Annotated in this window: 49 protein-coding genes and 2 tRNA genes (1 of these 51 running past the window's edge); 22 read left to right on the forward strand and 29 right to left on the reverse strand. The window is 34.4% G+C overall.

The features are described from left to right. Positions 1-116: 116 nt before the first annotated feature. Entirely contained in the window at positions 117-2,609 is a 2,493-nt protein-coding gene (locus E0H99_RS04520; protein ID WP_131991657.1) for an ATP-binding protein, read from the reverse strand. A 433-nt stretch (positions 2,610-3,042) separates the two neighbouring features. On the opposite strand from E0H99_RS04520, the gene E0H99_RS04525 reads away from it, so the two are divergent. From E0H99_RS04525 to serB, 8 genes are all read left to right on the forward strand, one after another. After that, entirely contained in the window at positions 3,043-4,368 is a 1,326-nt protein-coding gene (locus E0H99_RS04525; RefSeq protein ID WP_131991660.1) for a trigger factor, read from the forward strand. 398 nt (positions 4,369-4,766) lie between these two features. Next, the gene (gene clpP, locus E0H99_RS04530; protein WP_073351820.1) at positions 4,767-5,441 is read left to right on the forward strand and encodes an ATP-dependent Clp endopeptidase proteolytic subunit ClpP; all 675 of its coding nucleotides are present in this window, start codon (positions 4,767-4,769) and stop codon (positions 5,439-5,441) included. An 86-nt stretch (positions 5,442-5,527) separates the two neighbouring features. Beyond that, complete coding sequence (clpX, locus tag E0H99_RS04535; protein WP_131991663.1) at positions 5,528-6,760, forward strand: ATP-dependent Clp protease ATP-binding subunit ClpX; 1,233 nt, start codon at positions 5,528-5,530, stop codon at positions 6,758-6,760. Positions 6,761-7,125: 365 nt separating this feature from the next. Beyond that, on the forward strand, positions 7,126-7,536 hold the full coding sequence (locus tag E0H99_RS04540) for an SRPBCC family protein (RefSeq protein WP_131991666.1): 411 nt from the start codon (positions 7,126-7,128) through the stop codon (positions 7,534-7,536). Positions 7,537-7,547: 11 nt separating this feature from the next. Further along, a complete protein-coding gene (locus tag E0H99_RS04545; protein ID WP_131991669.1) occupies positions 7,548-7,961 on the forward strand; it encodes a VOC family protein in 414 nt (137 codons plus the stop codon). A 32-nt stretch (positions 7,962-7,993) separates the two neighbouring features. Further along, positions 7,994-8,434 carry an SRPBCC family protein gene (locus E0H99_RS04550; protein WP_131991672.1) on the forward strand — a complete coding sequence of 147 codons (441 nt, stop codon included), beginning with the start codon at positions 7,994-7,996 and terminating at the stop codon, positions 8,432-8,434. A 24-nt stretch (positions 8,435-8,458) separates the two neighbouring features. Beyond that, the gene (locus E0H99_RS04555) at positions 8,459-8,899 is read left to right on the forward strand and encodes a VOC family protein (protein ID WP_131991675.1); all 441 of its coding nucleotides are present in this window, start codon (positions 8,459-8,461) and stop codon (positions 8,897-8,899) included. A gap of 193 nt (positions 8,900-9,092) precedes the next feature. Next, positions 9,093-10,331, forward strand: a complete 1,239-nt coding sequence (serB, locus tag E0H99_RS04560; protein WP_131991678.1) for a phosphoserine phosphatase SerB — start codon at positions 9,093-9,095, stop codon at positions 10,329-10,331. Between the two features lie 75 nt (positions 10,332-10,406). On the opposite strand, the gene E0H99_RS17145 is transcribed toward serB, so the two are convergent. Both E0H99_RS17145 and E0H99_RS04565 read right to left on the reverse strand, forming a co-directional pair. Continuing rightward, entirely contained in the window at positions 10,407-10,556 is a 150-nt protein-coding gene (locus E0H99_RS17145) for a hypothetical protein (RefSeq protein WP_165930253.1), read from the reverse strand. A 7-nt stretch (positions 10,557-10,563) separates the two neighbouring features. Continuing rightward, complete coding sequence (locus E0H99_RS04565) at positions 10,564-12,090, reverse strand: GH3 auxin-responsive promoter family protein (protein WP_131991681.1); 1,527 nt, start codon at positions 12,088-12,090, stop codon at positions 10,564-10,566. Positions 12,091-12,278: 188 nt separating this feature from the next. On the opposite strand from E0H99_RS04565, the gene E0H99_RS04570 reads away from it, so the two are divergent. After that, on the forward strand, positions 12,279-13,073 hold the full coding sequence (locus E0H99_RS04570; RefSeq protein WP_131991684.1) for a DUF2797 domain-containing protein: 795 nt from the start codon (positions 12,279-12,281) through the stop codon (positions 13,071-13,073). Positions 13,074-13,152: 79 nt separating this feature from the next. Here E0H99_RS04570 and E0H99_RS04575 read toward each other — a convergent pair whose 3' ends face one another. Then, a complete protein-coding gene (locus E0H99_RS04575; protein WP_131991687.1) occupies positions 13,153-15,780 on the reverse strand; it encodes an AsmA-like C-terminal region-containing protein in 2,628 nt (875 codons plus the stop codon). A 186-nt stretch (positions 15,781-15,966) separates the two neighbouring features. Next, positions 15,967-17,727, reverse strand: a complete 1,761-nt coding sequence (sppA, locus tag E0H99_RS04580; RefSeq protein WP_131991690.1) for a signal peptide peptidase SppA — start codon at positions 17,725-17,727, stop codon at positions 15,967-15,969. A 138-nt stretch (positions 17,728-17,865) separates the two neighbouring features. Between sppA and folK the strand changes: the two genes are divergently transcribed. Next, positions 17,866-18,999, forward strand: a complete 1,134-nt coding sequence (gene folK, locus E0H99_RS04585) for a 2-amino-4-hydroxy-6-hydroxymethyldihydropteridine diphosphokinase (protein ID WP_131991693.1) — start codon at positions 17,866-17,868, stop codon at positions 18,997-18,999. Positions 19,000-19,038: 39 nt separating this feature from the next. Here folK and E0H99_RS04590 read toward each other — a convergent pair whose 3' ends face one another. The 3 genes from E0H99_RS04590 to E0H99_RS04600 all read right to left on the reverse strand — a co-directional run bounded on the left by E0H99_RS04590 (position 19,039) and on the right by E0H99_RS04600 (position 22,298). Beyond that, positions 19,039-21,189, reverse strand: coding sequence for a T9SS type B sorting domain-containing protein (locus E0H99_RS04590; RefSeq protein WP_240723440.1), 2,151 nt, complete (start codon positions 21,187-21,189; stop codon positions 19,039-19,041). Between the two features lie 53 nt (positions 21,190-21,242). Then, positions 21,243-21,779 (reverse strand): RNA methyltransferase, encoded by a 537-nt coding sequence (locus E0H99_RS04595; RefSeq protein ID WP_131991699.1) that lies wholly within the window; start codon positions 21,777-21,779, stop codon positions 21,243-21,245. A 69-nt stretch (positions 21,780-21,848) separates the two neighbouring features. After that, entirely contained in the window at positions 21,849-22,298 is a 450-nt protein-coding gene (locus E0H99_RS04600) for a DUF1573 domain-containing protein (RefSeq protein WP_131991702.1), read from the reverse strand. A gap of 158 nt (positions 22,299-22,456) precedes the next feature. On the opposite strand from E0H99_RS04600, the gene mutS reads away from it, so the two are divergent. The 4 genes from mutS to E0H99_RS04620 all read left to right on the forward strand — a co-directional run bounded on the left by mutS (position 22,457) and on the right by E0H99_RS04620 (position 25,825). Beyond that, complete coding sequence (gene mutS / locus E0H99_RS04605; RefSeq protein ID WP_165930254.1) at positions 22,457-25,063, forward strand: DNA mismatch repair protein MutS; 2,607 nt, start codon at positions 22,457-22,459, stop codon at positions 25,061-25,063. A 148-nt stretch (positions 25,064-25,211) separates the two neighbouring features. Then, positions 25,212-25,284, forward strand: a tRNA-Gly gene (locus E0H99_RS04610). Positions 25,285-25,298: 14 nt separating this feature from the next. Further along, positions 25,299-25,384: transfer RNA gene (locus tag E0H99_RS04615), tRNA-Leu, on the forward strand. Positions 25,385-25,477: 93 nt separating this feature from the next. Beyond that, a complete protein-coding gene (locus tag E0H99_RS04620) occupies positions 25,478-25,825 on the forward strand; it encodes a DUF1508 domain-containing protein (protein WP_131991705.1) in 348 nt (115 codons plus the stop codon). 153 nt (positions 25,826-25,978) lie between these two features. Here E0H99_RS04620 and E0H99_RS04625 read toward each other — a convergent pair whose 3' ends face one another. From E0H99_RS04625 to E0H99_RS04640, 4 genes are all read right to left on the reverse strand, one after another. Further along, positions 25,979-26,203, reverse strand: a complete 225-nt coding sequence (locus tag E0H99_RS04625) for a hypothetical protein (RefSeq protein WP_131991708.1) — start codon at positions 26,201-26,203, stop codon at positions 25,979-25,981. 188 nt (positions 26,204-26,391) lie between these two features. After that, the gene (locus E0H99_RS04630) at positions 26,392-28,560 is read right to left on the reverse strand and encodes a S46 family peptidase (RefSeq protein ID WP_131991711.1); all 2,169 of its coding nucleotides are present in this window, start codon (positions 28,558-28,560) and stop codon (positions 26,392-26,394) included. A gap of 23 nt (positions 28,561-28,583) precedes the next feature. After that, entirely contained in the window at positions 28,584-29,030 is a 447-nt protein-coding gene (locus tag E0H99_RS04635; RefSeq protein WP_131991714.1) for a GNAT family N-acetyltransferase, read from the reverse strand. Continuing rightward, on the reverse strand, positions 29,017-30,258 hold the full coding sequence (locus tag E0H99_RS04640) for a 3-deoxy-D-manno-octulosonic acid transferase (protein WP_131991717.1): 1,242 nt from the start codon (positions 30,256-30,258) through the stop codon (positions 29,017-29,019). Before E0H99_RS04640 ends, E0H99_RS04635 begins: the two co-directional genes overlap by 14 nt. Positions 30,259-30,513: 255 nt before the next feature. Here E0H99_RS04640 and E0H99_RS04645 point away from each other — a divergent pair, with 255 nt between their 5' ends. Both E0H99_RS04645 and galE read left to right on the forward strand, forming a co-directional pair. Further along, entirely contained in the window at positions 30,514-31,644 is a 1,131-nt protein-coding gene (locus tag E0H99_RS04645; protein ID WP_131991720.1) for a DegT/DnrJ/EryC1/StrS family aminotransferase, read from the forward strand. Positions 31,645-31,730: 86 nt separating this feature from the next. Then, positions 31,731-32,744 (forward strand): UDP-glucose 4-epimerase GalE, encoded by a 1,014-nt coding sequence (galE, locus tag E0H99_RS04650; protein WP_131991723.1) that lies wholly within the window; start codon positions 31,731-31,733, stop codon positions 32,742-32,744. 35 nt (positions 32,745-32,779) lie between these two features. On the opposite strand, the gene E0H99_RS04655 is transcribed toward galE, so the two are convergent. The 6 genes from E0H99_RS04655 to E0H99_RS04680 all read right to left on the reverse strand — a co-directional run bounded on the left by E0H99_RS04655 (position 32,780) and on the right by E0H99_RS04680 (position 38,028). Beyond that, positions 32,780-33,031 carry a hypothetical protein gene (locus tag E0H99_RS04655; protein ID WP_131915058.1) on the reverse strand — a complete coding sequence of 84 codons (252 nt, stop codon included), beginning with the start codon at positions 33,029-33,031 and terminating at the stop codon, positions 32,780-32,782. A gap of 73 nt (positions 33,032-33,104) precedes the next feature. Next, positions 33,105-33,980, reverse strand: coding sequence for an ACP S-malonyltransferase (gene fabD / locus E0H99_RS04660; RefSeq protein ID WP_131991726.1), 876 nt, complete (start codon positions 33,978-33,980; stop codon positions 33,105-33,107). A gap of 203 nt (positions 33,981-34,183) precedes the next feature. Continuing rightward, a complete protein-coding gene (locus E0H99_RS04665) occupies positions 34,184-35,134 on the reverse strand; it encodes a bestrophin family protein (protein ID WP_131991729.1) in 951 nt (316 codons plus the stop codon). Between the two features lie 18 nt (positions 35,135-35,152). Beyond that, positions 35,153-35,881 carry a hypothetical protein gene (locus tag E0H99_RS04670; RefSeq protein ID WP_131991732.1) on the reverse strand — a complete coding sequence of 243 codons (729 nt, stop codon included), beginning with the start codon at positions 35,879-35,881 and terminating at the stop codon, positions 35,153-35,155. A gap of 80 nt (positions 35,882-35,961) precedes the next feature. Continuing rightward, positions 35,962-37,350, reverse strand: coding sequence for a sensor histidine kinase (locus E0H99_RS04675; RefSeq protein WP_131991735.1), 1,389 nt, complete (start codon positions 37,348-37,350; stop codon positions 35,962-35,964). A 3-nt stretch (positions 37,351-37,353) separates the two neighbouring features. Continuing rightward, the gene (locus E0H99_RS04680) at positions 37,354-38,028 is read right to left on the reverse strand and encodes a response regulator transcription factor (protein ID WP_131991738.1); all 675 of its coding nucleotides are present in this window, start codon (positions 38,026-38,028) and stop codon (positions 37,354-37,356) included. Positions 38,029-38,255: 227 nt separating this feature from the next. Between E0H99_RS04680 and E0H99_RS04685 the strand changes: the two genes are divergently transcribed. Continuing rightward, positions 38,256-39,899 carry a hypothetical protein gene (locus tag E0H99_RS04685; RefSeq protein WP_131991741.1) on the forward strand — a complete coding sequence of 548 codons (1,644 nt, stop codon included), beginning with the start codon at positions 38,256-38,258 and terminating at the stop codon, positions 39,897-39,899. Positions 39,900-39,937: 38 nt separating this feature from the next. Here E0H99_RS04685 and E0H99_RS04690 read toward each other — a convergent pair whose 3' ends face one another. Further along, complete coding sequence (locus E0H99_RS04690) at positions 39,938-40,255, reverse strand: DUF6370 family protein (RefSeq protein WP_091165475.1); 318 nt, start codon at positions 40,253-40,255, stop codon at positions 39,938-39,940. 39 nt (positions 40,256-40,294) lie between these two features. Further along, complete coding sequence (locus E0H99_RS04695) at positions 40,295-40,657, reverse strand: DUF983 domain-containing protein (protein WP_131991744.1); 363 nt, start codon at positions 40,655-40,657, stop codon at positions 40,295-40,297. Positions 40,658-40,749: 92 nt separating this feature from the next. On the opposite strand from E0H99_RS04695, the gene E0H99_RS04700 reads away from it, so the two are divergent. After that, positions 40,750-41,613: an AraC family transcriptional regulator gene (locus E0H99_RS04700; protein ID WP_131991747.1), complete on the forward strand. Its 864-nt coding sequence runs from the start codon at positions 40,750-40,752 to the stop codon at positions 41,611-41,613. On the opposite strand, the gene purT is transcribed toward E0H99_RS04700, so the two are convergent. Next, positions 41,614-42,774 (reverse strand): formate-dependent phosphoribosylglycinamide formyltransferase, encoded by a 1,161-nt coding sequence (gene purT, locus E0H99_RS04705; protein ID WP_131991750.1) that lies wholly within the window; start codon positions 42,772-42,774, stop codon positions 41,614-41,616. Positions 42,775-43,137: 363 nt separating this feature from the next. On the opposite strand from purT, the gene E0H99_RS04710 reads away from it, so the two are divergent. Beyond that, entirely contained in the window at positions 43,138-44,241 is a 1,104-nt protein-coding gene (locus E0H99_RS04710; protein ID WP_131991753.1) for a pyridoxal phosphate-dependent aminotransferase, read from the forward strand. 204 nt (positions 44,242-44,445) lie between these two features. Here the strand turns inward: E0H99_RS04710 and E0H99_RS04715 are convergent, their stop codons facing one another. Continuing rightward, positions 44,446-45,648 (reverse strand): pyridoxal phosphate-dependent aminotransferase, encoded by a 1,203-nt coding sequence (locus E0H99_RS04715; protein WP_131991756.1) that lies wholly within the window; start codon positions 45,646-45,648, stop codon positions 44,446-44,448. Positions 45,649-45,725: 77 nt separating this feature from the next. After that, positions 45,726-46,823 carry a fatty acid desaturase family protein gene (locus tag E0H99_RS04720; RefSeq protein ID WP_131991759.1) on the reverse strand — a complete coding sequence of 366 codons (1,098 nt, stop codon included), beginning with the start codon at positions 46,821-46,823 and terminating at the stop codon, positions 45,726-45,728. Between the two features lie 105 nt (positions 46,824-46,928). Between E0H99_RS04720 and rsmG the strand changes: the two genes are divergently transcribed. Further along, positions 46,929-47,558, forward strand: a complete 630-nt coding sequence (gene rsmG / locus E0H99_RS04725; protein ID WP_131991762.1) for a 16S rRNA (guanine(527)-N(7))-methyltransferase RsmG — start codon at positions 46,929-46,931, stop codon at positions 47,556-47,558. 43 nt (positions 47,559-47,601) lie between these two features. Continuing rightward, entirely contained in the window at positions 47,602-48,267 is a 666-nt protein-coding gene (locus tag E0H99_RS04730; protein ID WP_131991765.1) for a DUF2490 domain-containing protein, read from the forward strand. A gap of 179 nt (positions 48,268-48,446) precedes the next feature. Here the strand turns inward: E0H99_RS04730 and pruA are convergent, their stop codons facing one another. From pruA to E0H99_RS04745, 3 genes are all read right to left on the reverse strand, one after another. After that, positions 48,447-50,072, reverse strand: a complete 1,626-nt coding sequence (pruA, locus tag E0H99_RS04735) for an L-glutamate gamma-semialdehyde dehydrogenase (RefSeq protein WP_131991768.1) — start codon at positions 50,070-50,072, stop codon at positions 48,447-48,449. Positions 50,073-50,179: 107 nt separating this feature from the next. Next, positions 50,180-50,566 (reverse strand): Co2+/Mg2+ efflux protein ApaG, encoded by a 387-nt coding sequence (apaG, locus tag E0H99_RS04740; RefSeq protein ID WP_099714405.1) that lies wholly within the window; start codon positions 50,564-50,566, stop codon positions 50,180-50,182. Between the two features lie 82 nt (positions 50,567-50,648). Further along, entirely contained in the window at positions 50,649-51,914 is a 1,266-nt protein-coding gene (locus tag E0H99_RS04745) for a DUF5103 domain-containing protein (protein WP_131991771.1), read from the reverse strand. A 169-nt stretch (positions 51,915-52,083) separates the two neighbouring features. On the opposite strand from E0H99_RS04745, the gene E0H99_RS04750 reads away from it, so the two are divergent. Then, positions 52,084-54,894: a M16 family metallopeptidase gene (locus E0H99_RS04750; RefSeq protein WP_131991774.1), complete on the forward strand. Its 2,811-nt coding sequence runs from the start codon at positions 52,084-52,086 to the stop codon at positions 54,892-54,894. Positions 54,895-54,959: 65 nt separating this feature from the next. Here E0H99_RS04750 and E0H99_RS04755 read toward each other — a convergent pair whose 3' ends face one another. The 3 genes in view from E0H99_RS04755 to E0H99_RS04765 are tightly spaced (at most 44 nt apart) and all read right to left on the reverse strand, a layout consistent with a single transcriptional unit that may run on beyond the window. After that, positions 54,960-55,730: a class I SAM-dependent methyltransferase gene (locus E0H99_RS04755; RefSeq protein ID WP_131991777.1), complete on the reverse strand. Its 771-nt coding sequence runs from the start codon at positions 55,728-55,730 to the stop codon at positions 54,960-54,962. Then, positions 55,730-56,548, reverse strand: coding sequence for a type I methionyl aminopeptidase (gene map, locus E0H99_RS04760; RefSeq protein ID WP_131991780.1), 819 nt, complete (start codon positions 56,546-56,548; stop codon positions 55,730-55,732). Before map ends, E0H99_RS04755 begins: the two co-directional genes overlap by 1 nt. Positions 56,549-56,592: 44 nt before the next feature. Then, positions 56,593-57,671, reverse strand: the 3' portion of a protein-coding gene (locus E0H99_RS04765; RefSeq protein WP_131991783.1) for a TolC family protein. It continues 310 nt past the right edge of the window; only the last 1,079 of its 1,389 coding nucleotides appear in the window; its start codon lies off the right edge, out of view; the stop codon is at positions 56,593-56,595.

Genomic DNA, 57,671 nt, shown 5'->3' on the forward strand with positions numbered 1-57,671 from the left:
GTCGCGGCTTTGCGAGGTTGCGAACTTCGTAACCGAGAACTTTCGGCTAAGATAAAATTTCTTGCGGAACGGAAATGTGAATTAACCACAAAATTCGCAATCTTGCAAAACCGCTGTTAGGGGCTGAGCTTTTTATATGTTTCAATGTACATATAAGGCATATCAAGTTGATAACCTCTATGTAGCAGATTATCTTCTGAATGTTCAAAAGAATTCCATGTATTTGTAATAACTTTTTCGATTAAATCTTTTCGCTGTATTAATTTAGGTATATCCTCTTCTTTTACAATTTCATTTACACTGAAACCATATTGTAAATCTATAAAACCATCACAATTAGGCAATCTTCCAGAAAGTGTATGACCTTCTCTATAAATTTTGAATTCCGAATTAGATTTGAGATGATTTATAAAATCATGAATAGTAATTAATGTATAGTTACTGTCTTTTTTTGTAACAAAAATAGGAAAGGAATCATCATGTAAATTAAATGTCATGAGCAAACCAAGATATTTTAAATAGTAAAAGTTAATAAGGTTTAAAGATTCAATCATATTTTTTTGTTCAATCGCCCAATTTTTCATACTATCATATGGCACAATCTTTGAAAAAGAATCTCGTTTTATAGAAATTACTTCTTCAGTATTTATATATCCAGCAAATCCCCCAATATCGCTAACTCTTATACCTTTAGATAATGTAATTGCAAGAGAAATCTCCTGATTATTAATCTGAGGTAGTAAAACTAGTTTACCATATAAAAAATCGTCTTCTTTTATTTCAATTAAACCAATGTTTAATTGTTTATAAGTATCGATTAAACCATTAAATAGTTGATTTTCTCTTTGTAAAAAAAGAAAATCAACTAATCCATTAAATTCTAAGTTGAATAAATGTTTAGGTAAAATTGTGTTTAAAGTACCGTCAATTTCTTTTACGTTTATTTTTACGTTTGAAGAAGGTACAAAATACTTAATTAAAGTAAAAAGTAAATTATTTGAAAATAAGGAATTACCAACTATTCCTAATTTTGAATATGGGTCAATATCTAATTTAACTTTAATAGAAGTCCCTCTATCGATTATTCTATTTCTTTCTTTTAAATCAGGTTTTCGTAATATTGGATTTGAATTTATCCCGTCATGAAAATCTAGAGTTTTCATATTTGATATTGATTCTCCAAACTTCCATGATGTTATGTTAACAAATTCGCCTAACATAAAAACTGAAAAAAAACCTATACCAAATTTGCCAATTGATTCAAATCCTTTATGGTTTATCCCTTCAAATTCCCTTGTGAATTTATCACTTTTCCAATATGAACCTCCAAAATCCAGTAATTCATTTGTTAAAATTGTTTGACTCATTCCAATTCCATTATCAGTTACAATCAAAAAGGGTTCATCATTTTCTATTTCTAATGAAATGTTTATCTCACCCACATTTAAATTGTCTTGACCTGTATGCATGCGATACAAATTAATTGCATCAATACTATTTTGGATTAACTCTCTTAGCGCAAAATGGATGTTACCATAAAGTTTTATTCCTCCAAGTTCTGTTGCAATGTGGACAGGGTTTGTAACCTTGATTTTAGAATCTAAAGATACCCAACCATCTGTACGGATATATTCTTTTCCTAATTCTAATGTGTCATTAATTGATTTTACTCCTTTTGCTTTAAATGGAGTTTGATTTTTAGTTTCAAAAAACTCATTCGCACTTTTAATTTCACGGTCTAAAACCGTTAACGCTTCATGACAAAGCCACCAAGCTTTTTGTTCTTTTTCAGAAAAAGGATTATTAGTTGAATAGGTTAATAGATTATCTTCTGATAATACAGGAAAACCTAATTTTTTTTGAAAAGTCCAATGCTCTTTTGATATTCCCTCTATTTCCGATATAAGTTTGTTAGATTTGGGAGTTCTTAAGTTATCTAAATGTGCAGCATCAGCAGTTCTTAAAATAAATGAGATTTTTTGACAATCTACTGACCAATCTGTTGGGAAATTTGGAGAGCAGTATTTAGTACCAAATTCTCTCTCAATGTAATTTGTATTACAACTGTGACTTTTGGAAATTTTACCAACAATCAAACCAAGTTCTTCTCTTAAGGATATATCTTTAATTAAGTAGTCGCCATTACTTAGTTTTTCTGTTGCAACTTTTTGTGCGTAATCACCGTGTCGATAACGTACAACATAAAATAGAGCTTCCTTGTATGTGGTTTCAGAGTCTCCATTTTGCTTAATGTAATCCAAATAAAGAGGGTCTTTTTTCATTTCCTCTAGATTATTCAATATTGAATAACACATGCCAGAATCATGAATTAAAAATGCAAGATGCAATATAAAACCTTCTAATGGGTTGAGGAAGTTAGGAGTACTACCAATTATAATCTTTGAATAATTCCAAAGCATTCTTGAATGGTTTAATGAATGGTCAGTAAGTTGAGGAAAATCAACTATAATATTAGAAAGGTATTCTTCTATTGTTCGCTCTACGCTTAAAATGTTTTCTTTAATGTAATCAATTTTATCTTTGTTTTTCCAAATTGATATATCGAAAGAGTTCTTAAAGAGTTCGTTATTTTCTTCTAATTCATTCATTTACGTTCTATTTTTTTAGCTTTGCCCCTAACTCGTTTATATGTGTGATAATTATCACACAATATTTAATTTCAAATATATAAATAAATTATTACAAATGATCAAAGAGGTTTTTATTGTTGAATACTTTAAGCCGCGTGAAGGATGGAAGTGAAAATCCTTTTATGAAGCGAAGCGCAATAAAAGATTACTTCACAATATTTTTAATTTTTAGCGGAGTTCAGTGAACTTCGTTTGTAACGTACAGCCTGACCCGTAGTTGCGAGGAGGAACGACGAAGCAATCTGGTGGGACACGCTCAAATAATTTTCCTTTTCTGGCCTATGATTTTGTCAAATGACTGCCTAAAATTCAAAATGGTAAAATACTTGTTTGGGTTGCAAAAATTTTATAATTTTGCAACCCAATTTTATTATGTAAATTAAAGAAGAAGATGGATATCAAAAGAGTAGCAATAGACGCTGTGAATGAAACAATTGTAATGACTGTTGTTCACATGGATTACAAAGGACAAGTTGCAAAAAGAATAAACGAAAAAATGCCTTTGGCAACTGTTAAGGGATTTAGAAAAGGAGCGGTGCCTAAAGATCTTGTTGAAAAACAATACGGTAAAGGGATTAAGCAAGAAGAAGTTCAGAAAGTTGTTGATTTGGCTTTGGAGCGTTTCGTACAATCAGAAAGATTAAACCTTCTTGGAACACCACTTGCTAAAGTAAACGAAGATTTTTCTTGGGATGCTGAAGAATTGGTTTTTGAATATGAAATTGGATTGGTTCCAAACTTCACTTTAGACTTAGATGCTAAAAATGACATTGTAAAATATGTGGTTACTGCTGATGCTAAATTAATCGAAGGTCAAGTGGAAAGAATCCAAAAACAATTTGGAAAAGCAATTCCTCAAGAGGTTGTTGCTGCAGATTCAGATGTAACAGGAACATTCACTAACGAAGAAAAAGGAATTAATAACGCTACCACTATTGCTGCTGATCTTTTCAAAGACAAAGCGACTTTTGATTTATTCATTGGTAAAAAAGCAGGTGATGTAGTGACTGTAAATACTAAAGGTTTATTTGAAGACGATCATCAATTGATGGACGTGATGAAAGTAAGTCATGATGACGTTCACGGTTTAGATGTTGATGTAAACTTCACAATCGAAGCGATCAATACTGCTGAATTGGCTGAATTGAATCAAGAATTGTTTGATAAATTGTTTGGAGCTGGAACTGTTTCTTCACTAGAAGAATTGAAAGCAAAAATCAAAGAAGATGCTGAAACTCAATTTGCACAACAAGCAGACCAAAAATTATTAGGTGATGTTACGGAGTTTTTGATCGAAAGTACAAAATTCGATTTACCTTCTGAATTCTTGAAAAAATGGTTGCAGACTGTTGGTGAGAAGAAATTGTCTCCTGAAGAAGCTGAAGTTGAATATGCACGTTCTGAAAAAGGATTGCGTTTTCAATTGATCGAAGGTAGAGCAATGGCTCAATCTGATATCAAAATCACTTTCGAAGATTTGAAAACATTCACTACAAAAAATATCCGTCAACAAATGGCGCAGTTCGGGCAAACAAATCCTACTGACGAAGAAGTTCAAGGAATTGTTGCAAGAGTTTTGTCTAACCAAGACGAAGTAAAAAGACTTTCTGACCAAGTTGTTGCGGAAAAATTATTGGAATTGTTCAAAGAGAAAGCAAATCCTACAACTAAAGAAGTAACGTACGACGAATTTATTGCCGCTTCATACGGAGAATAAATAGGAGTCTGTAATGTCTTAAAGTCAAAAGTAAAAAGCCCTAAGAGCGCAAGTGATTATTAAAATTTTATGATTTTATTACAGATACTAAACAATAAAAAATAGTTATATTTGAGCGTCAGAAAAAATATTTTTTGACGCTCTTTTGTTTCAATTAGTTGCGGGAGCCAATCCAGCTGTACGTTACAAGTTTTTTCATCCGTTTCAGTTTTTTAAATTCCTGCAAGAGCTTCTTCCAGTCGCTTTGCAAGAATAAAAAAACTAAAAAACGAAATTCAAAAAGCTTTTTACTCCCATCTGGGCTAAAAATAAGACATATTGACATTATTTGGAAATGGGTATGACCTTTGCATTAAATCGAATCACAAGATATTACGTAAAACTTAGAACAAAAAAATATGAACTACGGTAAAGAATTTAAAAAATTTGCTACAAAGGACCACGGCGTAAACTCGATGTATTACGATAAAATCGTAGGCGCAATGACTCCTAAAAACATGACTCCATATATTATCGAAGAACGTCAGTTGAATATTTCACAATTAGACGTTTTTTCCAGGCTGATGATGGACAGAATTATATTCCTTGGAACAGGAATTGATGACCAAATTGCAAACATCGTTCAAGCACAGTTGTTGTTCCTTGAAAGCGCCGATGCTTCAAAGGATATTCAGATTTATTTGAATTCTCCAGGAGGAAGCGTTTACGCAGGATTGGGGATTTATGACACGATGCAATACATCAAACCGGATGTAGCAACTATCTGTACCGGAATGGCAGCTTCTATGGGAGCGGTGCTGTTGTGTGCAGGTGCTGCAGGAAAACGTTCGGCTTTGCCACATTCAAGAGTAATGATTCACCAACCATCAGGTGGAGCGCAAGGGGTTGCAACAGATATGGAAATCAACTTACGCGAAATGTTGAAACTGAAAGATGAGTTGTACAAAATTATCTCGCATCACTCCGGACAAACTTTCGATAAGGTTCATACGGATAGTGAGCGTGATTATTGGATGATTGCCGAAGAAGCAAAAGCATACGGAATGATTGATGAGGTTTTAATAAGAGGATAAATTATTAGTCGAAAGTCAAAAGTCATAAAGTCAAAAGCATTGCTTAGACTTTACGACTTTTGACTTTATGACATTAGACTAAAAGAATGGCAAAAGTAGTATTAGAGTGTTCGTTTTGTGGAAGAAAGAAGCCAGAAACCAATTTATTGATTGCTGGTATCAATGCACATATTTGTGATAAATGTATCGAACAGGCACACGGAATTGTTTTAGAAGAATTAAAATCCGGTGGAAGTTCAAAACTGGTTGGAGATTTGATTTTGAAAAAACCAAAAGAAATCAGAGCGTTCTTGGATCAATATGTTATTGGACAGGACCAAACTAAAAAAGTAATGTCGGTTGCGGTTTACAATCACTACAAACGTTTGATGCAACAGCAATTAGACGATGAGGTTGAGATTGAAAAAAGTAACATCATCATGGTGGGACAAACAGGAACAGGAAAAACGTTGGTGGCTAAAACCATTGCAAAAATGTTGGATGTGCCTTTGGCTATTGTTGATGCGACTGTTTTAACAGAAGCAGGTTATGTGGGAGAAGATGTCGAAAGTATTTTGACACGACTGTTACAAGCTGCTGATTATGATGTTGCGAAAGCAGAACGCGGCATTGTATTCATTGACGAAATAGATAAAATTGCACGTAAAAGTGACAATCCGTCTATTACGCGTGACGTTTCTGGTGAAGGTGTGCAACAAGCATTATTGAAATTATTGGAAGGAACCGTTGTGAATGTGCCACCAAAAGGAGGACGCAAACACCCGGACCAAAAATTTGTGGAGGTAAATACACAAAATATTTTGTTTATCGCCGGTGGTGCTTTTGATGGAATCGAAAGAATTATTTCAAAACGATTGAACCGTCAAGCCGTGGGTTATTCTACTTCTAAAAATGTGGATAACATCGACAAAGACAATTTGTTGCAATACATTATTCCAAAAGATATCAAAGATTTTGGATTGATTCCGGAGATTATTGGTCGTTTGCCCGTATTGACACACATGGATCCTTTAGACAGAGAAACCTTGCGTGCGATTTTGACGCAGCCTAAAAATGCGTTAATCAAGCAATATGAGAAATTGTTTCTAATGGATGACGTAGAATTCACCATTACAAATGAAGCTTTGGATTTTATTGTTGATAAAGCATTAGAATATAAATTAGGAGCTCGTGGATTGCGTTCGTTATGCGAAGCAATCTTAACTGATGCGATGTATGAATTGCCAAGTTCTGACACTAAAACATTAGAAATTGACGTGGATTATGCAAAAGAAACATTGAATAAAAATTTATTGAAACGTTTGGAAATAGCATCGTAATTTGAGTTCTGATAAAGATTAATTTTTAATCTTTTCTAAAATAGTAAACCTGTTCATTCAATTGAGCAGTTTTTTTTATGGATTATTTTCAGCTTTTTTTTAAACCCAGATTCTGCATTAGACTTCGTGACGAAGCTAAATTATTCAATAAAAACAAGTGCTCACGGACAATTTTTAAAGAAGGAATACTTTTGTCTTTCGATTTTAAAAATTGGAGTAAGTGCTTGGTTATGAAGAAGAATTTAGATGCAGTAGATTTCTAATGCGGAATTTGGGTTTAAACTATATTTTTTTTAGTATTTATATGTAGCTGATTTTAAATAATTTGTAAATTTATAGTCGAAAATTTTAAAAGGGAACTTGAAATGATAACGGTACAAAATACGATAAACGCTTCTGTTGAAAAAGTCTGGGAATTGTGGACAGCTCCCAAACACATTACAAAATGGAATAATGCTTCCGAAGATTGGCATACCCCTTTTGCGGAAAATGATTTAAAAGTAGGTGGAAAATTTAAATCTACCATGGCGGCAAAAGATGGGAGCATGAGTTTTGATTTTGAAGGAGAATATACTGAGGTGGAAAAAAACGCCAGTATAAAATACAAAATGGCTGATGGAAGACATGTAGAGATTATATTTGAAAATCTGGGAGACAATGTAAAAGTAACAGAATCTTTTGACCCAGAAACAGAAAATTCCGAAGCCTTGCAACAACAAGGTTGGCAGGCAATTTTAGATAACTTTAAAAAATACGTAGAAAATCCAACCCTTTAAAAACAAACAAAATGACAAAGCAAATATGGCTTAATTTACCGGTAAAAGAGGTGGCGAAATCAAAAGCGTTTTTCGCTAAAATAGGTTTTTCTTTTAATGAACAATACGCTACTCCGCATTCAACATGCCTGTCAGTTGGAGCTACTAATTTTGCGGTCATGCTTTTTGAGGAATCGATGTTTGAAAGTTTTGTGCAAAATAAAATTACAGATACGCAATCAAGTTCTGAAGTATTAATTTCAATTGATGCTGAAAGTAGAGAAGAAGTGGATGAATTCGCAAAGAAAGTAGAAGAAGCAGGAGGTATAGTTTTCGCCAAACCAGCCGAAATTCAAGGTTGGATGTACGGTTGTGGTTTTGCAGACTTAGACGGACATCGCTGGAATATGTTATATATGGATTTTAGTAAAGTGCCAAAGCAGTAGGGTTTAAGTTAATCTAAAAAAAAACAAAAAAAATGACAACACTGGAATTTAAAATTGAGATCAATGCTCCAAAAGAAAAAGTTTGGGACATTTTATGGAATGAAGAGACATACAAACAATGGACATCCGTTTTTTGTGAAGGGACTTATGCGGTAAGTGATTGGAAAGAAGGCAGTAAAATTCATTTTTTATCTCCAAATGGGGATGGAATGAATAGCATTATTTATAAGAAAATACCAAATGAATACATCGCTTTCAAACACATAAGCGAATTGAAGAATTTTGTAGAAATGCCTATTGATCCTAAAACGCAAGAATGGACAGGTGCTATGGAAACCTATCGATTAACCGAAAATAATGGTCTGACTGTTTTAGAGGTTAAAATGGATTCAGTCGAAAAGTATGTCGATTATTTCAAAACCACATTTCCAAAAGGCTTAGATATGCTAAAGAAACTTTCAGAAGAGAAATAAAATATTAATTTTAAAATTACAATTATGGCGTCAATTAATCCGTATTTAGTTTTTAATGGAAATTGCGAAGAAGCATTTCTGTTTTACCAATCTGTATTTGGTGGAGAATTCTCTTATATTGGCAGATTCAAAGACATTCCGCCAAATACGGAGGGGTGCGAACCTGATTCTGAAGAAGATAGTGAAAAAATCATGCATGTTAGTTTACCAATCGGCAAAGGAACAATCATGATGGGAAGCGACAACAATTCGTCAAGTAAAGAAGTGATATTTGGGCAAAATATTTCTGTTTCAATCAACACCGAGAGCAAAGAAGAAGCCGATAAATTGTTTAACGGACTTTCGGCAGGAGGAACGGTAACGATGCCAATAAGCCAGACTTTTTGGGGAGCTTATTTTGGAATGTTTACCGATAAATTTGGGATCAATTGGATGGTAAATTTTGATGAAAACGAGAAAAAATAATAATCATTAAAACAAATCCTGATTTGTTCGTGTATTGCGTTTTTCTCAAAAATATAAACCTGTTCCTTGATTTGAGCAGGTTTTTTTATGGTTAATTTAAACTATTTGTTATTGTTTAAAAAAAGAAACATTATTTTTTTTTATCAACGTCAGATTGTCGATTTTTGTCCATTCTTAATCAAATAATTATAGCATGCAAGTAGAAGATAAAGAGGTCATTTTATTAAAAGTTTCCGGTCAGGACAAACCGGGTGTAACGGCTGGTTTAACATCCATCTTGGCGACTTATGATGCCATTATTTTAGATATTGGACAAGCAGACATTCATGACACGCTCTCTTTAGGTATTTTATTTGAAATAAAAGCGGGTTCTTCTTCTGGGCCTGTTTTAAAAGATTTATTGTTTAAAGCGTATGAATTGGGGGTTAAAGTTAAGTTTATTCCGATTTCTATAGACGATTACGAAATTTGGGTAAAAGCACAACGCAAACAACGTTATATCATAAATGTTTTGGGAGAAACATTAACGGCTGTACAATTGGCGGCTGTGACTAGAATATTATCGAACCAAAATTTGAATATTGACGCTATCAAAAGATTAACGGGAAGGGTTTCTATTATTGAAAAAGAAGAATTTCCTCGTTCTTGCGTACAATTATCTGTAACTGGCAATATTGTCGATAAAACGTTGATGACGGCTAGTTTTATGGAAATTTCCAGAACCTTAGATGTGGATATTTCTTTTCAAGAAGACAATATGTATAGAAGAAACAGACGTTTGGTGTGTTTTGATATGGATTCTACCTTAATTCAAACGGAAGTAATTGATGAATTGGCTGAATTAGCGGGTGTGGGTGAGCAGGTAAGAGCCATAACTGAATCGGCTATGAATGGCGAAATTGATTTTAGCGAAAGCTTCAAACAACGCATGGCTTTGTTAGAAGGCTTGAGTGAAGATGTGCTGCAAACAGTTGCTGAAAATCTGCCCATAACAAAAGGAGCACATCGCTTGATGAAGGCCTTAAAATATTACGGATATAAAACCGCTATTTTATCAGGAGGATTCACTTATTTTGGTCATTATTTACAAAAGGAATTAGGGATTGATTACGTTCACGCTAATGAATTAGAGATTATAGACGGCAAATTGACAGGTAACTATATAGGCGAAATTGTTGATGGTCAAAAGAAAGCAGAATATCTAAAAGCTATTGCAGAAAAAGAAGGGATTCACATCAATCAAACCATTGCGGTGGGTGATGGTGCCAATGATTTGCCTATGTTGAATTTGGCAGGTTTAGGAATTGCTTTTCATGCCAAACCTACGGTAAAAGAAAAAGCAGAAAGTTCTATTTCCAGCTTAGGCCTCGACGGTGTTTTATACCTGTTAGGCTACCACGACAGGCATATTGATATGATGGAGGAGGAGTAAATAGTGCAATAATAATAATAATAATAATAATAATAAAATAGGCTGTCCCTAAAATTACTTTTCGGATAGCTTTTTTTATACTTTAAGGGTAAACACTTTTTCAGGTTTTTCCAGTGTTTGTTTTTCGTGAGATTTACAAATTCCTCTTGCGCCGCAACTCATTCTATGCGGTCCGCAGGAACTCAGTACAACTAGTGTAATCAAGATGTAGAAGGTGTTTTTCATCTTTAGTCTATTGTATTATTTCAAACTGCATGCTTTTCAGTTGTTCCAAATAATCTCTTTGGTTAGAAAGTCTAGGAATTTTGTGTTGTCCACCTAATTTGTCCTTGCCTTTTAGCCAATCATAAAACAAATTTTTCCGGGCTACATTTATTACTAACGGATTTAACGTCATGTTGTTGTAGCGCTTTGCTTCGTAATCTGAATTTAAAGATTGTATGGATTCATCCAATGCTTTCTGGAATTGCGATAGATCAGCCGGATTGTCTTTGAATTCAATCATCCATTCATGGGCGCCTTTTTCTTTGCCTTCCATAAATATAGGCGCAACGGTGTAATCAACTACTTCCATTTGGGTCATTTTACAGGCTTTGGCAATAGCCTGATCGGTATTTTCGACCATCAATTCTTCGCCAAAAACATTAATGTGATGCTTGGTTCTTCCCGTTACCCGAATTCGATAGGGATTCAATGACGTAAAACGAACGGTATCACCAATCAAATAGCGCCACAAACCGGAATTGGTGGTAATCACCAAAGCATAATTTTTGAAAAGTTCCACATCTGCCAGTCGAATTACTTTTTGATCCAGTGTTCCAAAAGTATCCATTGGAATAAATTCATAGAAAATTCCGTAATCCAGCATCAATAATAAATCACTGGAATTATTTAAATCCTGAATGGCAAAAAAACCTTCGGACGCATTGTATATTTCGTAATATTTAAACTCTTTTTTAGGCAATATTTTTTTATACTGTTCTCTGTAGGGTTCGAAATTTACGCCTCCGTGAAAGTAGACTTCCAAATTAGGCCAAAGTTCAAATAAATTTCCTTTTCCGGTTTCTTCCAGCATTTTATTCATTAAAACTAACATCCACGAAGGAACTCCGGCAAAACTGGTTACGTTTTCGTTTTTTGTTTCGTTTATAATCGCAGCAATTTTAGTTTCCCATTCACTCATAAGGGAAATTTTGTTGCTTGGCGTACTGCTGAACTCCGCCCAAATAGGCATATTTTCGATTAATATGGCAGACAAATCTCCAAAGAACGTATTGTTGTCTTCATAGATTTGGGAACTTCCGCCAAGACGCAAACTTTTTCCAAGAAACAGTTCTGAATCTTCGTTGTTGTTTAAATACAAACACAATAAATCCTTACTCCCTTTATAATGACAATCTTCCAGGGCTTCGTTACTTACCGGAATAAATTTACTTTTGGCGTTTGTAGTTCCGCTAGATTTTGCAAACCATTTTATAGGGGTTTCCCAAAAAACATTTTGTTCACCTATACGGGTTCTTTCAATCAACGGTTGTAATTCTTCGTAGGTCGAAATAGGAATTCTTTCGGCAAAAGTAGCATAGGAATGTATCGAAGCATAATCATATTGCTTGCCTAAAACAGTGTTTTTTGATGACTGAATTAAATGCATAAGCAATTCTTCCTGAACCTCATTGGGATATTTTAGGAAAAGTTCGATCTGATGGATTCTTTGTTTTAGAACCCAGGAGGCAAACGAATTGATTATGGTTAAAGGCATGGAGATTTGGGATTTTAGATTTATGATTGCAGATTTTAGATTTGAAAATAGGTTTACAAATACTAACTTTGCAATAATACCAAAAATAGTGTTTTTTTATAAAAAACAATTCTATTTGTATCAAATATTCTAACTCAAAAGAGTAGTCTTGCTAGCTGCAATCTACAATCTTAAATCTGCAATCTAAAATGACATACGAAGGTGTACTTACAAAAATGCAAACCGAATTTGGAAACCCAATTCAATATTATTTAGTTTTTGAGAATAGCTTTTTAAACGTGAATCAGTTACTGAATAAAAGTATTGAGATTAATTTTGTGGGGTATCAATGTTTAAATTGCGGGAAGAAGAAAAAAATATTCCGTCAGGGATGCTGTTATGATTGTTTCTATTCTAGTGCCTCGGTTGGGGATTGGATTATGAAACCGGAGTTAAGTACTGCCCATCTTGGGATTCAGGATAGAGATCTAGCTTATGAAGAAAAAGTACAATTGCAACCACATATTGTGTATTTGGCTTTGTCCAGCGAAGTCAAAGTAGGAGTGACCAGAAAAACACAAGTACCTACACGATGGATAGATCAAGGCGCAACCCAAGCCATTTCGATTGTTGAAGTTCCGAATCGATACTTGGCCGGAATTACTGAGGTGGCGCTGAAAAATCATTATGCTGATAAAACCAATTGGAGAAAAATGTTGACCAATAATGTGGAACAAATTGACTTAGTTGCAGAACGGATGAAAGTGGAAAATTTTATTCCAACGGAGGTTCAGGAATATTTCTATTCGCAAAAAAATGATTTGTATGAGATGCATTATCCTGTTTTACAATACCCAAATAAAGTAAACAGTTTGAGTTTAGATAAAACACCTCAAATTCAAGGAAAACTAACCGGAATAAAAGGACAGTATTTATTGTTTGAGGATGGAACAGTTTTTAATATCCGTGGTTCCGAAGGATATGTGGTAAAAATCAAAGTATAAAATTCCACAAAAAAGCAGGAATTTCTATTTTAGAAATTCCTGCTTTTTTTATTATAAAAAACTATTGCTTTATATCAAATTATTCTTGTTGTTCTTTAGGCTCTTCTGTTTTTTTCTTTTTATTAAACAATCCATTTAATAAATCTTTAGCCTTAGTTTTTACCTCTTCCTTAGTTGCGGGAGTTGTAGGAGTCGCCGTTTTTGTAGTATCTCCTGGCTTCTTGTTTTTATTAATGAAATCAGTCAAAGCCGAAGTTCCTTGTTTTACCAGTCTGTCTTTTTGTTGGTTTACTAGTTGAGTAGTCAATTTAGTTACCGCACTGTTGATGTCAGTTGTGATTTTTGGATTCGTGAAATTCCCAACTAATATTGCATTTATCGGAATGCTTTGCACTTTTGCAGCATCAGCAGGAGATAATTTTGCAATTAGCGCATTCGCTTCTGAACCCAAATATTTTGCGGGAACATCAAATTTTAGATTGTAATTCATGCTTTGGTCAAAACCATGCGTTCCTCCAATCGTTGCTTTGATGTCTTTATACTTGATGTCAAATGGTTTTACATTTACTTTTCCATCTTTGAAAGTAACCGCAGCTTTCAAATCATTCAAATTGATTTTACTCACATCAATGAATTTCAAGTTAGAACCTAATGCGGTCAGCAAAGTCGAATTACTCGAATTTACAGTGGTCGAAAGCAGTTGTCCTAACAAATCACCGGTAAGCGTTTTCAAGTCAGGAGTTAGTTCTGTTGCATCAAGATTTCCGTTCAATTTGATAGTTGAATTCAACTTTCCATTGATAATCCCAGCTATTGGTGCAATTTTTTTCAACATATCCAGTTGGGTGAAAGACTGTGCGATATCGACTTGATTTAATTTTAAATCCATATTGAAAACGGGCGTTTTTCCTTTTGTGGAAACAGCTCCGTCTACGCCAATTGTTCCTCCAAAAATGGATGTTTTTACATTTTGCAAAGTCACTTTTTCGTCTTTCACGATTAGTTTTCCCGAAACATCTTTCAGAGTCAAATTATCATATAAAACCGTAGTCGCTTTTGCGGTAAGCGTACAATTTAAGAAAGCAGGAATCTTCATGGCTTCCGCTTTTTTAGTTTCCGTTTTAGTCGCAGTTTTAGTGGTTTCGCCGGTTGTCATAAAATCATCAACGGCTAATTGTTTAGAATTCATGTTGAAGTTTCCTTTCAATTCTTGGTTTCTAAATATAAACCCGTAAAAATTCTCTAAAACTCCCGTTACACTAATGTCACTTTTTCCTGTAGTCGCATTCAGCTGTTTCAAATTGACTTGGCTGGGATTAAACTGAACTAAAGCAGTGCTAATGTTCATTCTCTTACCGTTCTCATCCACATAATTGAAGCCTGAAAGACTCATTGTTCCTGCATTATTGATGTTTTGATACTGACTTTTTTCTACAGATTGCATATCAAATTTTGTAGTCACATCGGCCTTTAAAATTCCTGACAGTGGCTTGTCCAGTTTTATAGGATACGCTTTGGAAAGATTGGCTAAATTGATAGTTCCTTTTAAAGCGGCATCAACAACCGCATTTTGAGTTATGTTTCTTATGTTGGCTTTGGCATTAAAAACATCTTGATCTATTTTGAAAGAGAGCTTGTCCAAGTTGACATACGTGTCATTTAGAATCCCTGTTTCGTTTATAATTTTAGTGTCAATAACGATGTCTTGAACTGATTTTGGTAAATTAGGATATTGAAATGAAGCGTTATTTGAGGCTATTGCAATGTTGAATTTTGGAACTGTTGAATCTGAATACAAGCCTTTGGCAAAACCTGCAACAGTAAAATCGCCGGTTGTTTTCACATTGTCCAAACTCGATGCATAGGCTGCAGGGATAATTCCCAAGAAATTTTTGAAGGATGAAGTAGGAGTTTTAAATTTCAAATCATATTGTTGACCCGTTTCGACCATTTGAATGAATCCATCAAATTCCAGTGGCAATTGATTAATTAACGCTTTGTTTTCTTTGAAGGTGTATTTACTTTTTTCTAAATCGATTCCCAAAACTGCGTCCAGAGTCAAGGCTACATTTTTCATGTAATTGACTTTGTCCATATCGAGTGATACTTTCGCCGTTGACTTGGTGACCAAATCTAATTTTTGGGCTGCAAAATCCCCGGTTCCTTCGTGGTTTAAACTGTCGATTATCATTTTTATTTTTGAGCTTTCGTCAAAATAACGGAACTTGAAATTCTCAATTTTATAATCTTGTATTTTTAATGATAACGGACTGCTTTTTCCATCGTCTTTGGTTTTTTCATCTTTCAAAGCAATATCGTAATTCCCGATTCCATCTTTGTTGAAAATGATATTGATTAATCCATTTTTCGAGGAGATTCCGTCAATAGACATCGCTTCGTTTTTACCTTTAAAAAGTTCTTTGATAGACATTTTTAAATTCAATTCGCCTAATGAAATCAAAGTGTCGCCTTCAAAAGGAGCTTTGTTTATAATGACTAATTTTTCCAGCGTTACATTCGCATTTGGGAAATTTTTGAACAAGCTTAAATCCGCTTCTGCAAAAGAGACCCTGGCATCTACTTTGGCATTGATAGCTTCAGAAATTTTAGCTTTTATTTGATTTTTAAATAGATAAGGCGCAGCAAATAAAGTCACGACGAGCAGGATAATCAGAATTCCAATGATTTTTAAAACTTTCTTTATCATAATTTAATTTCTTTAGATTCTATAAGTGGAGCAAAAATAGTGCCTTCGATTCTTTTACAAAAATAGTATTTTTAGGACAGAGTAGTTTTTTTGGTGTTTTTTATAAACAATAATTTAACTTTATAGTATAAAAAAATCCGTTTAAACAATTGATTAAACGGATTTCATAGTGAGTTACAAAAGCTCTTAATGAATGTTAATTTCAAAAGGCATTAGGGCTTGAACTCCTTTTTGTGCTTGCAATTTTTTTATTTCTTGCATAATTCTATAGTTTTCCTCTCCTATTTCTTCTTTTATAAAGTCTTCTTTAGATTTTGCAAAAGGAAGATTAGCTAAAAGATCCTCGAAATTTTTCTCGTATTCCGGGTAATTTTGGGTACTGTAGCTTTTTATTTTTGCCATAGAAGCTGCTTTTGCAATAGCGTCATCTAAACCTCCAATTTTATCCACAAGTCCAATTTTCAATGCTTCTGAACCTGTCCAAACTCTTCCTTGTGCAATAGCGTCAACTTGTGCAAATGTCATTTTTCGACCTTGTGCTACATGCGTAACAAAAGTTTTGTAAATGTGTTCAACACTTTCTTGGGTAACCGCTTTGAATTTTTTATCCAATGGTACAAAAGGACTATAATTTGCCGAATTATCATGGGTCTTGACTTGCTCCGTATAGATTCCTATTTTAGTAGCCAATGGTGTGAAGTTGGGTAATATTCCAAAAACACCAATAGAACCTGTAATTGTATTTTCTTCGGCAAAAATGGTGTTGGCGTTACACGCAATATAATACCCTCCTGAAGCCGCATAATTCCCCATAGAAACTACTACTGGTTTTACTTTTTTAGTCAATTCAATCTCTCTCCAAATCAAATCTGAGGTCAAAGCGCTTCCGCCAGGACTGTCAATACGAAGTACAATAGCCTTTACATTTTTATTTTTTCGAGCCTCTTGTAACGAGCGACGCATAGAACCTTCTCCGATGACATTGACATCACCTTCGCCACCCCTGATTTCTCCTTGGGCATAAATAATGGCTATTTCATCTTTACTGTCGAACGTTTGTGAAGTAGTGGCTACTTTTTGAGCATAATCACAAATAGACACTTTATTGTATTCTTCGTCGTTGGCTACTTTAAGTGCTTTTCGGATGGCGTTGTGATACACATCTTCATAGGCAATAACGTCAATCAATTTCTGTGATTTTGCCATTTCCGGAGTTCGAGCAAGAAGTCCATTGGCAATTTCATTCAATTTAGCCACAGATATATTTCGGCTTTTAGAGATGTCAGTAGTGATCGAATTCCAAACGGAATTCAGTAATGCGGTAGTTTGTTCTCTGTTGGCATCACTCATTTTGTTTTCTAAAAACGGTTCAACGGCACTTTTATATTTTCCATGGCGGATCACTTCCATTTTTAATCCTGATTTTTCCTGAAAATCTTTAAAGAACATAAGTTCAGCAGAAAGGCCTTTGAAATCCATATCTCCGACAGGATTTAAGTAAATTGGGCTGGCAACAGAATTTAGATAATATTCTTTTTGTGAATACGAATTGGCATAAGCCATGACGAATTTACCTGATTTTTTAAAGCTTTCCAGAGCATCTCTTAATGCCTTACTTTGCGCCATACCTAATGACGAAGCATTATTTAGGATCGAAATACCTTTAATGTCGGCATCTTTTTTTGCTTCTTCAATGGCATTAATAATGTCTGATAAGCCTACTTTTTTGTTTTCTGAAAAAATAGTTACCCAAGGGTCTTTGTATTTTCCGGCATAGTCGTTTCTGATGTCTTCCAAATTCAATTCTATAACAGAATTATTTTTTACCGTAACACCTTCAGATTCACCACCAAAAATGGCTCCAATGAGAATAATTCCAAAAAAGAACAACATGAAAAAAACAAAAACACCTATAATGGTAGCTAATACATTTCCTAAAAATCTCATAATTATATTTTTTTAATATGTCGTAAAAAAGATTGAAATGTTACAAATAATTGTTTGTAATTTCTAAGTTTAATTATCAACACAGGATACAAATATATTGCTAATTCTAAAATTCTTTTAGTTAATTTGCACCTAATTATGAAATCACAACATCAGGTCATTTTATCTATAGGCAGCAATCAAGGCAATCGTTTGGAAAATATCGAACGTTGTTTGGAATTGATACATCAAGAAATTGGGACTGTAATTAAAGTCTCCAGATTATATGAGACTCCAGCTTGGGGTTTTGAAAGTGATGCTTTTTATAATTGTGCTTTGGTTTTACACACTTTTACATCCGCACATAAAATTCTGTCTCAGGTTTTAAAAATTGAAAAGCGTTTGGGTCGTTTGCGAAATAAATCTCAAGAGTATCAATCGCGCACGATTGATATTGATTTGATTGCTTTCGATTCAGAAATTATTGCTTCCGAAAAACTCCAAATTCCGCATCCTTTGATGCAAAACAGGAATTTTGTTTTGTTGCCCATTCAGGATTTAAATTTAGATTGGAAACATCCTATTCTTCAAAAAAATATTTCGGAATTATTGGTATTGTCACCAGATGAAAGTGTTTGTATAGTGGTTCAGAATTTAGTAAATCCTTTGCAGAATATTTCATTAGAGCAATTTAATTATGTCGCTTTCGAAGGGAATATCGGAGCGGGAAAAACCACCTTGGCTACGAAGATTTCTGAGGATTTTAATGCGAAAACGGTACTGGAACGTTTTGCGGATAATCCTTTCTTGCCCAAATTTTATAAAGATCAGAACCGATATGCGTTTCCGCTTGAAATGTCATTTCTTGCGGATAGATACCAGCAATTGTCTGATGATTTAGCGCAATTTGATTTGTTTAAAGACTTTCTAGTTGCCGATTATCATATTTTTAAGTCTTTGATTTTTGCCAAAATAACACTGGCCGAAGATGAGTACCGTTTGTATCGCAATCTCTTTGATATTATTTACAGAGAAATGCCAAAGCCTGATTTGTACATTTATTTGTATCAAAATTCAGAGCGATTATTGCAAAATATTAAGAAACGCGGCAGAAGCTACGAACAAAAAATCCCGGCTGAATATTTGGATAAAATCAATAGCGGTTATCTGGATTATATTAAATCACAAACCGATTTGAATGTTCTGATTATTGATGTTTCTGATAGGGATTTTGTGAAAAATCAAGAAGATTATCTCTATATTTTAGATGTAATCAAGAAGAAGATTAATTAATAATATTGACTGCTGTTTGAACTATTAAGTTGTGTTCAATTATCTTTTTAGAGAAAAATGCCCTTTTATTAAAGGTCTTGTGTTGTCAATTTTCAAGATATACCAATAATCTGAAGCGGGCAATAGATTTTTATTAAAAGTTCCATCCCAAGATTGGTTGATTGCGTTTAGTTTTGTAATCAATTTTCCATAACGATCAAAAATGGTCACTTCGGCTCCTGGGTAATTAATTAATCCTTTTACTTCCCATAAATCATTCTGTGAATCGTTGTTTGGAGTAAAGAATTTTGGAGCAATTAAAACTACAAATGTTTTACTGTCAGCTCCGTAAAAATTGGCTTCTCTTACATGCGCCGTTTGCAAGCCACTCGATACATTGAAAAACACGTTCGAACTTTGATAATTGATTCCGTCAACAGAATATTCAAAATAGTCCTCTGATTTTTTTAAATAAACCACGACTGTAGTTCCGTTTACATCAATACGATCTATTTCAGGAATAAGATGTTCAACAACAGTAAATTTTTTTCTGCTGGTACAGTTTTCAGGAGTAGGACTGGTTACATCTACGGTGTAAATACCAGAAGCAGAAACAGTAATTGTTGCTGTAGTTTCATCGGTTGACCATAAATAAGTCATATTAGGAATTTGTGCATCAAGGATTAAGCTGCCGGATTTACAAAGTATTATCTCTTGATCCGTAACTACGGGAGGAACGTAAATTATAATTTCAACAGCAATCCGATTGCCATTCGTACATCCATTATTTATGGCTTCGGCGTAATATGTTGTGTTTTGTGTAACATTGGGGACAGTCAGACTTGTCCCAGTTCCTATGTTAGTGCTACCGGTTAGACTTGAATACCAGTTTATATTTCCAGTAGAAGCTGTTGCTTCAAGCGTTACAGCTCCTGCTCCACATCTGGAAACGGGAGAATTGGTAGCAGTGATGGTAGGGATTGTGTTTATTGTGGCTGCAACTGCTATTCTTGACGTTGTGCATCCAGCATCAACATAATAAGTTGTTGTGGCTGTTAAAAAAGGTGTTGTGTAAGTGTTTCCAGTTGCTAATAAAGTTCCGCCACTTGTAGTATCATACCAGTTTACTGTTCCGCCGGAGGCTGTTGCTTGAAGTGTAACAATTCCGGAGTCACATCTTGAAACTGAAGTTGTTCCTGTAATTTGTAATATCGTTATGGATGTGCTAGTTGCAATTTCAAGTATTGGATCTCCGGGCATTCCACCATATTCTATAATATATCCCTTTGATTGATAATCTCCAGTTGAATCTCCGTTTAATTGCAGATCGTTCCATGATCCTGGAATTCCAGAGACTCCAGGCGCTTTAACGTGTGCATAATGTTCAATACCATTACTGTTGTTTGGTTCACCAGTATTCCAATTGGTATAAGACATTACCGTTCCTGCCTCCGGCCCAGTAATCCATTTCCAGACCCCTTCTGTTTCGATGTCACTACCTCCAATCCAGCCGTTTCCAGCCGCCTGAGCTCCTGCCAATTGAGCTTCATCAGCCGCTGTCAGAGTGGCTAAATAACCTTTTAGCCCATAATAAATCTTTGTTTCTGCAGCTAATTTTGCTGCTGTCCAACTGATTCCTGGACTGTAAACATATTCGTAAAAATGACCGTTTCTGGGTAAATAATTTGCTTGTCCTATTGTGATTGAGAAATTTCGAATTCCTGAAGGAGAAGTTGATGAATTGCTAAATTCAACGTCTTTTATCGCGTTTACAAAGTCGCTATATAAAACATCAGCTCCAGTTGGGCTGGATAATTTTAATTTTCCTGAAGGAGCATCCCAGCTAGAAATAATTGTTGGGTGTAATGTGGGATTGGGTAATTGGATTAAATCCTGCCCGTTTACATAACCCGAAGAAATCTGAATGTAAATAGCCTCTGTACCTGTGTCTGTAATATCAGAATTTGTTATGCTGACATCGGTTACTATTCTTAATGAAGTTCCAGGACAGTAACTTTGATTTCCTGTAGCTATAATTTGTGGTGCATTATCTATAATTGATAATGAATGTGGGTTTGTAATAAAATTAAGGCGTGATGACTTTATCGAGCCTTTTGAGATTATAGCAGTGTTTTTTTTTATTGCATAAAAGGATATAGCGGAACATTCTGCCATCGGAACGAGCAATAAAAAAGCTAAAGATAATTTCAAAAAGTTAAAAATTCTCATGCGATAAAAGTATTACTTATTCTATTTTAAAAAAATCATTTCGGCCAGTTCAGTTTTTGAAATAAATCCCAAACTACAATCCCTGCGCTTACTGAAATATTTAAAGAATGTTTGGTGCCTAATTGTGGAATTTCGATGCAACCATCACACAAGGCGACCGCTTCTTGAGAAACTCCATGTACTTCGTTCCCAAATACCAAAGCATATTTCCTGTCCTTTTCAATTTTAAAATCTTGAAGAAAAACAGCACTTTCTACTTGTTCTATGGCAAGCGTGGTGGTGTTTTCTTTTTTTAATTTTCCAATAACTTCAAGAACATTTTCATGATGTTCCCAAGTGACCGTTTCGGTAGCGCCCAAAGCTGTTTTGTGAATTTCTTTGTTTGGAGGAGTGGCAGTAATACCACATAAATATATTTTTTCAATTAGAAAGGCGTCTGCTGTTCTAAATACGGAGCCAATATTATGCAAACTGCGGATGTCATCTAATACTAAAATCAGCGGTGTTTTTTCAGATTTTTTGAATGCTTCAATAGATTTTCGATCCAGTTCGCTGTTTTCTAGCTTTCTCATATTTTGTAAATTATTCAAAAAAAAAGCTTCCGAAATTAATGGAAGCTTTTTTGTGTATTTAGTTAAAATTTAGCTTTTTGAAGGTTCAGCGGCTAAAACATTTCCTTTTATTGTAAGTGTTTTGCTAGGGACAACAGCATTAGTTGTCAATGTTACTGTTTTAGTAAAAGCTTGACCACCTCTTGAAGTGTCATATTTTACTCCAATAACTCCTTTTGCTCCCGGAGCGATTGGCTCTTTAGGATAAGTAGGAACGGTGCAACCACATGATCCTTGAGCATTAGTAATGATTAAAGGTTTGTTTCCGTTATTTGTGAAAATAAACTCGCGTTTACCATCAGAGTTATAGGCAACAGTGCCGTAGTCAATGGTTTCAGTTACGAAAACCATTCCAGCGCCATTCACTTTTGCGGTAGCAACTTTAGTATTTGTTGCTTTTAATTTTTTTGAAGTTTCTTGTGCAGTAGAAGATACAACTCCTAAAACAACTAGCATAGCTAGGGTAATTATTTTTTTCATATCTATTTCAATTTAAAAGTATTTACAAATCTAAAGAAAAAATAGAAATTATGGATTAAATCTTTCTTAAAAATAGTTTAATTTTTGAACTCCTTAATTATTTGTTTTAAAATCTATAAATTCGCTGATATTTTTTTCATTTTTAAACACAAATACAATTGGCATCTAAAGATAAAATAGTTAAGGAAACTCCGTTAATGAAACAGTACAATGAGATAAAAAGGAAGTATCCGGATGCTTGTCTTTTGTTTCGCGTAGGGGATTTTTATGAAACATTTGGTGAAGACGCAGTTCGTGCTTCAAAAATTCTCGGAATAACATTGACCAAAAGAGGGGCAGGTTCAGAAACGGAGACTGCACTAGCAGGTTTTCCGCATCATTCTATAAATACGTATTTGCCAAAGCTTGTCAAAGCGGGACTTCGTGTGGCTATTTGTGACCAGCTTGAAGATCCAAAAATGACCAAAACCATTGTGAAACGAGGTGTTACAGAGCTTGTGACTCCAGGTGTCTCTATGAATGATGAGGTTTTACAGTCGAAGACCAATAATTTTTTAGCATCTATTTTTTTTGCCAATAAATCAATTGGAATTTCATTTTTGGATGTTTCTACAGGTGAGTTTTTAACGGCGCAAGGCAATGCAGAATATATTGACAAACTGTTACAGAATTTTAATCCAAGTGAAGTTCTGATTCCCAAAAATAATAAAAATGATTTCCGGGAAATTTTCGGAGAGGATTATCATAGCTTTTATCTGGAAGATTGGATTTACAAGGAAGACTACGCATTCGAAACCTTAACCAAGCATTTTCAAACGGTTTCTTTGAAAGGATTTGGAATCGAAGAATTGAAAGAAGGAATTATTGCTTCGGGAGCGATTTTATATTATTTATCCGAAACCCAGCACAACAGAGTGCAACATATCACGACCATTCAGCGTATTGCAGAAGATGCTTATGTCTGGATGGACCGATTTACAATTCGCAATCTGGAGTTGTATCATAGTTATAATCCAAACGCGGTGACGCTTCTCGATGTAATTGATAAAACGCTATCGCCAATGGGAGGTCGTTTGTTGAAACGTTGGTTGGCATTGCCGTTGAAAGACAGTACTAAAATAAAAAGCCGTCATCAGGTGGTTTCATATTTAAAAGAAAATCAGGACGTTTTAAAAAATATCCAAAATCAAATCAAGCAAATTTCTGATTTGGAACGTTTGATTTCGAAAATTGCAACCGGAAAAGTATCGCCTCGGGAAGTAGTTTATCTGAAAGAATCTTTGGATGCTATTATTCCAATAAAAACCTTGGCTTTAGAAAGTCCGCAAGAAGCAGTTAAAGTAATCGGTGACAGTTTGCACAGTTGCGAATTGTTGCGTGAAAAAATAAAAACGGTTTTAAATCAAGATGCTCCTGTGGCTATTGCCAAAGGAAATGCGATTGCCAAAGGAATCAATGCAGAATTAGATGATTTACGGGCAATATCAACTTCCGGAAAGGAATTCTTGGACGGAATCGAAAAACGAGAATCACAACTGACGGGGATCTCCTCGTTGAAAATTTCCTTTAATAATGTTTTTGGATATTATATCGAAGTTAGAAACTTGCACAAGGATAAAGTTCCTGTGGAATGGATTCGAAAGCAAACTTTGGTCAATGCGGAACGTTATATTACGGAGGAATTAAAAGAATACGAAACCAAAATCCTGGGTGCCGAAGAAAAAATTCATAAAATAGAAGTAGAGTTATTCGAACAATTGGTGAGTTGGATTGCAACATATATCAAGCCGGTTCAAATGAATGCTAATTTGGTGGCACAACTCGATTGTTTGTGTTCTTTTACACAGTTGGCTATCGAAAATAAATACATCTGCCCTGAGCTAGACGAAACTTTCGAACTGGAAATCAAAAACGGAAGGCATCCAGTTATCGAAAAACAATTGCCGGTTGGCATGCCTTATATTGCCAATGATGTTTTCTTGGATAGAGAAACACAACAGCTGATCATGATCACTGGTCCGAATATGTCTGGAAAGTCTGCTATTTTGCGTCAAACTGCTTTGATTGTGCTATTGTGTCAAATGGGAAGTTTTGTGCCTGCAGACAGTGTGAGAATGGGAATTGTAGATAAAATATTTACCAGAGTAGGAGCGAGTGATAACATTTCGATGGGAGAATCTACTTTTATGGTCGAAATGAATGAAACGGCTTCCATTTTGAATAATATTTCCGATAGGAGTTTAGTGCTTTTAGATGAAATTGGGAGAGGAACGAGTACCTATGACGGAATTTCCATCGCATGGGCAATTGCAGAATTTTTACACGAGCATCCTTCAAAACCTAAAACATTATTTGCAACCCATTACCATGAGTTGAATGAAATGAGCGAGTCACTGCCTAGAATTCAGAATTATAATGTGGCTGTTAAAGAATTGAAAGATACCGTGCTTTTCATTCGAAAATTAGTAAAAGGAGGAAGTGCACATAGTTTTGGAATACATGTGGCGAAGATGGCCGGAATGCCTCAAATTGTGATTTTGAAAGCGCAGAAACTTTTAAAGAAATTAGAAAAAAATCATTCCAGCGATGCGCTGAACGGAATTAAAGCTGCAAAAGATGAAATGCAAATGAGCTTCTTCAATTTAGATGATCCTTTATTGGAAGAAATCAAAGAAGAGATCATAAGTCTGGATATAAATACCATTACGCCTATGGAAGCGCTGATGAAACTCAATGAAATTAAAAGAATGTTGACCAGAAAATAATTTATTTAACTTTAAAGTTTACGTTATCAGAATGTTAACTTTTATATGTGATTTTTTTATAAAAAAGGCTTGTGTAATTCAATAAATGTCCTAAATTTGCATCCGCAATACAGAACAAGTATCGCGGTTCTTTTTAAGGATTGAAAATGCGAAAATAGCTCAGTTGGTAGAGCGCGACCTTGCCAAGGTCGAGGTCGCGGGTTCGAGCCCCGTTTTTCGCTCGACACCACATAATGCTCGGATGGTGAAATTGGTAGACACGCTGGACTTAAAATCCAGTGAACAGCAATGTTCGTGCGGGTTCAAGTCCCGCTCTGAGTACTAAAGCCTCTTCAATTGAAGAGGCTTTTTTTTGTTTGCAAGAATTTGAAACGGTATTGAATCTGAAATCTGCAATCTAAAATCTAAAATTTCATGGGCGCTTTTGTAATTAGTAAAAGATATAACGACGAATATAAATTTGTTTTCACTTCTAGGAAAGGAAAAATTATTTTTACAAGTTTAAGTTATGAACTCAAGTTTGAGTGTGAAGAAGATATTGAGAAATTTAAAACCGCTATTGATGCCGCTGACTTTTTAAAATTTAAGTCTACCAGTGGGAAGTTCTATTTTAAATTGATGCTAGAAGGGAATCATTTTGCAACAAGTAGAAAATATACCACTTCGTTGCGTCTGCAAAAAGGAATCGATGAAATTGTGCGGTATGGATCAAATTCAGAGGTGTTGGATTTCTCTGGAAATAATTTTATTTTTTCGGATTAATTTGTAAATAAAAAAGAGAGTCGTGAAATTTAAATTTCCACGACTCTTTTTTTTATCCGTACACCTCTTCTTAAATGATGGGAAATGTCACAAATTAAAAAAGCCATCTCGCATAAGCGGATGGCTTTAAAATTTTTAGAATTTGAGTTCTAATTATTTTTTTGCAGCTTCAGTAGCAGTTGCAGCAGCTTCAGTAGCAGCAGCAGCAGCAGAGTCAACAACAACAGCAGCAGAATCAACTACAGCAGCAGCAGAATCAACTACAGCAGCAGCAGAATCAATTACAGTAGCAGCGTCCTCAGCAGGAGCGTCAGCTTTTTTACATGATACAACAGTCAAAACAGCAACAGCAGCTAAACTTAAAAATACTTTTTTCATCTTAATTTAATATAAAAGGTTAATTATTAATTCGTGGCAAAGATATAAATTTTTTAATATGTAAAATATTTTTTTATTTTTTTTTTAAAAAATAATATTTTTTGTCAACGCCGAAACAAATTACAATTATTATGCCAATTAAGTCAAATAATTAATAAATGCTTTATATCGTTGTTGAGCCCTTGGTTTTACTTTAAGTTTTTCTTTTTCAGAGGTTTGCTTTTCTTTGGGTGAACTAGTTTTAGCTCACTGATCAAGTTTTTTGCACCTGCATATTTATCCATAATAAAAAGGACGTAGCGTATGTCAACCATGATGTTTCTACAAATACTTGGGTCATAATAGATATCACTCATGGTTCCTTCCCAAACCCTGTCAAAATTAAGTCCTATTAAATTTCCGTTAGCGTCTATCGCAGGGCTTCCTGAATTACCTCCAGTAGTGTGATTTGTGCCAATAAAGTTAACAGGCATTTTTCCGTTTTCTCCATAGGGTCCGTAATCTTTGGTTTTATATAGATCTATCAATTTAGATGGAACATCAAATTCATAATCTCCAGGGATGTATTTCTCCATTATCCCATCTAAATAGGTTATTGGTGTGTAAAGTGTAGCATCTTTAGGCTCGTATCCTTTTACTTTTCCATAAGTAATTCTTAATGTGCTATTGGCATCCGGAAAAATTCTACTGTCTTTATTCAATTCTAATTGCGCCTTCATATACGTGCGTTGTAGCGCTGTAATCTTTAAATTGATTTCGTCGTATTTTGGAGTTACTTCTTTCGAATATTTATCAGCCAATTCTTTTACCAACAGGAAACCTGGGTCATTGTTTAAATTCGTTAAAACGGTTTGCGTATCACCGGTTAGCAATTCTTTCAGACCTGTATAATTTTTAAGTTTGGATTTACTGTAAATTTCCGAAGCCAAATTTTTAGCGTTTACATTCATAAAACTTTGAGGTAAAAATTGTTTTGGAGATTTGGCAGCATACAATTCAATCAATTGCTCAAAAACTTTTTCATCAACAGTTGCATTAAAATCTTTGTAGAAAGCTTCCTGGCCAGTTAGTAAATTGTTTTTTCGGTCAGTGAAAGATTGCTCTCCTTTGGTTTTGTAAACTTGTTCCAGCTGATACAATTTGTAACCAACACTTAGTAATTCCGTATTAAGTAGCACTGTTTCCGTAAAATAATCTCTGGCAGAGGCATACGGCGCTATTTCTGCGTAGTTTTTTTCGAAATCAGCTAAAAGTGTTCCGTACTCTTTTTCTTTCCCCGCTTTTGTTATTTTCTGCTGAAAAGCTTTTTCAGATTCTCTTTTAATGGCAACGGCATTTGATTTTTTTAATCCTTGGGTTTCGCCAATCCATTTTTTCCAATAATTAGCAATCTTGGCATATTTAGAGGCGTATTGAATTTTAATAGCATTGTCTTTTCTCATGAAACCATCAGCCACTTTCAAGGCTTTGTCTCTAATTTCGATTTTTGCCGGATTTAGCTCGTTTACAATTTGCTCAATCGCAACAGAAGGTAAATATTCATTTGTTTTTCCAGGATAACCAAAAACTAATGTGAAATCATCTTCGGCTACGCCATCAAGTGAAATGGGTAGGAAGTGTTTAGGAGTGTAAGGAACATTGTCTTTCGAATACGCAGCTGGACGATTGTTTTTGTCAGCATAAATTCTAAACAATGAAAAATCTCCCGTATGACGCGGCCAAACCCAATTATCAGTATCAGAACCAAATTTCCCTATTGAGGTAGGCGGAGCGCCAACCAATCGTACATCGGTAAAAGTTTCTGTTACAAAAAGCATGTATTGATTGCCTTCGTAAAACGTACGGATTTTATTTTCCTGCCAATTTTCCTTTGGTAAAGAATTAGTAAGTGCCGTAATGTTTTCTTGAATTTTCTTTTGTTTTTCGGATTCACTGGTAAGAGAAGCAGTTCCTTCCAGAACCGATGTGGTTACATCTTCGATTTTTACAATAAAAGCGACGGTTAAGTTTTTATTAGGCAATTCATCTTCCATTTTGTAAGCCCAAAATCCATCAGTAAGATAATCATGGTCTACTGTAGAGTGCGATTGAATTTGTGAAAATCCGCAATGATGATTCGTTAAAATTAATCCTTTCGGAGAAATTACTTCAGAGGTACAACCACCATTAAAGTGTGGAACCGCATCTTTTAAACTCGATTGATTCACATCGTAAATCTCTTTTACAGACATTTTCATGCCTAAATTTTTCATTTCTGTTTCATTCATTCCTTTCAAAAGCGAAGGAATCCACATGCCGCCCTGCTGTGCTTGCGTCTGAATGACAAATAGTAATAAGAATAATTTTAAAAATTTCATGGTATTAAATTTAGGGTGTAATTTTATTTGATTTTGTATTTCATCAATTTTCTGTTGTGCGATTCAAAACCGTGCGCAAGGTACAATTTTTGAGCTTTTTCGTTGTGCTGTTCCACTTCCAGATAAATCAGTTTTAACGATAGTTTATGGCTTTCACTTTGAATAAATGCAATGGCTTTACTGCCAATTCCTTTGCCTCTTGCTTTTTCAGTCAAATACAATTCGTCTAAAAAAGCAATTTTCCCTTGGTATTCAAAACTAAAAACAAAGGTTAGAAGAATGTAGCCTACAATTTCATTATCGGATAAAATAAGCCATGATTTTCCAAAATTTTCATTGGAAATAAATGCTTGAAATAAAGCTTTAGAAACATCAATATTAATGGGGTAATTATCAATCGCATAAAATTGTTGCATCAGTATCACAATCGTTTCAATATCAGAAAGCGCTAACGGTTTAAATTGGGTCATTCAAAATATGTTTTAAAATAATAGCAGTAGCTCCTTTGTTCATTTGTACAAAGGTGCTGCACATGTGTCCTTTTTCGTGTCGGATGTCATCATTCAGGATGAGGTTTCTAAATGCTTCGTTTAGCTCTTTAGTATTGTTGATAGAAATACAGGCTTCCATATTTACCAGTGCTGTTGCTTCTGCAAAATGAGAATAGTTCGGGCCAATCAGTATTGGAACACCAAAAGTTGCCGGTTCCAGTAAATTATGAACTCCGGGATTTCCGAAACCACCGCCTATATACGCAATATCCGCATAACTGTAGATTTTGGTCAGAATACCAATCGTATCAATGATAAAAACATCAAAATCAGCCAGATTCTGTCCTTCTTTTTCAGAGAATAAAACGATTTTTTTAGTGATGCTGTTTTTTAATTGCTGAATTTGGTCGTCCTTAATATTATGAGGCGCAATTATAAACTTGACATTGAATGTATTCGAATTAATAAAATCTACCAATAAATTTTCGTCTTTTGGCCAAGAACTTCCCACGACAATAGTCAATGTATTGTCTTTAAATTGAGAAATAAAATCCAAGGAATTGTCTTTTTCTAAAATTGTGGCAACTCGATCAAATCGGGTGTCTCCAGAAACGGAAACATTCGCTTTACCTACTTGTTGCAGTAATTTTTTTGAAGTTTCATTTTGTACAAAAAAGTAAGTGAATGTATTTAATGCTTCTCTGTAAAAGCCGCCATACCATTTGAAAAACAGTTGATTTTTTCTAAGAATTCCAGAAATTAAATAGGTTTTGGCATTTCGTTTTTTGAGCTCGGCTAAATAATTTGGCCAGTATTCGTATTTAATAAAAAACACTAAATCCGGATGGACGAGTTTCAAAAACTGTTTGGCATTTTTCTTGGTGTCCAAAGGCAAATAAACCGTAACATCAGCAACGGTATTGTTTTTTCGGACTTCATAGCCTGAAGGTGAAAAAAAAGTAAGTACAATTTTGTGCGATGGAAATTGTTCTTTTATTTTTTCAATGACAGGCAAGCCTTGCTCATATTCGCCTAAGGACGCAGCATGGAACCAGATTGTTCTATCAGTAGGTTTTATTTTTTGTTCCAAAGCTGGAAAAACCACTTTTCGTCCAGCTACAAAAAGTTTCATTTTTGGACTGAAAAGAGCTATGATTTTTAATAAAAAACCAGCAATTTGAACAATTAGATTATAGAGAAAAAGCATCATTAAAATTTTGGGGCTAAAATACGTTTTCTTTATGTTTATTTCCTCCGCAGCAATATTTAAATTTTGGTTGTCAGGAACCCATTTTTTTATTTCATCGGAATAATATCTTTTTTTAATGTGAGTTTCATTGGTTTAAACTCATAAATAACTATTTTTGTTCTTCGTTTTAAGAAAGTGTTTGCTGTTTCTGTAAACCTTAAAATAACGTCACCCTGAACGCAGACGAAGGGCGAACTTTAAACAAAAATTTCAATGAAAAAAATCCAAATGGTTGACTTAAAAAGTCAATATGATAAAATAAAAGACGTCGTAAATACATCTATTCAGGAAGTTTTAGACACAAATTCTTATATTAATGGACCTCAAGTTCATCAATTTCAAAAATCTTTGGAAGAGTACCTGGACGTAAAACACGTAATTCCTTGCGCTAATGGAACCGATGCCTTGCAAATTGCTATGATGGGATTGGATTTAAAGCCTGGAGATGAAGTAATCACTGCCGATTTTACTTTTGCAGCGACAGTGGAAGTAATTGCTTTACTGCAATTGACACCGGTTTTAGTCGATGTGGATATGCATAATATGAATATTTCTATCGAAGGAATTAAAGGCGCCATTACGCCAAAAACCAAAGCAATTGTTCCGGTACATTTATTTGGTCGTGCTGCCAATATGGAAGCGATTATGGCTTTGGCCAAGGAGCATAATCTATATGTTATAGAAGACAATGCACAAGCGATTGGAGCTAATTGCAAGTTTTCTGATGGAACAAAAAAGAAAGCAGGGATAATTGGTCATGTGGGATCTACTTCATTTTTTCCTTCTAAAAATTTAGGATGTTATGGAGATGGCGGTGCGATTTTTACCAATGATGATGCTTTGGCACATAAACTTCGCGGGATTGTAAATCACGGAATGTACGAGCGGTATCACCATGATGTAGTAGGGGTAAATTCACGATTGGATAGTATTCAAGCAGCAGTTTTGAATGCTAAATTACCTTTATTAAATACTTATAATGACGCACGTCGTTCAGCAGCTGCGAAATATAATACCACTTTTTCGGGCCATTCTAATATTACAATTCCAGAGTTTGATTTAAATGGAGACGATCACGTTTTTCATCAATATACTTTGCGAATCATTAATGCCAATAGAGACGGATTGATGCAGCATTTACTTGATAAAGGTATTCCGTGTGCCATTTATTACCCAATTCCATTACATTCGCAGAAAGCATACGTGGATTCTAGATATAAAGAAGAAGATTTTCCAGTGACAAATCAATTGGTTAAAGAAGTAATTTCGTTGCCAATGCATACAGAACTGGACGATGAACAAATTAAATTCATAACGGACAGTGTTTTAGAGTTTTTTAAATAATATAGAGACGCGATTTATCGCGTCTTTTTTATGTGGTATAAATAGTAAGGGATGCGATAAATTGCGTCTGCACAAAAAAAGTAATCATGAAAATATTAGTTACAGGAGGTTTAGGTTTTATTGGTTCGCATACTGTTGTTGAATTGCAAAATGAGGGTTTTGAAGTACTGGTTGTGGATAATTTATCGAATACATCATTGAATGTGTTAGATGGAATTCAGAGTATTACCGGAAAAATTCCTGCTTTCGAAAAGTTAGATTTGCGCGAGAAAGAAAAAGTACAGGATTTTTTCAAAAGGCATCATGATATTTCAGGAGTCATACATTTTGCAGCTTCAAAAGCGGTGGGTGAAAGTGTTGAAAATCCGTTGTTGTATTATGAAAATAATATCAATGCATTGGTATATGTTTTACAGGAGTTACAGAAAAAACCGGAAGCTAATTTTATTTTCAGCTCGTCTTGTACCGTTTATGGTCAAGCCGAAAAAATGCCAATTACCGAAAACGCACCAGTACAACAGCCAATTTCTCCTTACGGGAATACCAAAAAAATTGGAGAAGAAATCATCATCGATGTGGCTAAGGTAACTAATGTCAATGCAATTTTATTGCGTTATTTTAATCCAATTGGAGCGCATCCTTCTACTGAAATTGGAGAATTGCCTATTGGAGTTCCTCAAAATTTAGTGCCATTTATTACACAAACGGGTTTTGGATTGCGTAAAGAACTAGCCGTTTATGGCGATGATTACCCAACTCCAGACGGAACAGCGGTACGCGATTATATTCACGTAGTCGATTTGGCGAAAGCCCATGTGATCGCTTTGCAACGCTTATTGAATAAAAAAAATACTGCCAAAGTGGAAACATTCAATTTAGGTACAGGAACAGGAAGTTCCGTTTTAGAGGTCATCAATACTTTCGAAAAAGTAAGCGGCAAAAAATTGCCTTACAAAATTGTTGGTCGCAGAGAAGGTGATATTACTTCGGCTTACGCCAATACGGATAAAGCCAATACTGTTCTGGGATGGAAAGCAAAATCAACGCTTGAAGAAGCGATGGCTAGCGCCTGGAAATGGGAACAGAAAATTAGAAAATAAAAAAAGGGCTGTCAACGACAGCCCTTTTTTTTGAATTATTTTTTTGCCGCTTCTTTCAATTTTTCAGCGGCTTGATTCATTTTGTCAGCCCCTTTTTTAAGAACTTCTCCTGCTTTAACCTTGGTAGAATCAGCTGCAGCGTCAACTTTTACAGCTGCTGTATCTATAGCTTCTTCCATTTCATTGCCAACGGCTTCTGTAGCCTCTTTTACTTCGTCTTTTGTTTCTTTTTTGCAAGAAGTCATTAAAGTTGCAATACATGCTAATCCTAAAAGTGCTTTTTTCATTTTTTTCATTTTAAAAAATTAAAATTGATTTTAACTCGTTTTATAAAGATAAAATAGTAATTGAATACTAATTTTAAGCATTCGCAGTAACCGCTTCTTTATCAATTTTGCCAATCAATCCGGCCAATACTTTTCCTGGACCTACTTCCGTAAATAAAGTAGCTCCGTCTTTTATCATTTGTTGTACCGATTGTGTCCATTTTACAGGAGCAGTCAATTGAATGATTAGGTTTTTCTTAATTTCGTCAGCATCAGAAACCGCGCTAGCCGTTACATTTTGATATACCGGACAAATAGGAGTAGAGAACGTAGTTGCTTCAATCGCTGCTGCTAATTCTTCTCTTGCCGGTTCCATCATTGGAGAGTGAAAAGCACCACCAACTGGCAATAACAAAGCACGTTTTGCACCCGCTGCTTTCATTGCTTCACAGGCTTTTTCCACTGCTGATGTTTCTCCTGAAATCACTAATTGTCCTGGGCAGTTGTAATTTGCAGCCACTACAATTCCGTCAATCGAAGCACAAACTTCTTCTACAATATTGTCAGCCAATCCTAAAACGGCTGCCATAGTAGAAGGTTTCATTTCGCAGGCTTTTTGCATTGCCAAAGCGCGTTGGGAAACCAATCGCAACCCGTCTTCAAAAGATAATGCTCCATTTGCCACTAAAGCAGAGAATTCACCTAAGGAATGTCCTGCTACCATTACTGGTTTGAAATCCTCACCTAACGTTTTTGCCAAAATCACCGAATGCAAGAAAACGGCAGGTTGTGTAACTTTGGTTTCTTTCAATTCCTCAGCTGTTCCTTCAAACATGATGTCTGTGATGCGGAAACCTAAAATTTCATTGGCTTTCTCGAATAATTCTTTTGCAAGAGGAGAATTTTCATATAAGTCTTTACCCATTCCTGTGAATTGTGCGCCTTGACCTGGAAATACGTATGCTTTCATGTGTCTAATTTAAAGATTGAAAAATTTAAAGATTGAAAAATTAGTTTCAATCGGGATGTAAAAATACTATTTTTTACGGTATTTGAAACTATCTGTTTGGGTTCCTTTTACTATTGAAAGTATAATTCATTTTACAGTATAGACATTCAAACTAAAAAAAATCCACTCAAATTAATGAGTGAATTTTCACCAAGATCTAAAAACTAAAGAACGAAATAAGCATTGTTTAAAGGTTGTATATGATGTGCTTTCGCTTCATAAACAGGTACTTCTTCATCAAATTCATCTCGATATTCGTTGATCATTTGCATAAGGTTTTTTTCAATTGTATTTGAAATCGCACTTACAGGAGTATCTGTGGGTCTGTTTTCAAATGGATCTTGTAGATGAATGGCCATTTTTTCGATTAAGAAAAAAGCAGCAGCAATGGTTGTCACCAATGGAATTTGAAGCCAGCCAATAATATTAATTAATCCAAAAGGCAATAGGATTATGAACAAACACAGCGCAAATCTAATGTACATGCTATATGTTGTTGGGAAAATGGTATTTTTTATACGTTCACACTTACCCATAGAATCACACAATCGCGTCAATGTATTATCGATTTCTACTTGTTGGTAAACATTAATTTTATCAGAATTAAGTGCTTTTTTTAAATCTTTTGCATGTAACATCAAAATGGCATTTGGTACGTGTTTGTGTTTTTTTACAAATCGTAAGTCATCTTCATTTAGTAAATCTCTTATTGGTTTAATAGGGTCTTTCTCTCGAAGTGTTTGTCCAAGACTGTAACACCATGCGGCTTGTCTTTTTGCAAATTTTTCTTTGAAATCGTTCGCTTCTACTGAAAAATCAGGATCATTATAAAAAACAATAATTTGGCGCAATAGTGTTCTGGAATCGTTTACAATAGAACCCCAAATTATTCTGGCTTCCCACCAACGGTCATATGCTTGATTGGATTTGAATGCCAGCAGCAATGAAATGATAGTGCCAATTATTGTGGGAATTGCAATAGGAATATTAACTGATGTAGTTTTGAAAAAATAATGAAAAATTTCAAATGCAATACAAAACAAAATGACTAAGGTCAATTCTGTTTTTATTTTACCCAGCACATATTTCATGGGGATTTTCTTTTTTAGTAGCATATACTTTGGATTAAAATTTTAAAAAATTATTTGATTTTTATAGGAAATATCTTCATATAGAGAAAGTACAGGTAAGCCTAACATTTCGTTCAATGCTGCTTTTTCTTTCCTTAGTAGTTTTAATTTCTTTGGTTTTCTAGTTTCAATCAAAATGTTTATGTTGTTTTTTGATATCGTATCGGTTAAAAAAGGTTCGGTTTCGCTTGTTTTGGTTTCGCTTACAATTTTCAAAGAAAAAATCGTATTTACATAAGCTTGTAAATCTTCTGCATGAAGGCTTGAATCTGAATTTTTAATATACAATGCTTGGCTGAATATTACTTCTTCAAAGTTTGCGTTTGTGTGTAGAATTGGGCATTTGCTATTAGAAATAATTTGGATGCCAAAGGAATTGATTTTCTTTTTTGAAGATTTAAAAGAAGGAGTGATAATTGTTAATCCAATTGCAAAATGCTTCATTATATTTTTAAAAACAGGAGAAGAAATACCGTATTGATGGTGAATTTTTAAGTTGCAATTTTTAGATTCCAAAATAATTTGTCGGCACATTAGCAAAACATTTTCTTGCGTAGTGCTTAAACCTTCATTGATATTTCTTAATAAACTGGCAGAAGAAAAGGTGTCAGGAATATCTGCAAGTAACATCAATATGAGCTGACATTGGTCACCATTAGATGATTTTATAGCAGTTTTCACCGCATTGATTGTGTCGTTTTGTAATGTTGATGGGATAAGAATATTTTTCATATGTATTAAATTTGATTTATTTATACATACAAAATAACAGTACCCAGTTTATAGCAACCTTAAAATAAAATTAGAATATTCTAAGAATTCACATTAGAATTTCTAATGTTGGCGGTATTAAAAGTAATATTTACAATAGTGCCTTTGTCGGGTTCAGATTGTATTTGAAGTTCTCCATTGTGCATCCTGATTATTTTCATGGCAAGCGGCAGTCCTAAACCATAGCCATTGTATTTTGATGCTTTTTTGCCTCGGAAGAAAGGCTCGTAAAGATGCGGAATATCTTCTGCGGGAATACCAATTCCAATATCAGTAATTGAAATTTTAATGGTTGAATTGTTTACGGATAAAGTAACAAAGACAGTCTCATTATCAGAATATTTGACACCATTGGCGATAATATTATTCAATGAAAGTTCTAATAAGGATTTGTTACATGGAATTTCTAGTAAACTTGGGTCGCTAGGAATTTTCTTGATCTTTATCGTTACTCTGTTATTGGGATAAATTTTATCAATGTCTGATTTTACATCCATAAGGAGTTCATCAATTCTAACGACATCTAGTAATTGTTTTTTTCCATCATAGCCAGTTTGTGTCAGTTTCAAAAGACTTTCTGTAAGATCTCCCAGTCGGGATGCTTGACTGTGTATGTTTTCTAATGATGTTACATAATCCGTAACATTTCTTTCTTTTAAAAGCATGATTTCTGCTTCGGCAATTATGGTTGTTACGGGTGTTTTTAGTTCATGAGAAGCATTATTGATAAAGTTTGCTTGGATTTCAAATGAGGTTTCCAGTCGGTCCAGCATGTTGTTAAATGTCTTTGTCAAATCGGCAATTTCATCTGTGCTGTTGGTCTCCGGAAGTCTGTTGTGCAGGTTTGATGCGCTTATTATTTTTACTTCCGCCGTAATTCGGGCTACTGGATTTATAACTTTTCTTGCTAGAAATCTACCAAGAAAATAAGCCAATAGTATAAAAGCCAATCCTCCAAAAAAGAGAATTTGAATTATATAAATACTGCTGACGTTTCCTCTGCGGTCTATGGCAGTAATGATTACAATATATTTTTGATTGGATTCGGTAAAAGTTTGGGCATAAAAATAGCGGTTGCTATTTTCAATCCAATTAGAACCATTAGCCATTACTTTTGTATAAAAATCAGCGGGTAAATTAAGATTGGTATTGTACTCAAATGTATTTTTTCCACTGATTTTAAGGACAAAGTCTTGTTCATCAATCAATTCTTCAAGTCCATTTGCTTTAAACTCTTTGAAATAACGGGTTTTTACAGGATCATTTTGATAATGAATCGATGCAACTATTTTAGCCCGATCTTGTAATCTTTTCAAAAAATGATACTGGTTGTTTTGTTTGAACAGGAAGAAAACCACCAAACTCAATAAAAGTGTGCTGAGGCTTGAAAGCGCAATATAGGTAAAAGTAATTTTTTTCTTAATTTGCATTTTTTATTGTTTCAGTACATAACCCAAACCTTTCATGGTGTGAATTAATTTAGTATTGTATGGTTTGTCAATTTTTTTTCTCAAATAATTAATGTAGACATCAATTACATTTGTATTCATGTCAAAATTAATGTCCCAAACATTGTCTAAAAGTTGTTCACGGGATAAAATAGTCTCAGAGTTGATGGCCAGATAATATAAAAGTTTAAATTCTTTAGCTGTTAATACAATGGAGTCCCCGTTTCGGGTTACCGATTTTGTTTTCGAATTAATTTGAAGGTCAGCAATAGTGATGATTTCATTCGGTTTTTGTATTTGACCGGCTCTTCTGGAAAGTGCATTGACTCTTGCGTCGAGTTCTAGGAATTTGAACGGTTTTAATAAATAATCATCGGCTCCGGAATTCAATCCGTTTATTACATTTTCAGTACTTCCTAAAGCGGTTAATAACAAAATGGGAACAAAGTTTTTTGCGGCTCTCAAACGTCTGCAAATTTCAATGCCATTAATGTCAGGTAACATCACATCCAATATTACCACATCAAAATTATGATTAGAGAGTAAATCTAATGCTGTTGTGCCATCAAGGGCAACACTTACTTCGTGATTTTTTTCTGAAAAGCCTTTCCGGATAATTGACGAAAGATTAGGTTCATCTTCAACTATTAATAACTTCATTAACATTACTATTTCTACAAATTTAATGATTAAACTTTTGTTTTTTCCCAAAATACCTTTGCTAAACTAATATTAACAAAACCTTATAACTAGTTGAAAGTTTTGTTTTGTGTTTTTATATCCAAATCAGGGGACTGCTTTTAGATTCATTATTAAATTATTACTATTTTATTTTGTAACATTTTTTGTTTTTGGATTACTAATAAAGTATGAAAAATAGCAATTATATGAAAAAGATCTTCTTCATTGTTTTCTTACTCCTTTTTGGTTTTTTACTTTTTTACATCAACCTGCCGGTAATTGATTATGGATTTACGGGTTTTGCTATTATTTTGTTGTTATTAGTGATTTTTGGGATTTTATTTTCTCTTGGGCTGACAGTTTCGCAGCAAACTAAGCAGGTCAAGATTGTTTCCAGACCCAACAAGGTTTTGTATATTTTGGCAGGAGTACTTTTAGTGTATTGTATTGCGCTTCCTTTTGTGACCAGCCTAAAAATGTTTAGAAGTGATTCGTACCAAAAACTAATAGGAGAGGTTAAAAACGGCCAAAAAATAACAAATCATATTGCTCCAATATCTATTGATAAAATCCGTGTGGTCGATGAGGAGTTAGCGCATCTTCTAGGTGAGAAAATTTTAGGTTCGCAACCAGCTTTGGGAAGTCAAGTAGAATTAGGTGATTTTTGTATCCAAAAAGTGAGTAACAACTTGTACTGGGTTGCACCATTATTACATTCGGGTTTTTTAAAATGGTTTAACAACCAAGAGGGAGCTGCGGGATATGTTATGGTTTCTGCAACCAATGAACGTGATGTGAAATTAGTTCAGAATGTGGGAGGGAAGGACATTAAGATTAAGTACCAACAAGGTGCTTATTTTCAAAGTGACGTTCACAGACACGTTTATTTTAATGGAAACGCTGCTGTTGGTCTGGCTGATTTTAGTTTTGAGATTGATGATGCTGGACATCCGTTTTGGATAGTAACTAAATATGTGAAAAAAATTGGTTTCTCAGGAAAAGAAGCAACGGGCGTTATTGTGGTTGATGCACAATCTGGTGCTATAAAAGAATATTCAATTGCTAAAACACCAAAATGGGTAGATCGAATTCAGCCTTTGGATTTTATAGAAGATCAATTGAACGATTGGGGTGAATATGTTCACGGGTATTGGAATTTTTCTAATGCGGATAAACTCCAAATTACGGAAGGATTAACATTGGTTTACGGAAAAGACAGTAAATCCTATTGGTATACCGGATTGACTTCGGTTGGAAAAGAAGAATCTGCTGTAGGTTTTGTATTGGTGGATACAAGAACCAAGGAAACTACCTTTTATAAACAAGGTGGAGCGACAGAATTTGCTGCTCAAAGTTCTGCGCAAGGAAAAGTTCAGGAAAAAGGATATAAGGCGTCTTTACCTATTCCGTATAATATTAATAACATTCCCACGTATGTGATGACGCTTAAAGATGATGGCGGATTGGTTAAAATGTTTGCGATGGTTGCCATTGCGGATTATACGATTGTTGGCGTGGGCAATACGATGCGAGAAACCTTAACCTCGTTTAAAAACGTCTATAATATGGCGGATAATAAAATAAATTCGAATAGTGTTTCCAATAAAAAATCGCTGAAATCAATTGTAACCCGAATCCAGAATGATGTGAAAAACGGGAATAGCTTTTATTATTTTAAGGTGAAAGATTATCCTAATATTTTTGTGGGTTCCTCTCAAATATCCAATCAATTGCCGGTGACGATTGTAGGAGATAGTGTAAAAATTTCTTTTGATGTAGACTTGGAAGAAGTAATTGATATTTCGAGTTTTGAGAATAGCAATCTTAAAGCGAGCATGAAATCGAAGTAATTAAAAAAGGCCTAAAGAAAATTCTTTAGGCCTTTTTTTTATTTTTTTGGTAGTAATTTAAATGAGGTGACTTTGAATTTATTGTCAACCACTTTACCAACCACTTCCGCTTTTCTTATAGCAGCACAAAAACCATCACTGGCATGCGCATCTCCATGTGAGTCAATAGAACTGCCGTCAACAAAATAGGATTTTCCGTCAATGCGAACAGCTAATTCACAACCGTGTCCTTCCATCCCAAACTGACATTGTCCGCATGAAGCTTCAACAATTTGAGGTTTTGGTTCTTCTTTTTTATCCTGAGCACTTGCAAGTGTTGCAGAGAACAAAATAGCTAAGTATAGTATCTTTTTCATAAATGATTAAATTTTTACTTCAGCTAAGATACTGGTTTTTTATATCGAATAATTTTTAAACATGTAAATCCACAATAATCTGGAAAGGCGAATATTAAGAGAAGCCATGGCGATAATCACAACAGCAATAATTGGAATGATTCTTAAATCAAAATTTTCTTTAAAGAAGAATTGTGCAATAACATAGGTAGCAATTCCTTGGGCTACTGTTAAACCATAATTTACATACATAGCACCAAAGAAATAGCCTGGTTCTTTTTCGAATTTAAATTGGCAGTGCGAGCAATACTCGTTCATTTTAGGGAAACCAATATTTAAGAAAATATTTTTTTCTTTAAAAACTTTGCCTTTAAGGCAATGAGGACAATCATTATTCAGGATGTGTACAATAGAATTTGACATCGTTATTATTTTTATCAAAGGTATTTCTTATTCATGTCATGGATGTTTTCTATATTCGCTAATTATAGCACAATAAGGACATTATGTAAGCCATGAAAAAATATCCTATTTATAATATTCAGCGTTTTAACTGTAATTCAGTGAATAGTGATTTGTATATTAATACCTTTAAAAATCACTTAATAGACCATAGTTTTGTTGAGGAACCTCATCGACACAGTTCGTATGTTTTGGTCTTTTTTACCAAAGGTTCGGGAACGCATGAAATCGATTTTGATGTGTTTGCGATTCAGCCGGGAAGTATGTTTTTCCTGCAACCCGGACAAATGCATCATTGGGACTTATCTGATGATGTAGAAGGTTTTGTGATTTTTTATTCGCAGGAAATGTATAATCTTTATTTTGGACAAAAAACCATAGGCGGCTATCCATTTTATTCTTCGGTGGACAATAAGCCAGAAATGGTTTTCAATGTAGCCGAATCGAAAGCGATTCTCCCTTATTTTGAGAGTCTAATTTTAGAAACTCAGGCAAATCAGCTGTTGAAGCAGGATAAAATCATGAATCTGTTAGACATTATACACATTGAAATTACCAGAAAATATAGTGTAACACATTTCCATGAAACACATTCGTATAATGTGAAGATTAAAAATTTAGAAGTGGTTTTAGAGCAAAAATTTAAAACAGAAAAAGCACCTTCTTTCTATGCCTCGCAACTTAATATTACGCTAAAGCATTTGAACAGGATATGCAATGAAATTTTGCAAAAAACTACAACCGAAGTGATTACAGATAGAATTATTCTCGAGGCCAAACGAATGTTGATGGATAAAAAGTTTACTGTCAATGAAATTGCAACGGAATTAGGCTATGATGATTATTCTTATTTCACACGATTATTTAAAAAAAATACAGGAATGACTCCATCTGCTTTTCGTATTTTTAAAAATTAATTAAAAATTTACGGTAACTAAATTAGCCGCTTTTTTAGCTTTTTCTACCACTTCTTCAATTGGAGTTTCTAAAGTATCATTGACTAAAGCCACTGCCATTCTTCTATAGGGTCTTGAGGTTGGTTTGCCAAAGATTCTGAAATCAGTTTTAGGTAAGGAGGCAATTTTTTCGATGCCAGAATAGGTTGGATTTGTTGAGTTTTCCGAAGCTAGAATTACGGCACTCGCTCCCACTTTTTCTAATGTGATTTCGAAAATAGGTAAACTCAAAATCGCTCTTAAATGCAATTCGAATTCGTTGAAGTTTTGTGTTCCGGCTAATGTTACCATTCCGGTATCATGCGGACGAGGCGATAATTCCGAGAAATAAACACCATCATCAGCCAAGAAAAATTCTACTCCAAAAAGTCCTGCGCCACCCAAGGCTTCGGTTACTTTTTCGGCCATGTCTTGTGCCTCGTATAAATCCTTGTCGGAAATTCTGGCGGGTTGCCAGCTTTCCTGATAATCGCCACGTTCTTGTCTATGACCAATTGGGGCACAAAATAGTGTGGGATTGTTATTTTGAACTACTGTCAATAAAGTAATCTCCGAATTGAATTTTACAAAAGCCTCTACAATTACTTCCACTACATCACCACGGGAACCTTCCACAGCATAATTCCATGCTTTCTCGATATCAGCTGCTGTTTTTATGGTTGATTGCCCTTTTCCGGAGGATGACATTAATGGTTTTACTACGCAGGGCATTCCAACGGCTTCAACGCCTTTTTGCAATTCCTCAGCAGTTGTTGCGTAGCGATACTTTGCTGTTTTTAAACCTAATTCTTTGGAAGCCAAATCACGGATTGCTTTTCGGTTCATGGTGAAGTTTGCCGCTTTCGCCGAAGGAACTACGGTAATACCTTGCTTTTCGTAATCGTAAAATCGTTCGGTGCGAATGGCTTCTATTTCTGGAACGATGAAATCAGGTTTGTGTTTGGCAACAATTCGATCCAAGGCTTCGCCGTCCAACATATTAATGACTTCAAAACCATGGGCCACTTGCATGGCTGGTGCATTTTCGTAACTGTCAACGGCAATTACGATTTGTCCGATGCGTTGGGCAGCGATTGTAAATTCTTTTCCTAATTCGCCTGAGCCAAGAAGTAGTATTTTCATTTTTTTTAAGTTGAAGGATTTAAAGTTTAAGGTTTAAAGTTGCTCACTTTTGTGGACAAGGTTAAAACCAAAAACAAAAATAGTATTTTTTTTGAAGTAACCCCTTTAGAGTTTTAAACTCTAAAGGGATTTGTTGTGGATGGAACTACAGTGTGGTTTTATCGCTTGTTTAAAAATGTAACCGATCTAGATTTAGATTAACGGAATACTCTAATCTCATTAGAATGTAATCGCAGATTTATATGTTGTATGCTGTTTTTGAGCAACGGAAACTGAAAAAGAAAACACTGTAACATATTTGAAATTCTTCGACATATTGAGAGAAAATAAAGTGCTATATTTTAACATTTTAAATAGAATATTATGAATAGTCGAAGAAGTTGGTTAAAACAAACAAGTTTAGCATTTGTAAGTTTAGGAATTGTTCCATTGGAAAGATTTGCTATTCCAAAAACAGAAAATTCTATTAACGAAGAAACTAATTTAAACCCAATTTATTTACGGTCAAATGAAAATCCATATGGTCCTTCGGCATTGGCAAGGGATGCAATGACGAAAAACATAATTAGCAGCAATCGTTATAATTGGGATTTAACATCGGAATTAATTTCAAAAATTGCTGAAAAGAATAATCTCGTTGCCGAAAATATAGTATTGGGTGCTGGCTCAACAGAAATTTTAGATTTAGTTGTCCGATATTGTGCCATAAATAAAGGAAGTTTTATTTTAGCTGACCCAACTTTTAATTATTGGACAGAAACAGTAGAAAAATTAGGGCTTAAAAAAATCACAGTTCCATTAACAGAGGATAAACATCATGATTTATCAGCAATGTTGAAAGCAATTGAACCCGACACAAGAATGATTTATATTTGTAATCCAAACAATCCAACAGGGACAATTTGTGAAAGAGAAGCACTTGTGAATTTTATAAATGAAGCAACTAGAAAAGTAATCGTTTTAGTTGATGAAGCGTATATTGATTTTACCAACCAAAAATCACTTGTAAATTTAGTAAAAGAAAATAAAAACTTAATTATTGCTAAAACTTTTTCAAAAATGTATGGATTGGCAGGAGCAAGAATTGGATATGGAATTGCAAATTCAGGGACTATTGAAAAAATTAGTCAGCTACAATCCTGGAGTAACGGAAGTGTAAGTGTAGCATCAGTTTCGGGTGCATTAGCATCAATTAAAGACGAGAAATTCGTGTCGGAAACCTATTTACTAAACGATAACACAAGAAAATATACAATCGAACAACTTGAACGGTTAAAAATACGATGCATTCCTTCTCATTCAAATTTCGTCTATTTTTCATTGGCTAATTATAATAAAGATTTTTTTGAGCGATTAGAAAAGAACAATATAATAGGTACAAAAATCTACGAAGAAAATGGAAAATGGTCAAGAATTACAATTGGAACTATGAAAGAAATGCAACAATTCATTAAAGCATTAGAGTAAATAAAAAAAACGGGTTTTGCGTGAGTGATAGTAGTGGAAAGCCCACAGCAAGACGTAATGAAATGGAGTTTTGCGAGGACTTGCAGCGAATAGCACAACCCGGAGTTTTTACGTAGGGACACGCCCATAAAAAAAAATAGTTTAAAATTTAAAGCGGTAAAACTTTAAATCTTAAACTATTTTGAAGTTGAAATAAATTTTATATTATGCAGGAACCTCGGTTAATGTTACCGCTTCTTTTATTCTGCGTAATGCTTCTCTCAATAATTCTTCGCTTGTGGCGTAAGAAAAACGGATACAATCCGGGTTTCCAAAGGCGTCACCAGTTACGGTTGCTACATTCGCTTCGCCCAAAAGATACATAGAGAAATCATTGGCATCTTTGATGAACGTTCCTTTTAATGTTTTTCCGAAGAAAGAAGAGACGTCTGGGAATACGTAAAATGCGCCTTCTGGAACGTTAATTTTTACTCCTGGAATGTCTTTCAATAATCCAACCACTAAATCTCTGCGGCTATGGAAAGCGTCAACCATGTGTTTTAAAACGCTTGGATCAGAATCAACAGCGGTGATGGTAGCGCGTTGTGCAATACTGTTAGCACCACTTGTTACTTGACCTTGTATTTTTGTACACGCTTTTGCAATGAATTCTGGAGCTCCAATATATCCAATTCTCCATCCTGTCATGGCGAAAGCTTTTGCTACTCCATTTACGGTAATTGTTCTTTCTAGCATTCCCGGGATTGAAGCGATGCTGCAAAAAGTTCCTGAGAAATTGATGTGCTCGTAGATTTCGTCAGCAACAACATAAATGTTTGGATATTTCTCCAATACTTTTGCTAAAGCCGTTAATTCTTCTCTGTTGTACACAGATCCACTTGGGTTACAAGGAGAACTGAACCACATCATTTTTGTTTTTGGAGTGATAGCAGCTTCTAATTGTTCTGGCGTGATTTTAAAATCAGTATCTACAGAAGTTGGAACTTCTACAGGAACTCCACCGGATAATTTTACGATTTCGAAATAAGAAACCCAGTAAGGAGCGGGTAAAATTACTTCGTCACCGTCGTTTAACATTACTTGTGCAATGTTGTATAACGATTGTTTTGCTCCAGTTGAAACTACAATTTGAGACGGTTTGTACTCTAAATTATTATCTCTTTTGAATTTTCTACAGATGGCTTCTTTTAATTCTAAATATCCTTCTACTGGAGAGTAAGTGCTGTAATTTTCATCAATCGCTTTTTTAGCCGCTTCTTTGATGAAGTCTGGCGTATTAAAGTCAGGTTCACCTAAGCTTAAACTGATGATGTCTTTTCCTTGTGATTTTAATTCTCTGGCCAAAGCTGCCATTGCTAATGTTTGAGACGAAGATAAATTGTTTATTCTATCTGATAATGGATTCATTTTTTAATAGGTTGTAGTTAGTTTTTTATTGAAGTAATTCTATTATATAGAAATGCACTGTAGTGCATTTTTGATTATTATACTGTAAGAGCCGGGTTTTGACCCAAATCTTTCAAATGCTTGAAATGAGCAATAACGGCACTTCGCATTGTTTTATATTCATAATACGGCAAGTTGCATTCTTGTGCAGTTTCTTTCACAATTTTCGCAATTTTGCCATAATGTACGTGACTGATATTTGGGAAAATATGGTGCTCAATTTGGTGATTCAGTCCGCCTGTGTACCAGTTAACTATTTTGTTTTTTGGAGCAAAATTTGTTGTGGTAAACAATTGGTGAATAGCCCAAGTATTGTCCATTTCCCCTAATTCATTTGGAGATGGATTAGTTGTTTCTTCCACAACATGTGCCAATTGGAACACAACACTTAGAATTAAACCAGCAGTGTAATGCATAATGAAGAAACCAATTAATACTTTCCACCACGTGATTCCAATAACGATTGGTAAAACAATCCAGATAGAAACGTAAATTATTTTCGTAATAATTAAAGTGGTCCAAAGTGTTTTTGGACTTTTTGCTTCTCCGTAAGATAATTTTCTTTTCAAGTAGCTTCTCATCTGTTTGAAATCAGTCGTTATAGCCCAGTTGAACGTTAATAATCCATATAAGAATACGGAATAATATTGTTGAAAACGGTGAAAATTATACCATTTTGCTTCTTTTGTAAAACGAATTACACGTCCGGCATCTAGATCTTCATCATGACCTGGAATGTTTGTATAGGTGTGGTGTAGAACATTATGTTGTACTTGCCAGTTGAATACATTTCCTGCCAAAACATAAATAGTTCCCCCCATGAATTTGTTAACCCAATTTTTATTGGAATAAGAACCATGATTTCCATCGTGCATCACATTCATTCCTACTCCAGCCATCCCAATTCCCATAACAATTGTTAAAAGAAGATGTGCCCAAAATGGCATGCCAAGTGTTAGGATTAAAAAATAAGGCGCAAGGAAAACAGAAAACAGAATTATGGTTTTCAAATATAGTTTCCAATTGCCTGTTTTTTGGATGTTGTTTTCTTTGAAGTAACTGTTAACTCGTGAGTTAAGTGTTCTAAAAAACTTTAGGCTATCTTGCTTAGCAAATGTCGGAGCATTATTATTCATATATTTTTAATAAAGTTCAAAGGTAATTATTATAAATTTTTGGATATACAAAATTGTGATAAATATTTTAACTCTAAAGTATTACTTTTGTTAAAAAATTAATAGATGGATGAGATTCTTAAGTATTTTCCTAATTTAACTGATATTCAGAAAGAACAGTTCGAAAAATTGGATTTTTTATACCATGATTGGAATGAAAAAATCAATGTTATTTCGAGAAAAGATATTGATGCTTTGTATACCAAACATATTTTGCATTCGTTGGGAATAGCCAAAATTATAAAATTTGAACCGGGAACTTATGTTCTTGATGTTGGAACTGGCGGAGGATTTCCTGGAATTCCATTGGCGATTCTTTTTCCGGAAACCCGTTTTTATTTGATTGATGTTATTGCCAAGAAAATAAAAGTGGTTCAGGCTGTTGCCGAAGGATTGGAATTGAAAAATGTAAAAGCTGAGCAAATGCGTGCTGAAAATGTAAAAGGAGATTTCGATTTTATCGTGAGTCGTGCCGTTACTAATATGCCGGATTTTGTTTCTTGGGTGAAAACCAAAATCAAAAAGAACAACAAACACGAATTGAAAAACGGAATTCTGTATCTAAAAGGAGGCGATTTAACCGAAGAATTAAAGGATTTTCCAAAAGCCACGGAATACAATCTTGCTGATTTCTTTGAAGATGAATTCTTTGAAACTAAGAAAGTGGTGCATTTGCCATTGAAGTTTACGGTTTAATGGATAATCTGGAAAATAGTTACTTTTAAATAATAAAGCTTTAATGAAAAAAAAAATAACACTGTTTTGCTGGTTACTATTACTATTTGTTGCAGCAAACGGACACGCACAAAAATCGGATTTAGGGAATTGGTTTAATTATTTTGGTAATCAAAAAATAAATACTAGATGGAATTGGCATAATGAAGTGCAATATCGGAACTTTAATTTTGCTGGAGATCTGGAACAATTGCTGTTGAGAACTGGTTTAGGATACAATTTATCCGAAAACAATAATAATATATTGCTGGGATATGCCTACATTCACTCAGAACCTTACGTGGTAGGAACGGACGATAAAGTGGAAACAGATGAACATAGAATCTTTCAGCAGTTTGTCACTAAGCAACAATTTGGACGAATTAATATTCAACACCGGTATCGTTTTGAGCAACGATTTGTTCCAGATGATTTTAAAATGCGTTTGCGTTATTCACTGTCCTTAAATATTCCAATCAATAAAAAAGTAATGGAGCAAAACACGGTTTATGCTTCCATGTACAATGAAATATTTGTCAATACCGAGCCAAATCATTACGATCGTGATCGTATTTATGGTGGAGTTGGTTATTGTGTAAATAAATATATCAGAGTTGAGGCTGGTGTCATGTCACAGCTTTTGCCGACTAATAATAGAACACAATTTCAAATTATGGTTTTTAATAATTAGCCTTTTTGATTTTTTAAATAATAAACGGAAATGGGATTTTTGAATGGCAAATTAAAATCTAATTCTATTTTTAATTTATAGTGTTTTATAAAAGAACAAAACCCACAAGATTCAATTATTTTGAATCTTGTGGGTTTTTAAATATCTAAAAAGAGATTGCTTCGTTCCTCGAACAACTTTTATCCTAAAAATGGATATCTGTAATTCTCTGGAGTAACAAATGTTTCTTTGATCGTTCTTGGAGAAACCCAACGCAATAAGTTCAATACTGAACCTGCTTTGTCATTAGTTCCTGAACCTCTTGCGCCACCAAATGGTTGTTGTCCTACAACTGCTCCTGTTGGTTTATCGTTGATGTAGAAATTACCTGCGGCATTTTCTAAAACTTTCATGGCGTATTCAATTGCATAACGGTCTTGGCTCAAGACAGCTCCTGTCAATGCATATTCAGAAGTAGAATCAACTAATACAAGTGTTTCTTCCCATTTAGCATCTTCGTAAACGTAAATAGTCAATACTGGTCCGAATAATTCGGTTTCCATTGTACTGTATTTTGGATTTGTTGTTACAATAACGGTAGGCTCTATAAAATAACCAACAGACTTGTCGTAATTTCCTCCTGCAATAATTTCGGCATCAGCGTCTTTTTTCGCTTGATCAATAAAACTTGCTAATTTGTCAAATGAACCTTCTGAAATTACTGAAGAAACGAAATTATTTGTATCTCCTGGCGATCCCATTTTCATAGAAGCTAAGTCAGCTACTAATAATTTTTTTACTTCGGGCCATATTGATTTTGGTACGTAAGCTCTTGAAGCAGCAGAACATTTTTGTCCTTGGTATTCGAAAGCTCCTCTGGAAAGTGCCGTAGCAACTTGAGCCGGAATAGCAGATGAATGCGCCACAACAAAATCTTTACCTCCAGTTTCCCCTACGATTCTTGGATATGTTTTATAGTTGCTGATGTTTTGTCCAATTTTTCCCCAAATGTCATTGAAAACACGAGTTGAACCTGTAAAGTGAATTCCTGCGAAATCACGACTTCCTAATAACGTTTCAGAAATCATGGCAGAGTCTCCGTATACCACATTGATTACACCATCCGGTAAGCCTGCTAGTTTGAATACTTCTACGATTACATTTGCAGAATAAATTTGTGTAGCACTTGGTTTCCAAACAACAACATTCCCCATTAATGCTGGAGCAGCTGGTAAATTACCGGCAATGGCTGTAAAGTTAAACGGAGTGATTGCATAAACAAATCCTTCAAGAGGTCTGTGTTCTAGTCTGTTCCAAACACCTTCTGATGAAGCTGGTTGTTCTGCATAAATTTGAGACATAAATTGCACGTTGAAACGCAAAAAGTCTATAAATTCACAGGCGGCATCAATTTCAGCTTGATGTACTGTTTTTGCCTGAGCAATCATAGTAGCAGCATTTATTTTAGCACGGTAAGGTCCGGCAAGCAATTCAGCAGCTTTTAAAAATATTGATGCTCTGTGTTCCCAAGCTAAATTAGCCCATTTCTTTTTAGCTTCTAGAGCTGTTGAAATGGCTTTTTCTATATGTTCTTTATTTGCTTCGTGATACTGTCCCACAGTATGTTTGTGGTCGAAAGGAGGATTTATTGATTTCGTGTTTCCTGTACGGATTTCTTCTCCTCCAATGTACAAAGGAACATCTACTGTTTCACTATACATTTTCTTGAAAGTGGTTAGAACTTCTTCTCTTTCCGGACTTCCTGGAGCGTATGACTTAACGGTTTCGTTAAACGCTTTTGGGACGTTGTAAATTCCTTTTGGCATATTAAATAGATTTTAATTATAATCAAAAATTGAGCTGTAAAGGTAATAATAATTCATCAATCAGAGAATCTGATTGGAAGTTAAAATTCTAATAAAAGAGTTGAGATTTAATTCAAAGCAAACGGGGCACATAACCTAAAAGTAGGTACAATGACTTTGAAGTTTTTTGTAGAGGTAAAGTTAATCATGTTGAAATATCCTTTCATGGCACCATAAGGCGAAGAAAGCAAACAGCCAGAACTGTACGTATGAAATTCTCCAGGTTTTAAAACTGGTTTTTTTCCAATAACACCTTCTCCATCAACTATTTCGATCGCATTTAAAGAGTCAAAAATCTCCCAATGGCGAGAAATCAACTGAACAGAATCTTTACTGTGATTTTCAATTGTGATCACATAACTAAAAGCAAAGTGAATCTTGTAGTTTTTGAAGTAAGTTCCTTCAAAACTAGTCAAAACTGAAATTTTTATACCTCTTGTTATTTGAGAAACCATGATTAAATGGATTGAATACGTGTTTATTATTGACAAATTTACAAAAAATTGAATTCGTTTTGCCAAATTTTGAAAAGTTTTTTTAGTTGGTGATATTTAGTGAATTTGCTATTCCTTTCCCAACAACTCTATCGTATCTATCCGTATTCTCCCTGTAATAAACCAGTACTGTGTAATCATTTTCCGTTTGATAAAAATTCCCGTCAATTGCATTTTCATAGTCAATAACTCCTTTGTCATCAGCAACAATGTATTGATAGTTTGTAAATCCCTGTTTGACTAAAATAGCTTTCTCATAAACTCCTTTTACAGAATTATAATCCATTTTGTATTCTGGAGTCAGATTGTAATTATTGAACATTCCGCCAACATAAATATTCTTTTTCAGTCTAAAAGTGGGAGCAGAAAGGCTGAAATAAACCCAAGCATAATCCGCTTCGATTTCAGGATTAGTGGCGTTTATGTTATTGACAACAAAATCACCATTAACATCTTGGGTAAACGAATAAGGGAAATTTGTTCTTGCGGCGTTAGTGTACAAGTAAGAACCGTAAATATCAGTATTGGAATCTATACGAGATACATTATTACTTGCGGATCGTATGTCTTTGTTTTCAAAAAACAAAAACTCATTTCCTGCCCAAAACTGTGTTTCTGGGTCGTATTTGTAAATCAGGTCATTCCCAATGGTGTATTGTGGAACCACATTTTTTATGGCAGTGTTAAATTGTCCGTTTTGAAGCAGAACGACTTTAACGTTTTTCATGGGATTTTGAAATGTAATTACGCTTGATTTTATAGAGAATTCTAAATTGTGTTTCAGTTCTATGTTACTTACTGTTCGTGCTCTTTTCATCTGCGTTGGAACCGTAACAAGATCTTCGCATAAAATGAATTTTCTGGAAAACAACACTTCTTTATTTTCGTCTAAAACTTTAATGATATAATTTCCGCTGATTCGCAGCTGCTGTGTAAACTGATTGGGAATGGATAATTTGTAATGCGAATAGATTTGTAATGTATTGAATGAATTCGTGTAATCTTGAATTCTTTGATTGTCAAAACCTTGTAAATATTCATTTTTTGGAATTCCAGTAGGAACCCAGTTGTAATCGCAATGGATTATTTCGTAATAATAATTGGCTTCATTGCCAAAAAGATCATCAAACTGCAATTGGAACCCTTCTCCTAATTTAAAAATTGGAATCACATTTCGATCACTTTGTAAAAAAGAAATCGTTTTGATGTTGTAGGGCGCAGCTATTTCTTTTTCTACTTGTGCAGAGGAAGAATTGACTGTGAATACAAAAAGAAAAAAGGTGACTATTTTGAAAAAAGACTTTGTCATTTTGTAGTGCTTAAGATTTTGTAAATATAAGGAATACTCCTCGTTTTTATCCGAAAATGTAATTTCAGACAGCAAATATATTTTGTATGTAATTTCTGTTAATTAAAATACAATTTTTTTAAATATTAAGAGTTATCTTATTATTTTTACTTCAAATATATCTAACCATATGAAAAAAATCAACAATTTAGTATTCGGAATCATGCTGTTTCCATTAGCTGCTTTTGCGCAGCAAATGGATTATTCAAAAGCAATTCCATTCGATCCAAGTGTAAAAACCGGGAAGCTTGAAAATGGCTTAACCTATTACATCAAGAAAAATGCCAAACCAGAAAAAAAAGTAGATCTTAGGCTGGTGGTAAATGCAGGTTCCATCCTTGAGGAGGATGATCAACAAGGATTGGCTCACTTTATGGAGCACATGTGTTTTAATGGTACCAAGCGTTTTCCTAAAAATCAATTAGTCGATTATTTGCAGAGTATTGGTGTAAAGTTTGGGCAACATTTGAATGCGTATACCAGTTTTGATGAAACGGTTTACTTTTTGCCAATTCCATCTGACAGTCCTGAAAAATTAGAAAAAGGATTTCAAATTATAGAGGATTGGGCTTTTAATACGGTTTTGACACCGGAAGAAATTGATAAAGAAAGAGGTGTAGTTTTAGAAGAATACAGATTGGGTTTGGGTGCTCAAAAAAGAATGTTGGGGCGCTACATATCTAAAATGATGCATGATTCCCATTATGCGAAGCGTTTGCCAATTGGTCAAAAAGAAATTTTAGAAAAATTCAAACACCAATCGTTAATTAATTTCTACAAGGATTGGTATCGTCCAAATTTGATGAGCGTAATTGTTGTTGGTGATATTGACGTAGCAGAAATGGAGAAGAAAATCATTTCTCATTTTTCAAGTTATAAAAATCCTGCCAAAGAAAAACCTAGAAAATTTTACGATGTTCCCAATCACAACGAAACTTTCGTAGCTGTTGAAAGTGATAAAGAAGCTCCAAGTGCTCAAGTTCAATTGGTTTATAAAGATTATGGAGCTCCAAAACCAATAGTGAATGTTGGAGATTTTAAAAATTACATCGTTGAGGGATTATTCTCTACGCTTTTAAATGCGCGATTGGATGAACTGACCAATTCAGCCACACCTCCATTTACCTATGGATATTCGTATTATGGCGGAACTTGGGCCAGAAATAAAAAAGCATATCAGTCTGTGGCTATGTCACAGGAAGACAAACAATTAGGTGCCTTAAAAGTATTGGTGACTGAAAATGAAAGAGCTAAGAAATTTGGATTTACTCAAGGTGAGTTAGATCGTTCAAAATCAGAATTTCTGGCTTCTATCGAAAAGGCATACAACGACAGAGATAAAACGAATTCAGTGAACTTTGTTGGAGAATACCAAGCTAATTTTTTGGAAAAAGAGCCAGTTCCCGGAATCGAATGGACGTATCAAACGATGAAACAATTGATGCCTTTGATTGATTTGAAAGATGTTAACGGTTTAATTAAAGATTATGTAAAAGAAGACAACCGTGTCATTATTTTTACGGGCCCTGAAAAAGAAGGTTTGAAAAAAGTTACAGAACAAGAAGTTCTGGATGCTTTGAAAATTAATACGGATGATATTAAGCCTTATGAAGATGCTGCTGTTGCTACAAGTTTAATAAGAAACGAAGTTAAGCCTGGTACTATTGTTAAACGTGAAAGCAATGCTAAAATTGGAACAAAAACTTTAGTGTTATCAAATGGTGTGAAAGTGACCTATAAGAATACTGATTTCAAAAACGATGAGGTTCTTTTTGAGGCAGTCAGTTTTGGAGGATCTAATTTATATTCTAATGAGGATATGAAAAAAGTTCAATTTGCAAACGGAGCTTTGGCGGAAGCGGGTTTCTCAGGACTAAAATTGAATGATATCAATAAATTCATGACGGGTAAAATAGCTAGAGTAAATCCATATATAGGTGGTACTACTGAAGGTTTAAGAGGAAGTGCTACTCCTAAGGATTTAGAATATCTTTTCCAAATGACGTATGCTTATTTCACTGATTTGAACTATGATCCTGAAGCTTTTGAAGGCTTTAAACAAAAGCAGTCCAGTTTCTTTAAGAATATGGCTTCGCAACCACAAAATTATTTTCAACAAGAGTTTTATACTTATTTGAACAAAGAAAATCCAAGATTCAACGGAATTATGCCATCGGATAAATCTTGGGCTGAAACAGATTACAAGTTAGCGTACAATAAGTACAAAGAGCGTTTTGCTAATGCGGCTGATTTTGAGTTTTATTTCGTTGGAAACATTGATGATAAAATTATGGAAGCGTATGCCATTAAATATTTAGCGTCTTTACCTTCTACTGATAAAAAAGAGAAAACAGTAGATTTAGGATATAGATTGCTAAAAGGGGATTTGAAAAAAGTGGTTAATAAAGGAACAGATCCTAAAAGTAATGTAACCATTATGTATTATGGAGATGCAAAATATTCTGCTAAAGATGCGATGAGTATGCAAGCATTAGGGGAAGTTTTGACTATAAAACTAATCGAACAATTACGTGAAAACGAAAGTGGAGTTTACGGTGTTTCTGCAAGAGGAAGCATGAATAAAGTTCCAAATGGATCGTACAGCTTTACAATAGGTTTCCCATGCGGACCTGATAATGCCGAAAAATTGACAGCTTCTGCTTTAAAAGAACTTCAAAACATTATCGATAAAGGACCAGATGAAAAAGATATAGCTAAATTTAAAGAAGGAGAATTAGCTGATTTCAGAAAAGACAGCAAGGAAAACAGATATTGGTTGTCTAATTTCACTAGATCTTACACCAATGGAAGCAGCGCTGAAGAAGTCTTGAAATTTGAAGAAACTGTAAATGCAGTAACTGCTAAGGATATTCAAGACATTGCAAAAAAATATCTCACAAAAGATAAAGTAATTGGAATGTTGATGCCGGAAAAAAAATAAACCAACTCATTTATAAACTAAAAACCTGCTAAAATTAACGTTAGCAGGTTTTTTTATGGTGTTAATTATTTAAAACAAACAGGGATAATTTCCCCTTTGGCCAAACAATATTTTTCTACTAATTCGGGTGCAATTTTATTAGTGTAATCTTCTTCAATTACTTTAAAACCGATACTTCGTAATTTGTCAAAATAATCGCGACCATAAATACGAACATGATCGTATTGACCAAAGATTTTAGCGCGTTCTTTTTGATCTGTAATGGTATCATCAGCAAAAGTGGTAGCTCTGGATAAATCCTGTGGGATTTGTAAAATAGCCATTCCACCTGGTTTCAAAACTCTGAATAATTCCTGCATCGCTTTCGTATCATCAGGGATATGTTCCAATACGTGATTGCAAAGAATGATATCATATTGATTGTCTTCGAAGGGTAAATCACAAATGTCCGCTTTTACATCCGCCAAAGGTGAAAACAAATCGGTCGTGGTGTACTCCAGATTTTTCTGGTTTCGAAACAATTTATAAAAAGCTTGTTCCGGTGCAAAATGCAATACTTTCTTTTTTGCTGCTGAAGTAAAAAAATCAGTTTCTTCATTTAAATACAACCATAATAAACGGTGTCTTTCCAGAGAAAGTGTACTTGGCGAAAGCACATTATTTCGTTGTGTTCCGTATCCGTAAGGTAAAAACATTTTGAAACTTTTTCCGTCAATAGGATCAGTGAATGTAGCTCCTTTTAATGCAAATGCAAGAACTGGTCGTGCCACATAACTTAAACGGATAAGTATAGGGCGCGGAATAGTATTGAGTATAAGTTTAAATAGTTTTTTCATTACAGCACTAAAGGTGTTTGTCTAAACTCATCTTCTTCATTACTCACAATTCCCAACGCTTTATATATATAGGCAAAAGTCGATAAAATCTCTGGTTTCCCATCGATAATAGCAACATCATGCTCAAAATGGGCACTTGGTTTTCCATCGGCAGTAAGGATTGTCCAACCGTCTTTGAGTTGTTTTATGTTTCGGGTACCCATATTAATCATAGGTTCGATGGCTACAACCATTCCTTCTACAAAAAGTTTCCCTCTTCCTTTTTTACCATAATTAGGCATTTCAGGGTCTTCATGCATTTTTTGTCCTACGCCATGTCCTACTAATTCACGAACAACACCATAACCATGCGCTTCAGTATATCTTTGAATTGCATTTCCTACGTCTTCTACGCGATTTCCTAATTTGAATTCGCGGATTCCGACATACAAGGATTCTTTGGTTACCTGCAATAATTTTTTAGTTTCAGGGGCGACTTCACCAATTTCAAAAGAATAAGCATGATCACCATGGTATCCGTTTTTATAAGCGCCACAATCTACAGAGATTACATCACCACTTTTTAAAGGTGTATTGTTTGGGATTCCATGAACCACTTGTGCGTTTGGACTCATACAAAGTGAGTTTGGAAAACCGTATAATCCAAGAAAACTTGGTTCAGCTCCATGATCACGAATGAATGTTTCGGCTAATTTGTCCAAATATAAAGTGGTAACTCCTTCTTTTATTTCAGAAGCAATCATTCCTAATGTTTTTGATACGATCAGCGCACTTTCGCGCATCAATTCTATTTCTTCAAGTGATTTTACAATAATCATAATTTCGAATTTTCAGTTTGCAAAAGTACAATTTTATAAATTATTTAATCTGGATTAGCCATTATTTTAAAAAGCTCTGAATTTGAAATGTAAAAACGATTCTCTAAAGCTATCTTTGAAAGCTGCGCACTGACTAAATTATTCTCTCGGGTATTGATTAAAAACAAGGAACTTTCACCAAAAGAAAATAATCTTTCCTCAGAATTTAACATCGTGAGATTGTCTTCTACTAAACCTTTTATTAACTCTTTTTGTCTTAGCAACGATTCAATTTCCATTCTTTGGGCATTGATTTTATTGGTCAATTGTACTTTTTCTAAATCCAAAGTAAATTCGGTTTCCTGAACTTTATATTTTGCTAATTTCAAACTTCCGCGTTCTTTTCTTAGAAACAAAGGAAAATAAAAATCCAATCCAATTTTGTAATCCTCAAACTGATAATTATCAATATAACTGGGTTCTGATATATATGAATAACCCACATCAATTTTTGGTAAAAGCATGTTGGCTTTTAATTTCTTTTCCACATTTAGCATATCAATTTTGCTTTGCAAGGCATTTATTTTTGGATGATTGGTGATGGAGAAATTGGTGTTCAACAAATCATTTGTTTTTAAACTTTCCTGAATCGTGAATTCCAATTGCGTTTCGGGAATCAATTCATCGGATAATTCCAGCGGAATATTGTTTTCCAACCAAAGAAAATTAGCGAGTTCTAATTTGGCTTTAGCCAATTTAAGCTTAGAATCTTCTAAATTTAAAATGCGGTTTTTTACAATAATGCCCGCTTCAACACTATCAATTGCAGGTTTGTCTCCTTGTTTGATTAAAGATTGAATTCCCTTGAACCTAATTTGTGCATTACTATTGTATTCTTCATACAATTGTACTTCATTGAAGTTTTTCTTCCAACTAAAATAAGCAAGAGAAGCATCATATAAAACTGCAATAGCCTGCAATTTTCTTTCGGATTGACTTAATTGTATTTGCATTTTTGCTTTTCGAACATCAGCCATTCTTTGATTGATAAACAACCCTTGTCCAAGCGGAACGGTTACTCCTAATGAAGTTAATCCTTGATTTGGAAGTGTATTTTGGGGATTCAAATACACACCTTCACTAT

The organism is Flavobacterium sp. GT3P67 (assembly GCF_004349155.1).
GTDB lineage: Bacteria > Bacteroidota > Bacteroidia > Flavobacteriales > Flavobacteriaceae > Flavobacterium > Flavobacterium ranwuense.

Coding starts and splice junctions, on each gene's coding strand:
- E0H99_RS04520 (WP_131991657.1), bottom strand. CDS start 2,609: ATGAATGAATTAGAAGAAAATAACGAACTCTTTAAGAACTCTTTCGAT.
- E0H99_RS04525 (WP_131991660.1), top strand. CDS start 3,043: ATGGATATCAAAAGAGTAGCAATAGACGCTGTGAATGAAACAATTGTA.
- clpP (WP_073351820.1), top strand. CDS start 4,767: ATGAACTACGGTAAAGAATTTAAAAAATTTGCTACAAAGGACCACGGC.
- clpX (WP_131991663.1), top strand. CDS start 5,528: ATGGCAAAAGTAGTATTAGAGTGTTCGTTTTGTGGAAGAAAGAAGCCA.
- E0H99_RS04540 (WP_131991666.1), top strand. CDS start 7,126: ATGATAACGGTACAAAATACGATAAACGCTTCTGTTGAAAAAGTCTGG.
- E0H99_RS04545 (WP_131991669.1), top strand. CDS start 7,548: ATGACAAAGCAAATATGGCTTAATTTACCGGTAAAAGAGGTGGCGAAA.
- E0H99_RS04550 (WP_131991672.1), top strand. CDS start 7,994: ATGACAACACTGGAATTTAAAATTGAGATCAATGCTCCAAAAGAAAAA.
- E0H99_RS04555 (WP_131991675.1), top strand. CDS start 8,459: ATGGCGTCAATTAATCCGTATTTAGTTTTTAATGGAAATTGCGAAGAA.
- serB (WP_131991678.1), top strand. CDS start 9,093: ATGCAAGTAGAAGATAAAGAGGTCATTTTATTAAAAGTTTCCGGTCAG.
- E0H99_RS17145 (WP_165930253.1), bottom strand. CDS start 10,556: ATGAAAAACACCTTCTACATCTTGATTACACTAGTTGTACTGAGTTCC.
- E0H99_RS04565 (WP_131991681.1), bottom strand. CDS start 12,090: ATGCCTTTAACCATAATCAATTCGTTTGCCTCCTGGGTTCTAAAACAA.
- E0H99_RS04570 (WP_131991684.1), top strand. CDS start 12,279: ATGACATACGAAGGTGTACTTACAAAAATGCAAACCGAATTTGGAAAC.
- E0H99_RS04575 (WP_131991687.1), bottom strand. CDS start 15,780: ATGATAAAGAAAGTTTTAAAAATCATTGGAATTCTGATTATCCTGCTC.
- sppA (WP_131991690.1), bottom strand. CDS start 17,727: ATGAGATTTTTAGGAAATGTATTAGCTACCATTATAGGTGTTTTTGTT.
- folK (WP_131991693.1), top strand. CDS start 17,866: ATGAAATCACAACATCAGGTCATTTTATCTATAGGCAGCAATCAAGGC.
- E0H99_RS04595 (WP_131991699.1), bottom strand. CDS start 21,779: ATGAGAAAGCTAGAAAACAGCGAACTGGATCGAAAATCTATTGAAGCA.
- E0H99_RS04600 (WP_131991702.1), bottom strand. CDS start 22,298: ATGAAAAAAATAATTACCCTAGCTATGCTAGTTGTTTTAGGAGTTGTA.
- E0H99_RS04620 (WP_131991705.1), top strand. CDS start 25,478: ATGGGCGCTTTTGTAATTAGTAAAAGATATAACGACGAATATAAATTT.
- E0H99_RS04625 (WP_131991708.1), bottom strand. CDS start 26,203: ATGAAAAAAGTATTTTTAAGTTTAGCTGCTGTTGCTGTTTTGACTGTT.
- E0H99_RS04630 (WP_131991711.1), bottom strand. CDS start 28,560: ATGAAATTTTTAAAATTATTCTTATTACTATTTGTCATTCAGACGCAA.
- E0H99_RS04635 (WP_131991714.1), bottom strand. CDS start 29,030: ATGACCCAATTTAAACCGTTAGCGCTTTCTGATATTGAAACGATTGTG.
- E0H99_RS04640 (WP_131991717.1), bottom strand. CDS start 30,258: ATGCTTTTTCTCTATAATCTAATTGTTCAAATTGCTGGTTTTTTATTA.
- E0H99_RS04645 (WP_131991720.1), top strand. CDS start 30,514: ATGAAAAAAATCCAAATGGTTGACTTAAAAAGTCAATATGATAAAATA.
- galE (WP_131991723.1), top strand. CDS start 31,731: ATGAAAATATTAGTTACAGGAGGTTTAGGTTTTATTGGTTCGCATACT.
- E0H99_RS04655 (WP_131915058.1), bottom strand. CDS start 33,031: ATGAAAAAAGCACTTTTAGGATTAGCATGTATTGCAACTTTAATGACT.
- fabD (WP_131991726.1), bottom strand. CDS start 33,980: ATGAAAGCATACGTATTTCCAGGTCAAGGCGCACAATTCACAGGAATG.
- E0H99_RS04665 (WP_131991729.1), bottom strand. CDS start 35,134: ATGCTACTAAAAAAGAAAATCCCCATGAAATATGTGCTGGGTAAAATA.
- E0H99_RS04670 (WP_131991732.1), bottom strand. CDS start 35,881: ATGAAAAATATTCTTATCCCATCAACATTACAAAACGACACAATCAAT.
- E0H99_RS04675 (WP_131991735.1), bottom strand. CDS start 37,350: ATGCAAATTAAGAAAAAAATTACTTTTACCTATATTGCGCTTTCAAGC.
- E0H99_RS04680 (WP_131991738.1), bottom strand. CDS start 38,028: ATGAAGTTATTAATAGTTGAAGATGAACCTAATCTTTCGTCAATTATC.
- E0H99_RS04685 (WP_131991741.1), top strand. CDS start 38,256: ATGAAAAAGATCTTCTTCATTGTTTTCTTACTCCTTTTTGGTTTTTTA.
- E0H99_RS04690 (WP_091165475.1), bottom strand. CDS start 40,255: ATGAAAAAGATACTATACTTAGCTATTTTGTTCTCTGCAACACTTGCA.
- E0H99_RS04695 (WP_131991744.1), bottom strand. CDS start 40,657: ATGTCAAATTCTATTGTACACATCCTGAATAATGATTGTCCTCATTGC.
- E0H99_RS04700 (WP_131991747.1), top strand. CDS start 40,750: ATGAAAAAATATCCTATTTATAATATTCAGCGTTTTAACTGTAATTCA.
- purT (WP_131991750.1), bottom strand. CDS start 42,774: ATGAAAATACTACTTCTTGGCTCAGGCGAATTAGGAAAAGAATTTACA.
- E0H99_RS04710 (WP_131991753.1), top strand. CDS start 43,138: ATGAATAGTCGAAGAAGTTGGTTAAAACAAACAAGTTTAGCATTTGTA.
- E0H99_RS04715 (WP_131991756.1), bottom strand. CDS start 45,648: ATGAATCCATTATCAGATAGAATAAACAATTTATCTTCGTCTCAAACA.
- E0H99_RS04720 (WP_131991759.1), bottom strand. CDS start 46,823: ATGAATAATAATGCTCCGACATTTGCTAAGCAAGATAGCCTAAAGTTT.
- rsmG (WP_131991762.1), top strand. CDS start 46,929: ATGGATGAGATTCTTAAGTATTTTCCTAATTTAACTGATATTCAGAAA.
- E0H99_RS04730 (WP_131991765.1), top strand. CDS start 47,602: ATGAAAAAAAAAATAACACTGTTTTGCTGGTTACTATTACTATTTGTT.
- pruA (WP_131991768.1), bottom strand. CDS start 50,072: ATGCCAAAAGGAATTTACAACGTCCCAAAAGCGTTTAACGAAACCGTT.
- apaG (WP_099714405.1), bottom strand. CDS start 50,566: ATGGTTTCTCAAATAACAAGAGGTATAAAAATTTCAGTTTTGACTAGT.
- E0H99_RS04745 (WP_131991771.1), bottom strand. CDS start 51,914: ATGACAAAGTCTTTTTTCAAAATAGTCACCTTTTTTCTTTTTGTATTC.
- E0H99_RS04750 (WP_131991774.1), top strand. CDS start 52,084: ATGAAAAAAATCAACAATTTAGTATTCGGAATCATGCTGTTTCCATTA.
- E0H99_RS04755 (WP_131991777.1), bottom strand. CDS start 55,730: ATGAAAAAACTATTTAAACTTATACTCAATACTATTCCGCGCCCTATA.
- map (WP_131991780.1), bottom strand. CDS start 56,548: ATGATTATTGTAAAATCACTTGAAGAAATAGAATTGATGCGCGAAAGT.